This window comes from Xanthobacter flavus, assembly GCF_017875275.1.
Lineage (GTDB): Bacteria > Pseudomonadota > Alphaproteobacteria > Rhizobiales > Xanthobacteraceae > Xanthobacter > Xanthobacter flavus_A.
This window is the reverse complement of record NZ_JAGGML010000001.1, coordinates 1608719-1665427: the sequence shown is the minus strand read 5'-3', so window position 1 is coordinate 1665427 and position 56709 is coordinate 1608719. Positions and strand designations below refer to the sequence as shown.

Here is a 56709-nt window from a genome sequence, read left to right as displayed (position 1 = left end):
CGAGCAGCGGGATCTTGTGGCCCACCGCCTGCCAGTCATCCACCGAGAGCGGCACACCCACATGGCGGGCGATGGCATTGAGGTGGATGGGCGCGTTGGTGGAGCCGCCGATGGCGCTGTTCACGCGGATGGCGTTCTCGAACGCCTCGCGGGTGAGGATGTCGGAGGGTTTCAGGTCCTCCCACACCATGTCCACGATGCGCTTGCCGGTGTCGTAGGCGATCTGCCCGCGCTCGCGATAGGGCGCCGGGATGGCGGCGCAGCCGGGCAGGGACATGCCGAGCGCTTCCGCCAGCGCGTTCATGGTGGAGGCGGTGCCCATGGTGTTGCAGTGGCCGACCGAGGGGGCGGAGGAGGCCACGACGTCCATGAACTCGTCATAGTCGATCTCGCCGGCGGCGAAGCGCTCGCGGTTCTTCCACACCACCGTTCCGGAGCCGGTGCGCTCGCCCTTCCACCAGCCGTTCAGCATGGGCCCGCCTGAGAGCACGATGGCCGGAATGTTCACGGTGGCGGCGGCCATGATGCAGGCCGGGGTTGTCTTGTCGCAGCCGGTGGTCAGCACCACGCCGTCCAGCGGATAGCCGTAGAGGATTTCCACGAGACCGAGATAGGCGAGGTTCCGGTCCAGTGCCGCGGTGGGCCGCTTGCCGGTCTCCTGGATGGGATGGACCGGGAATTCGAACGGCACGCCGCCCATGGCCTCGATGCCCGCCCGCACACGGTGGGCGAGGTCCAGATGGTGGCGGTTGCAGGGGGAGAGGTCCGAGCCCGTCTGGGCGATGCCGATGATCGGCTTGCCGGACTGCAATTCCTCGCGGGTGAGGCCGAAATTCAGGTACCGCTCCAGATAGAGCGCGGTCATGCCGGGATTGTCCGGATTGTCGAACCACAGCTGCGACCTGAGCTTGAGGCCGTGCTTCTCAGGCTGGTCGCCCTTGCGCTCGATCGTTCCGTTTTTTCCCTGGTCGGCAGGACCGGACATGGCTTTCTCCACTGCTCCGGCGTTCGGGTGCGCCGGATTTTAATCGATTTGATCGGCGGGATTTATGCGCCCGGCGGCGACGGAAATCAATCCGGGTTTGGAGGCGTTCCGGTGTGCAATGCACCCTTCGCAGGCGTCCTAGACGGATGGCACTCTTGCCTCGACGCGCGAACCGTTTATCGGAAGGAGGGCCAGCAGGAGACGCCATGTCACAGATGCCCGCCGCCGACCCGCGCCCCGTCGCCGCGCCCTTCGCGCGGCTCGCCGGGGTCGAGGTGACGCGCGGCGCGCGGACGGTCTTCTCCAATCTCACTCTCACCTTGTCCGAGCGGCGCATCGGCCTCGTGGGCGACAACGGCTCGGGCAAGTCCACTCTGCTGCGCCTCATCAACGGCCTGATCCTGCCGGACACGGGCACGGTGACGGTGGAGGGCCTCGACACCCGCCGCGACCGGCGCAAGCTGCCGGCGACGGTGGGCTTCGTGTTCCAGAACGTGGACCACCAGATCATCTTCCCCTCGGTGCGGGAGGAGATCGCCTTCGGCCCCATCCAGCAGGGCACGCCGAAGGCGCAGGCCAATGCGGACGCCGAGCGGCTGCTCGCCCGCCACGGCTGCGCCGGCTGGGGCGAGCGGGCGGTGGCGGACCTCTCCGAGGGGCAGAAGCAGCTCGTCTGCATCCTCTCGGCGCTGGCCGCCGACCCTTCCGTGCTGCTGCTGGACGAGCCCTTCTCCAGCCTCGACCTCACCACCCGCCTCACCCTCGCCTCCCGCCTCGGCGCGCTCGACGTGAAGCTGGTGATGGCGAGCCACGACGTGGACCTGTTCGCCGGCTTCGATCGCGTCCTCTGGCTGAGGGGCGGCGAGGTGGTGGCGGATGGCGCGCCGGCCGAGGTCATCCCGCTCTACGAGGCGGATGCGCGCGCCCGCGCCGAGCGCGCCGTGGCGCGGCCGTCCGGGCGGGCCGTCCCATGATCGCCGGCTATCTCTCCGGCCGCAGCCTGCTGCATCGCCTGCCCGCCGGCGCGAAACTGATCGCGCTCGCGGTGCTCTCCGTGCTGATCGTGCCGCTGGACAGCCCGGTGCTGCTGGCCATGGCGCTCGCCGGCGTGCTCATCGTCTATTGCGGCTTCGGCCGGCCGGGGCTGCGGCGGCTCGCCCAGTGGCGGAGCCTCGCGCCGCTGCTTGTCGTGATCTTCGCGCTGCAGGTGTGGGCGGCATCCGTCGAGGTGGCGGTGGCGAGCGTGCTGCGCATCTGCGTGATGGTGCTGCTCGCCGATCTCGTCACCCTCTCCACCCGCATGCAGGACATGATGGACGCGCTGGCCCTGCCGATGCGCCCGCTCGCGCGCTTCGGGCTCGATCCCGAGCGCATCGCGCTGGCGGTGGCGCTGGTGCTGCGCTTCGTGCCGGTGCTGCTCGACACCTGGCGGGGCCGCGAGGAGGCCTGGCGCGCGCGCAGCCCACGCCGGCCTGGATTGGCGCTCGTCGGCGCCTTCTTCTCCGGCGCGCTCGCCATGTCCGATCAGGTGGCGGAAGCCCTCGACGCGCGCGGCTTCGGCGCCCCGCGCAGGACGCGCCCGCCGCGCCCCACTCGCAAGTCCGGATTCTGAAAGGGGACAGACCCATGGACAGCCAGATCTTCGAGACCCGCACGCTGGTGCGCATCGCCCTCGTCGCCGCCCTCATCGCGGCGCTGGGCTTCGTGCCGCCCATCTTCCTGCCCATCGCGGCGGGGGTGCCCATCACCGCCCAGAGCCTCGGCGTGATGCTGGCCGGCCTCCTGCTCGGCGCCCGCGCGGGGGCGGCGGCGACGGGGCTGTTCGTGTTCGTGGTGCTGCTCGGCGCACCGCTGCTGTCGGGCGGGCGCGGCGGCCTCGGCGTGCTGGCGAGCCCGACCGCCGGCTTCCTCATCGGCTACGTCGCCGCCGGCTTCGTGACCGGCCTCGTGGCCGAGCGGCTCGCGGCCCGCAATCTGCCGGCGCTGGCGACGGCGCTGATCGCCGCCATCACGGGCGGCATCCTCACCCTCTATGCCTTCGGCATTCCGGGGATCGCGCTGATGGCGCACATCAGCCCGCTGAAGGCGCTCATCGGCGCGTCCGTCTTCGTGCCGGGCGACCTCATCAAGGCGGTGGGCGCGGCACTGCTCGCCACCACGGTCCTGCGCAACTGGTCGGTGGCTGCGCCGCACCGCCCGTGAGCATCACGCGCCACCTCGCCCGCCACGCGGTGGAGCGACCGAACGCGCCGGCCCTCACCTGCGCCGGCGAGACGCTGACCTACGCCGCCCTCGATGCGCTGGTGACGCGCTGCGCGACGCGGTTCGCGCACGCGCCGGCCGGCGGCATCGGGCTCGACCTGCCGAACGGCGCGGCCCTCGCCATCCTGTTCCTCGCCGCCGCCCGTGCGGGACGGGAGGCGCAGATCCTCGACCCCGGCTGGCCGGAAAGCCAACGGCGGGACGTGCTGGAGCGGGTCAAGCCCGGTCTGATCGTGAGCGGGAAGGCCGGCGACATCCGCCTCGCGCCGGGGCAGGGGGCGGCAGGGCTGGCCGAAGCCATCGGCGCAGATGCGGCCGCGGCGATACCCGAGCCGGCCGCCGATCTGCCTTTCTACGTGGGCTTCACCTCCGGCTCCACCGGCCTGCCCAAGGGCTATCGCCGCGCGCATCATTCCTGGACGGCGAGCTTCGATGCGGACACGGCGGAATTCGGCATCGGCGCGGAGGACGTGATCCTCGCCCCCGGCGCGCTCACCCATTCGCTCTTCCTCTACGCGCTGGCGCGGGGCCTCGATGCCGGCGCCCATGTGCTGCTCTCACCCAGCTTCCGCCCCCGTAGCGCCGCCGAGCTGGCGCGCGCCCATGGCGCGACCGTGCTCTATGGCGTGCCGACGCAGATCGCGCTGCTGCTGGACCATCTTGCCGCCGAGGGCGAGACCCTGCCGGGGCTGCGGCTCGTGCTGTGCTCCGGCGCCAAATGGCCGCCGGGGCGGCGGCAGATGCTCGGGCACCTCATGCCCAACGCCGACTTCGCGGAATTCTACGGCGCCTCCGAACTCTCCTTCGTCACCGTGGCGAAGGAGGCCGAGGGCGTGCCTGCGGGCTCGGTGGGCCGCGCCTTCGCGGGCGTGCGCCTCTCCATCCGTGATGCGGCGGGGCGGCGGCTGCCGGCGGGGCGCACGGGGGGGGTGTTCGTGGCGAGCCCCTTCCTGTTCATGGACTATGCCACCGGCGACAGTCCCGACCTCTTCGTGAGCGGCGACGAGGTGAGCGTCGGCGACATGGGCTTTCTCGACGCCGCCGGCTTCCTCCACCTCGCCGGCCGGTCGCGGCGGATGATCGTCACCTCGGGCAAGAACCTTTTTCCCGAGGAGGTGGAGCGCGTGCTGGAGACCCACCCCGCCATCGCCGCCGCCGCCGTGCTGGGCGTGGCGGACGGCAAGCGTGGCGAGCGGCTGGTGGCGTTCCTGTCGCTCGCCGAGGGCGAGGCGCCCGCCCGCGCGGACCTCATCGGCTTCCTGAAATCTCGTCTGCCCCTGTTCAAGGTGCCGCGCCTTTATGCGCGGGTGGCTGACTGGCCGCTGACGCCCACCGGCAAGACGGACTTCCCCGCCATCGCCACCCTGTGGCCTGCGCGCTGCGAGCTTCTGCCATGAAGGTCTCCATCCTCGCAGCCATGCGCACGGCGGTCGCCCCGCGCGGAGGCGCCTTTCGCGACGTGCCGGCCCACAAGCTGGCGGCGGCGCTGATCGGCCCGGTGCTGGCGGCGGCCGGTGTGGCGCCGGAGGATGTGGACGAGGTGATCCTCGGCAATGCCTTGTCCGGCGGCGGCAACATGGCCCGCGTCGCGGCGCTCGCGGCGGGACTTCCGGAGACGGTGCCGGCGCTCACCATCGACACCCAATGTTGCTCCGGCCTCGACGCCATCCGCCTCGGCGCGGCGCGCATCATGGCGGGGGAGGCGCGCTATGTGCTGGCGGGCGGGGCCGAGAGCTTCAGCACCGCGCCGCTGCGCGCCTATCGTCCGCGCGAGAAGGACGGCATGCCGGATTTCTATCGCCAGCCCGCTTTCACCCCGTGGCCGGAGCGCGAGATCGCGCTTGATGCCTCGGCTGCCGGCATGGCGTTGGCGGAGGGCCTCACGCGCGCCGAGCAGGAGGCGTTCGCCGCCGAAAGCCACCGCCGCGCGCTGACGGTGCCGCCGGCGGATGGCGAGATCGTGCCGGTGGCGGGCCTTGCCGCCGATGCCTTCGCGCGGCGCCTGTCGCCTGCGCTCATGGCGCGGCTGCCGGTGCTTTCGGGCGACGCAACCCATGGCGTCACCGCCGCCACCGTCGCGGTGGAGGCGGATGCGGCCGCCCTTGTGCTGCTGGGGCCGGCGCAAGCGGGGGACGTGACGATTGCCGGGGGCCTCGCGCGCGGCGGTGACCCGTTCGTGCCCGCGCTCGCGCCCATAGTGGCGGTGGAGGCGTTGTGCGCCCGCCTCGGCGTTGCCGCATCCGCCGTCGATCATGTGGAACTGATGGAGGCCTATGCGGCGCAGGCCCTTGTCGCCATGAGGCGGCTGGGGCTCGATCCGGCCCGGGTGAACGCCGGGGGCGGCGCATTGGCGCGGGGCCACCCCATCGGCGCGTCGGGTGCAATCCTGGCGGTACGCAGCTATCATCGCCTGCGCGCTGGAAACGCTGGCCGCGCCCTGTGCGCCATCGCCGGTGCCGGTGGCATTGCGAGTGCCCTGATGCTGGACCGGGACGGAACCGGCCCGGCACAAGACCGTTGAGCCCCGGTTCAGGAGCCGAATGCCCATGCTGGATGTCACGACCCCCGATGCCCCACGCCCGCCGCCGCCCCGTTCCGCGGGAGACGCGCTGGCGGACGCGCTGGCGGCCACACTCGAGACGGTGGCGGCGGCGGTGGCCGATCCCGACCCCGAGGAGATGGTGCACGACGCCCGCAAGGCCATGAAGCAGTATCGCGCCCTGCTCCGCCTCATTCCGGGCGATGACGCGAAGGCCGAGCGGCGGCGCACGGCGGAGGTGGCACGCCAGCTTTCCGGCGCCCGCGACCAGGTGGCGGCCCGCGATGCGCTGGACGTGATGGCCAAGGGCGGCTTCCTCCTGGCCTGCGACCAGACCGACGCCGAGGGGGTGCTGGGCGAGGACGCCGCCGCGGACGGCGGCGAGCATCGCGCCACGCTCGGCGGCTTCCTCGTCTCCGCCCGTGCGGCCCTTGCCGACACGCTGGCGGCACAGGCGCGGCAGGCGGATGTGCCGAAGGGGCTGGTGAAGGCCTACAGGCAGGCCCGCCGCGCCCCCTTCGACACGCCCGAGGACATGCACGAGGCGCGCAAGCGCGTCGTCACCCACCGCTATCAGATGAGCTTCCTCGCCGACGCCTTCGGCCATGGCGCCAAACGGGCGCGCGCCGCGCAGCGGCTGCGCGACCTGCTCGGCGCCTATCAGGACATCGAGACGCTGCGGCCCATGCTGGATGCGGCGGGTGACGCGCTGGCGGAGGGCACGCGGGAGCGGCTGGGCCTTGCCATGGACCGGGCGCAGAAGCGGCTGCGCAAGCGCGCGCTGCGGCAGCACGCGGCGCTGTTCCGCCGCAGCGCCAAGGCCTTCCGCGACAGCTGCCGGGAGCGCGTCGGCGCGGCGTCGGATTGACGCGGATCATTGCCGGCTGAGGCTCGGCGCGGCCTGATCGTCATCAAAGCGCCGTGAGAAGCGGCAAAAGCTAAGTCAGCAAAGCTTGAGCGTCCGGCGCGATGCCGGGCGAGGCTCCGGCATCCGTTTCAAGTCCCGGGCGCTTTCCGCGTCCTGAAGAGATCGGCCGATGGTCAACCTGCCCGCCAATTCGCCCCGTATCCAGCCCCAGACCGTGGGCGGAGCGCCCGCCGTCGCGCCGGAGCCGGCCCCCGCGCCCGCCGTGACCGCGCCGGAGGCGCCGGCGTCCGGCGCCGATCTCGCCCGCGCTGCCATGGATTTCTCCAAGCTGCCCGAGGCCGGGCGGCTGTTCGCTCAGGCCTGGGCCCGCATGGCCTGCCATGACGAGGAGGATTTCGAGCACGGCCCAGGCCCCGAAGCCCTGCGCGCGGTGGACCGCGCCGCCGCCGCCCTCTCCGCCCGCGCCACCTCCGGCCTGTCGCCCACCGCGCTCACCCTGTCGCTGATGGACTGGTGGATGCATCTGGCCGCAGCCCCCGGCAAGCAGGCGGAACTGGCGCTGAAGGCGTGGCGCAAGTCCGCCCGGCTCGGCGCCTACATGGTCGCCTCCAGCTTCGACCGGAACTTTCCTAACTGCATCCAGCCCCTGCCGGGGGATGAGCGCTTCAGCGCCCCGGCATGGCAGGACTGGCCGTTCCGCTTCTGGTACCAGGCCTTCCTGCTGAACCAGCAATGGTGGCACAACGCCACCCACGGCGTGCCCGGCGTCGCGCCCCATAATGAGGCGGTGGTGGCCTTCGCTGCCCGCCAATTGTTGGACGTGTTCTCGCCCTCCAACTCGCCCTTCACCAATCCGGAGGTCCTGCGCCGGGCGCGGGAGACGGGCGGGCTGAATTTCGTGCAGGGTGCGCGCAATCTTCTGGAGGATGCGGCCCGCAAGGCGTCCGGCCAGCCGCCGATGGGCGCCGACGCGTTCGAGCCGGGCCGCAACGTGGCGGTGACGCCGGGCGAGGTGATCTTCCGCAACCACCTCGTGGAGCTGATCCAGTATCGCGCGACCACCGCGACGGTCGCCGCCGAGCCGGTGCTCATCGTGCCGGCCTGGATCATGAAATATTACATTCTCGATCTTTCGCCCGAGAATTCGCTGATCCGCTATCTCGTGTCCAAGGGCCACACGGTGTTCTGCCTCTCCTGGCGCAACGTGACGGCGGAGGACCGCGACCTCGGCTTCGACGACTACCGCCGCGACGGGGTGATGGCAGCGCTCGACGCCATCAACGCGGTGGTGCCGGGCGAGAAGGTCCACGCTGTCGGCTACTGCCTCGGCGGCACGCTCCTCTCCATCACCGCTGCCGCCATGGCGCGGGATGACGACGACCGGCTCGCCTCCGTCACGCTGTTTGCGGCGCAGACCGATTTCTCCGAGCCCGGCGAGCTGCAATTGTTCGTCGATCCCGGCGAGCTTTACACGCTCGAAAGCATGATGTGGGACCAGGGCGTCCTCTCCGCCGGCCAGATGGCCGGGGCGTTCGAGATGCTGCGCTCCAACGATCTCGTCTGGTCGCGCCTCGTCCACGAATATCTGATGGGCGAGCGCGCGGCCATGAGCGACCTGATGGCCTGGAACGCCGACGCCACCCGCATGCCTTACCGCATGCATTCCCAGTATCTGCGCCAACTGTTCCTCGACAACGACCTCGCAGCCGGCCGCTACAAGGTGGACGGGCGCCCCATCTCCCTCCAGGACATCGGCGTGCCCCTGTTCGTGGTGGGCACCGAGCGCGACCACGTGGCGCCGTGGCGCTCGGTCTACAAGATCCACCAGCTGACCGACGTGGACGTGACCTTCGTGCTGACCTCCGGCGGGCACAATGCCGGCATCGTCAGCGAGCCGGGCCACAGGCACCGGCATTTCCGCCGGCACGAGACCCGCCACGGCGACCACCATCTCGGCCCCGAACAGTGGGTGGAGGCGACGCCTGTGGAGGAGGGATCGTGGTGGCCGGCGTGGGAGGCCTGGCTGTCCGCCCGCTCCGCTCCCGGCCATGCGCTGCCGCCCTTGGGCGCGGCCGGCTATCCGGTGCTCTGCCCGGCGCCCGGCACCTATGTGATGCAGCGCTAGGGTTTTAGGGCACTAGTACGGCTGCCCCTTCCAGCCGGCCGCCGCGCAAATCGTCCAGCGCGCGGTTGGCCTCGGAGAGGGGATAGGGCGTGACGTGGGTGGTGACGCCTGCTTGAGGGGCCATAGCGAGGAATTCGCGGGCGTCGGCGCGGGTGAGGTTGGCGACGGAGAGGATTTTTCGCTCCTCCCACAGCCAGCGATAGGGGAAGGCGGGAATGTCGCTCATGTGGATGCCGCCGCACACCACGCGCCCGCCCTTGCGCACCGCCTTCAGCGCCTGCGGCACCAGCTCGCCCGCCGGGGCGAAGATGAGGGCGGCGTCCAGCGGCTCCGGAGCCGGCGCGTCCGAGCCGCCGGCATAGACGGCACCGAGCGTTCGGGCGAAATCCTGCGCCCGCATATCGCCGGGCCGGGTGAAGGCGTAGATCTCCCGCCCCTGCCAGCGCGCCACCTGGGCGATGATGTGGGCGGCGGCGCCGAAGCCATAGAGGCCGATGCGCCGGCCCTCGCCCGCCATCTTCAGCGTGCGCCAGCCGATGAGCCCGGCGCAGAGCAGGGGCGCCAGCGCGATGTCCTCGCCCTCTTCGCCGAGGGGATAGACGAAGCGTGCATCCGCCACCGTGTGGCTGGCGAAGCCGCCGTCGCGGGTGCAGCCGGTGAAGACCGGCGCGTCGCACAGGTTCTCCGCGCCCTCTTCGCAGTAGGAGCAGCATCCGCAGGCCCGGCCGAGCCAGCCGACGCCCACGCGCTCGCCCATAGTGAGGTGCGAGACGCCGGCGCCCAGCGCCGCAACGCGCCCGACGATCTCATGGCCGGGGATGACGGGCAGCAGCGTCTGCGGCAGCTCGCCGTCCACCACATGCAAATCGGTGCGGCAGACGCCGCAGGCGCCGACGCGGATCACCACCTCGCCCGGACCGGGCACCGGGTCGGGCCGCTCCTCGGCGACGAGGGGACCGCCCGTCTGTTTCAGGACCATGGCGCGCATGAGGAGCCTCCCGCGATGGCAGGAAGCCTCTCATGCCCCGGCGCGGCGGAACATGATCTCAAGCAAGCGCGTCAGCTGCCGCCGATGAAGATGCCCGCCGCGAGCACCAGCGCGCCGCCCAGCACCACCTGGAACACGGAGCGCCAGAAGGGCGTCTCCATGTAGCGGTTCTGGATGAAGGCGATGGCCCACAGCTCGACGAACACGACGATGATGGCGATGGCCGTCGCGGTCCAGAATTCGGGGATGATGTAGGGCAGAGCGTGGCCGAGGCCGCCCACCGCCGTCATGATGCCGGAGGAGAGGCCGCGCTTCAGCGGCGAGCCGCGGCCGGAGATGACGCCGTCGTCGTGGAGCGCCTCGGTGAAGCCCATGGAGATGCCCGCGCCCACCGCCGCGGCGAGGCCGACGAGCAACGTGGTGTGGGAATTCTGCGTGGCGAAGGCGGTGGCGAAGATGGGGGCCAGCGTCGAGACCGAGCCGTCCATGAGGCCGGCGAGGCCCGGCTGCACAAAGGTGAGCAGGAACTGGCGACGGGCCTTGTCGTCCTCTTCCTTCTTCTTGTCGGCCGGCAGATAGCGATCGGCGAGGTTGCCCGCGATCTCCTCGTGCTGCAGTTCCACCTGATAGAGGTTTTCCAGCAGCTTGCGCGTGCCGGGATCGGACGCCTTCTGCTGCGCCTTCAGATAGAAGCCGGCGGATTCGTCCTCCATCCGCCCCACCTCGGCGCGGATGCGCTCGATGCCGAGGTTCACCACCGCCCAGACCGGCCGGCGGCTGTAATAGCCGGCGATGCTCTCGCGGCGGATCAGCGGCACGGTGCCGCCGTAGCGCCTCTCATATTCGCGGGTGAGGCTCGTCTGGTGGCCGCGCTCCTGCGCCGCCATGCTCTCGAACACCTTGGCCGTGTCGGGATACTCGCCACGCAGTGCCTCGGCATATTCCGTGTAGATGCGCGCGTCGTCTTCCTCCGACGAGACGGCGAGGGCGAGGATCTCCCGCTCAGACAGGTCCGAAAAACGGCGGCGGCCGGGGAAAAGCGAGATCATCCCGGGTGACTCCAATTTAGAATTTTTCTAATGATCTAGATAAAGCGCATAAGCGCAACGGCAATGCGACGGAATCGCCGCAGGCCGGGCATGAGGGAGCGACATGCCGGAACCAGCACGGGCCGACATCCAAGCGGCGGGCGCGGCCGGGCGCAACCGCTACCTTCTGCTCGCCGCCGCCGTGCTGCCCCTCGCCGTGGGGCTGCTGCTCCAGCTCATGGGGATGAAGGGGGCCGCCTCGGCCGCCTTCGCCGTGGGCACGGCGCCGGTTCTGGCGGTGCTGCTTATCGACATCGCCTGGTCCCTGCGCGCGGGCCGGTTCGGCCTCGACGTGCTGGCCGCCCTCTCCATGGCCGCGGCTCTGGCCTTCGGCGAGCCCCTGGCCGGCAACGTGGTCGCCCTCATGTATGCGGGCGGCCAGCAGCTGGAGCGGTTCGCGGAAGGCCGTGCCCGGCGGGAGATGACCGCCCTTGCCGCCCGCGCCCCGCGCGACGCGGTGCTGCATCTCGATGGCGGGCTGGTGGTGGTTGCGGCGGTGGATCTGGTGGCCGGCGACCGTGTGCTGGTGCGCTCCGGCGACACCGTGCCCGCCGACGGCGCGGTGCTCGGCGGTCCGGCGGTGCTCGACCTCTCCTCGCTCACCGGCGAGACGCGTCCGGCGCGGCTGGAGGATGGCGAGGAGGCGCCCTCCGGCGCGGTCAATGCGGGCGACGCCTTCGATCTCGCCATCCTGCGGCCGGCGGCGGACAGCACCTATGCGGGCATCGTGCGCCTGGTGGAGGCGGCCGCCTCCAGCCGCGCGCCCATGGTGCGCCTCGCCGACCGCTACGCGCTCGCCTTCGTCCTCGTCTCCCTCGCCCTCGCCATCGGCGCGGCGATCCTCGCGCACGATCCGCGCCGGGCGCTGGCGGTGCTGGTGGTGGCGACGCCCTGTCCGCTCATCCTCGCCGTGCCGGTGGCGCTCATGGCCGGGCTCTCGCGGGCGGCGAAGCGCGGCGTGCTGGTGAAGAGCGGCGGCGCGCTGGAGAAGCTCGCCCGCGTCCGCGCTTTGGTGGTGGACAAGACCGGCACCCTCACCCACGGCCGCGCCGAGCTGGAAGAGGTGCGCACCGCGCCGGATTTCGAGCCGGAGGAGGTGCTGCGCCTCGCCGCGTCGCTGGATCAGGCGTCGAGCCATGTGGTGGCGCGGGCGCTCGTCCATGCCGCGCACGACCGGGACCTCGCCCTTTCGCCGCCCCGCGCGGTGAAGGAAGATGGCGGGGCCGGGCTGGAAGGATGGGTCGAGGGCCATGCCGTCGCCGTGGGCGGCACCGCCTATGTCGCGGCCCGTGCCTCCGGCGACTGGAGCGAGCTGCGCGCCCACCTTCCTCCCGCCAGCGCGGTGGTGGCGGTGGCCATCGACGGCCGGCCGGCCGGGCTGCTGCTGTTCGCCGATCCGGTACGCGACGACGCGGCCGACATGATCGCCGCCTTGCGTCGCGGCGGCGTGCAGCATGTGGCGCTCGCCTCCGGCGACCGGGCCGAGGCGGTGGATGCGGTGGGCCGCGACCTCGGCCTCGACGCCTGGACCGGGGAGCTGAAGCCCGAAGGCAAGATCGCGCAAATCGCCCTGTCGCGCGAGGCCGCCAACGGCGGCGCGGTGATGATGGTGGGCGACGGGGTGAATGACGCGCCCGCGCTCGCCGCCGCCGACATCGGCGTCGCGCTGGGCGCGCGGGGCGCGGCGGCCTCCGCCGAGGTGGCGGATGCGGTGCTGCTGGTGGACCGGCTCGACCGCCTCGCCGAGGCCATGGCCATCGCCCGCCGCTCCCTCGCCATCGCGCGGCAGAGCGTGCGCTGGGGCATCGGCCTGTCGCTCGTGGGCATGGTGGCGGCGGCGTGCGGCTATCTCCAGCCGGTGCAGGGCGCGCTGCTGCAGGAGGCCATCGACGTGGTGGTCATCCTCAACGCCTTGCGCGTGCTCATTCCGGGACCGGGCGAGGGCGCCGAGACCTAGGCGGCCGCCTGCACCTGCCGCCGGCGCCAGAAGGGCGCATCAGGCCAGCGGGTCTCGCCGGCATAGAAGCCCGCGCGCAGCCGCACGCCGGCGGTGAAGCGGGCGAAAATCCTGTCCTGATAGGCGTTGAACGCGCCTTCATCTCCCATCTGCGCGCCGGCGATGGCGTCGGCGGCGGTGATGCCCTCCTCCAGCGCGCGGGTGAGGCCCTGCGAGAGGAGAGGATCGAGACATGCGGCGGCATCGCCCACGGCGAGCCAGCCGGGTCCCGCCACGGCGCTGAGGATGGCGGTGGGGGCGATGGCGATGCGGGGCGGCGCTTGCTCGTCCAGTGGGCGGCCGCGCGCGATCTGTGGCCCGATGAGGTGGGTTGCGGCGATGGCGGCGCGGAAGGCGGCGCCATCGGTGAACCGCGCGCCGGGATCGGCGGCGAGGCCCACCACCGCCCGCCCGCCGGGGATACGGCTCGCATACCACCAGCCGTCCGGAACGGATTCGAGGAAGGTGCGGGCGGGCATCGCCTCGGGTTCGGCGAGGGTGAGCACGCTCCAGTGGAAGGCCAGGGCGTCCACCGCGTTGCGTGCCACCTTCAGGCTGCGCAAGGCCGCCGCGCGCACGCCGCTCGCGTCCACCACCAGAGTGGCCGTGACCTCGAACGGCTCGTCCGCGCCATCGAAGCGGAGGCGGTGGCCCGTCCCCTCCGGCGTCATCGCGCGCAGGCGGCCGGGGTGGAGGCGCACGCCGCACGCCATCGCCTCCGCCCTGAGATCGGCGTCGAAGCCGGCGCGGTCGAGATGCCAGCCGCCACCGAAGGGGTTGGCGAAGCCGTCATTGTGGTGCGGCGCGGCCTTGCCCCAGACGGCGGTCGCACCCAGCGACAGCAGGTGCCCGCGTGCCGTGCAGCGCTCCATGAGGCCGAGGCGGGAGAGCAGCGGCAGGGCGGCGCCGGGAATGGTCTCGCCGATGCGCGGGCCATCGGTCGCCCCGGCCTCGAACAGCGTGACATCGCCGATGCAGCGCCGCGCCAGCGCGATGGCCGTGGCGCAGCCCGCCGGGCCGGCGCCGATGATGGCGACGCCCACCCGCTCCGGCGCAACGCTCACGGGGCCGGCGGCGAGTTGAAGGTGGGCCAGGGGGCGACCATCTGGCTTGTGTCGGTCTCGAAGAAGCACGCGACTTCGAGGAACGGGTCTTCCGCCGTGGCCGGGCGGGCATCCGGGTTGATCCGGCTCGCCTGCACCACGAAGCCCACCTTGTGCCAGTTGACGAGGAAATCGGCCGCCTTCTGGAAGCGCCCGGCGTTGGCCGGGTAGATCGTCGTCGTCCCCGCGCCGCGCACCGCGTAGAGCTGGCGCCCCGGCGTCCATCCCGTGCCGGGATTGAAGCGCGCCAGCGCCTGCGGATAGACCGCCACCGGCCGCTCGGCGGGCCATGACCAGTAGAGCGTCTGGTCGGTGTTGGAGGGGCTCTCCGGCGGATGGGAGGCGCAGTGGTTGTAGTCCGTGTGCCAGGGCGCGGCCATGAATTTGGAGAAGTCGCCGGGCTCCAGCGGGATGGGGCGCAGGGGGATGTAGCCCACGGTGAGGAATGCGCGGTCGGGGCGCGCCTTTGAATAATCGAGCGGCGCGGCGTTGAGGCGGAACGGCCCGCCGGGCGTCGTCGCCCAGTCCTGGATGAACAGGTTCGGGTCGCGCACCGGATAGGACACCTCGATGCCCGGGCTGAAGCGTCCGCCGAGGCAATTGGCCAGCGCCACCCGGTCCATTTCCTCCCCATCCCCCAGCTTCAGGCGCCGCTCGGGGGTGAACACGCCTTTGTGCCACTGCCGCAGCAGGTGGTATTGCGTTGGGGTGAGGGTGAGGAAGGGACGGTCCGTGTCGCCCAGCGCCAGCGGCATCATGGGCGTGCCCGCAGCGAGGCTCGCCGGATTGTCGGGATTGCGGATCAGGCCGTCGAAATCCGGGATCTTGTCGGTGGGCCGGTCGGCCGGGGTGATGGCGCCGATGCGGTTGTGGGCGGCGATGGCGGGTGCCGGCAGATTGGTGTTCCAGCGCTGCAGCATCACCGCATGGAACAGCGGGCGGGCATCGTCCGCGAAGGAGGCGGCAAAGCGCGGGCTGAAAGTGCCGCCGGCATAGAGGTCCGGCTCCAGCGCGAGTTGGCGGACGAAGGTGTCGTAGACCTCGTCCCAGGCGGTGACGACGTTGCGCGTCTGCGGCGCGAAGCCCGGGTCGCCGCACATCACCCAGGCCGGCGCGGCCGAGAGCGTGGAGCCGTCCTCGAACAGGATGCGGGCGAAGACCGGGCCGTCGCCGATGTCGTCGAACCAGCTGGTGTTCTCCGCCCCGCTGCGCTCGTTCACGTTGGGACGACCCTCGGGCGTCATGATGCCCACCGTCGCGCCGAAGCCGCCGGCGAGGATCAGCCGGCCCGTGCCGGCCTCCACCCGCATGTCGCCGAGGCTGGTCAGCGGATCGGCCGGGATGTGCAGGGTGAAATGGTCCTGCGGAAAGCTCACCGGATAGTCCGGCAGCGCCCGCACCGTCCCCCCGTCGCCGAGGCAGCTCGCGGGCGTGCCATGGGCGAAGGCGGTGACGCGGCTCTGATCCGCGCGGGCGGAAAGGGCGCGCGGGCCGGGATCGATGACGAGGCGCCTCAGGCGGTCCGGGCTGTCGAGGGGGCCGTCCTGCGGGCGGCGGATAGGCATCAGCCGGCCATCGGCGAAGCCGGCGAGGGCCGGGAAATGGCCGGGCGTGTCCTCCATGGAGAAGCAGTTCAGCTTCTTGTTGGCGATGTGCGCCTGCCACACGATGTCGGTGACACGCTTGCCGCCGATGACCGCGCCGAGCGTGACCTCGGTGCTCTCGCCGGTGGGCCAGCCGGAGCCGGTATAAGCGTAAATTCGGAAGCGCACCGCCTGCCGCTTCAGCCGGCCCTGTCCGTCGCGAAACCCGTCCGCGGTGATGGGTCTTCCGGTTGTGGCATCGAGGGGCAGGCCGCCCCACAGGCCGTCGCCGGAGGACGGCAGTTCGCCGGCCGCCGTCTCGGGGGCGAGGTAATAGTCCGGGCTGTTGCCGACGCGGGCGATGCCGATGGCGGGATGGATGCGCAGCACAGGCGGGGCATTATCGGCCGCCGCGAGGCCGGAGGTGGCGGCAAGCAGGGTGGTGCCTGCTGCGCCTTTCAGAAGGTCCCGACGATCCATGATTCCGCCCCCGAAACGGGACGGAGTGTGTCCGATCGAACCTCTGGCGCAAAGCGCAAACTGCGCCGTGCGCCAGAGACGGAACCCCGCTCGGGGAGATCCCTATTCGGAGATCTTGCGGGCGCGCGAGCCCAGCGTGCGCAGGCGCAGGGCGTTGAGCTTGATGAAGCCGGCGGCGTCGCGGTGATCGTAGGCGACGGCGCCTTCCTCGAACGTCACAAGCTCTTGATTGTAGAGCGAATAGGGGCTCTTGCGGCCGATGACGGTGGCATTGCCCTTGTAGAGCTTCACCGTCACCTCGCCGGTCACATAGGCCTGCGAGTAATCGATCGCCGCCTGCAGCATCTCGCGCTCCGGGGAGAACCAGAAGCCGTTATAGATCAGCTCCGCATAGCGGGGCATCAGCTCGTCCTTGAGGTGCGCCGCGCCGCGGTCGAGCGTGATGCTCTCGATGCCGCGATGTGCGGCCAAAAGGATGGTGCCGCCGGGGGTCTCGTAGATGCCGCGGCTCTTCATGCCGACGAAGCGGTTCTCCACGAGGTCGAGGCGGCCGATGCCGTTGGCCTTGCCGAGCTCGTTGAGCTTGGTGAGCAGGGTGGCGGGGGAGAGCGCCTCGCCGTTGATGGCCACCGCGTCGCCCTTGTCGAAGGCGATGGTGATGAGGGTGGCCTCGTCGGGGGCTTCCTCCGGCGAGATGGTGCGCTGGTAGACATATTCCGGCGCGTCGTCGGCCGGGTCTTCCAGCACCTTGCCCTCGGAGGAGGAGTGCAGGAGGTTCGCGTCCACCGAGAAGGGCGCCTCGCCGCGCTTGTCCTTGGCGATGGGGATCTGGTGCGCCTCGGCGAACTCCAGCAGGCGGGTGCGGGAGGTCAAATCCCACTCGCGCCAGGGGGCGATGACGGTGATGTCCGGCTCAAGGGCGTAGTAGCCCAGCTCGAAGCGCACCTGGTCGTTGCCCTTGCCGGTGGCGCCGTGGGACACCGCGTCCGCACCCATCTTACGGGCGATCTCGATCTGCTTCTTGGCGATCAGGGGACGGGCGATGGAGGTGCCGAGCAGATACAGCCCTTCATACAGCGCATTGGCGCGGAACATGGGGAACACATAGTCCCGCACGAATTCCTCGCGCACGTCCTCGATGAAGATGTTCTCGGGCTTGATGCCGAGCAGCTCCGCCTTCTTGCGCGCCGGCTCCAGCTCCTCGCCCTGGCCGAGGTCGGCGGTGAAGGTGATGACCTCGCAATTGTAGGTGGTCTGAAGCCATTTGAGGATGACCGAGGTGTCGAGCCCGCCGGAATAGGCCAGCACCACCTTCTTCACGTCACGCGCCATCACGTCTCTCGGATGTTCGGGGAAAATCGGCGCGGACTATAGGCGCGCGCGGCGCTCTGGCAAGCCGTCTCGGTCAAGGATGGGGGCAGGTCGCCCGTCAGGTCCTGCCAAGAAGCCGGCGCAGGCCCGCCTGAAGCGCGAGGCCGGCGTTGCCGATGGCGTCTTCCACAGAGGCATCGGTGGGGCTGCGTGGCCGGTCGTAGAGCCACAGCCGCATGCCGACGATGAGCAGGATGACCAGAACGCCGGAAAACACCACGTCGGTGAAGAAGTGGCCGCCGAAGGCGATGCGCAATCCCCCGGCCAGCGCGCCGAAGGAGACCGCCGCGACCATCGCCACCGCCCCCGCCGGTCCGGGCACGAGGCTCGCAGGGGCGACGAGCCAGAAGCCGAGGGACCCTTCGCCCGAGACAAAGGAGCAGTTGGTGGGGCAGGTGCCGTCGGTGGCGTACCAGGGGCGGAAGGTCTCCTTGCCGCCGAAGGTATCCACGTGCACCGGGCGCGGCCGGCCCCAATGCTCTTTCAAGATGCCGTTGACGAGAAGGCCTGGCCCCAGCGCCATGGTGACGGCGAGCAGCACCGCCGCCCGCGCCGGCATGAACATTTTGCCCCGGGGAAAAATGAGCTTGAGGATGATGGCGGCGAAGGCCGGACCGGCGAAGATCCAGGGCAGCCAGTTGGCGAGGGTCCGCACTTTGGCAGCCCAGCCGAGGCCGGCGACGCCGAACACGTGGCGCGTGGCGTTCCAGAACAGGCCGGAGATGGCCAGGTCCCACTCAGGGAACACGGTGAACAGGATCGCCACGGCGGCCCCGATCACCAGCGCGAAGAACAGGACCCACTTCACCGCGTCGCCAGCTCCATTCCGGGATTGATCCAGCCGATTGATCCAGACCCTTGCACGCCGAGGCCGCCCCGCCGCACTCTTCCGCCGCGATGTACAGGCCGGAGGAGCCCATGGCCAGCGGCAGCCTCGATTTCTACTACGAGTTCGCCTCGCCCTATTCCTACCTCGCCGCCTGCCGCATCGCCGCCTTGGCCGAGCTGGCGGACGTGCGGGTGAACTGGAAACCCTTCCTGCTCGGCCCCATCTTCGCCGCGCAGGGCTACACAAGCTCGCCGTCCAACGTCTATCCCCTGAAGGGCGCGCATATGTGGCGGGATCTCGACCGCCTCGCGAGCGCCCAGCGCCTGCCGCCCATCACCAGGCCCGCGACCTTTCCGGCCAACGGGCTCCTGGCGGCGCGGGTGGCGATCCACCTCAACGACGCCTGCCGGCCCGCCTTCACCCGCGCCTTGTTCTCCGCCGAATTCGAGCAGGGCCGCGACATTTCGGACCGGGAGACCGTCCGGCAGGTGCTCGCCGGTCTCGGCCATTTCTGGGACGAGGTGATCGCCGATGCCGAATCCGAGGTGAACAAGGCGCGCCTGCGCGCCCAGACCGAGGAGGCGCAGGCCCGCGGCGTATTCGGCGCCCCCACCTTCTTCACCGCCGATGGCGAGCTGTTCTGGGGCAACGACCGGCTGGAGATGGCGCTGGAGCACGCCCGGCGCCTCGCCCGGGCGGCGTGAGCCGCCCGTCGTGCATCATCTGCGGCGTAAGCGGGAGGCGCGTTCAAGGCTCGACCCCCTCGGGTCTGTCATCCCCCTCCTTGTGCGGGGGATCCACACCGCCGCCGAGCGCGCTGTCGGGATTCTTATCCTGACGAATGGAGACGTGGATCCCCCGGACAGGCCGGGGGATGACACCACTCTCCCGAGGACGCGCCTTTTTCCCGCGCCGCGTCACCGGGCCTGTCGCAATGCCGCCCGGCTCTGATATATGCGCGTCACACACAAGCGACGAAACCGCGACGAAGGCTTTCCCCATGGCGAATGTCACTGCTTTCCCGGACAAGGCTACCATCGCCGAGCAGACGGCGCGGATGCTGCTCGAGGTCGAGGCGGTGCGCTTTTCCTCGGGAGAGCCCTTCATCTTCACGTCGGGCTGGGCCAGCCCGGTCTATATCGACTGCCGCCGCCTCATCTCCTTCCCGCGCGTGCGCCAGACGCTGGTGGATTTCGGCATCTCCACCATCTACCGCGACATCGGCTACGAGCAGTTCGACACGGTGGCGGGCGGCGAGACGGCGGGCATTCCCTTCGCCGCCTGGGTCGCGGACCGTATGATGCTGCCCATGCAGTATGTGCGCAAGAAGCCCAAGGGCTTCGGCCGCAACGCCCAGATCGAGGGCCACCTCGCCCCCGGCGAGCGGGTGCTCCTCGTCGAGGACCTGACCACCGACGGCAAGAGCAAGGTCAATTTCGTCAACGCCTTGCGTGACGCCGGGGCGGAGTGCTCGCACTGCTTCGTGTTCTTCTATTACGACATCTTCTCCGAGGCGGCGGGCATCCTGGACGGCGCCGGCCTCAGCCTCCACCGCCTCGCCACCTGGTGGGACGTGCTGGCGCAGGTGAAGAAGATGAACCGCTTCGAATCCAAGCAGGTGGCCGAGATCGAATCGTTCCTCAACGATCCGCATGCCTGGTCCAAGGCCCACGGCGGCACCGCCACCACCGGCGAGTGACGCCCTAGATGGAACTCTACGCCCTCGTTCGGCCCTTGCTCGGGCTGGTGACCCCCGAGCGCGCGCACGGCTATGCCGTCCGCGCCCTTGCGAAGGGTCTGATGCCGGACCTCTCCGGCCATGACGACCCGGTGCTCGCGACCCGCGTCTGGGGCCTCGATTTCCCCAATCCCGTGGGCCTCGCCGCCGGCTTCGACAAGCATTGCGAGGTGGCGGACGGCCTTTTGAAGATGGGCTTCGGCTTCGCCGAGATGGGCACGGTCACGCCCCGTCCGCAGCCCGGCAACCCGCAGCCGCGCCTGTTCCGGCTGGAAGAGGACGAGGCGGTCATCAACCGCTTCGGCTTCAACAGCGAGGGCCTCGCCCCCTTCGTCTACCGGCTGGCCAAGCGCCGCTCGGCGGGCGGCAAGGGCATCCTCGGCGCCAACGTGGGGAAGAACAAGGAGAGCGAGGACACGCTGGAGGATTACGCCGCCGGCGTGTCCGCCACCTGCCGGCTCGCCGATTATATCGTGTGCAACATCTCCTCCCCCAACACGCCGGGCCTGCGCGCCCTGCAGGCGCGGGCGGAGATGGAGGCGCTGCTCGCCCACCTCGTCGGCGTGCGCAACGCCTCGGTGCCGGACCCCAAGGAGCGCCCGCCGCTGCTGGTGAAGGTCGCGCCCGACCTCGACGACGCAGGCCTCGCCGACGTGGCCGAGGTGGCGTTGGAGACTGGCATCGACGGCATCATCATGGGCAACACCACCCTGTCGCGCCCGCCGAGCCTGAAGAGCGGGCACAAAGGCGAGGCCGGTGGCCTCTCCGGCAAGCCGCTCATGACGCTCTCGACCGAGCGGCTGGGCGCGCTCTACCGCCTCGTGGGCGGCAGGATTCCGGTCATCGGCTCGGGCGGTATCAGCTCGGGCGCGGATGCCTATGCCAAGATCCGGGCCGGGGCGAGCCTCGTGCAGCTCTATTCGGCGCTGGTGTTCCACGGCCCCGGCCTTGTCGGCCGCATCAAGACGGACCTCGCCGCCCGCCTGAAGGCCGATGGCTTCGCCCATGTGGCGGATGCGGTGGGCGCGGATTTCCGCTGACTCCTGTCCGGTGGCGCGCCGCTTGACCGCGGCGGCTACTATGATACCCGTGACGCTCCTTCCTCCTGACGGCGGGGCACCATGGCCGGGCTGGATCGACGCGCCTTCCTCTCTCTCCTCGGCGCGGCGGCGTTCGCCGCGCCTGCCGTCGCCCGGCCGGCGGTCTTCCCACCGGCGGAGCGGGAGCTGATGGTTCCGGTCAAGGGCGGGCGGGTCTACGTCCGCACCAACGGGACGAGCGCGGGCGGCCGGCTGCCGGTGCTGCTCCTCCACGGCGGGCCAGGCGGGATGCATTCCACCTTCCACGACCCGCTGGAACTGGCGGACGAGCGCATGGTGGTGCTCTACGACCAGCTCGACAGTGGCCGCTCCGACCATCCCGATGATCCCGCCAACTGGACCGTCGCGCGCTTCGCCGACGAGATCGATGCCGTCGGCGCCGCTTTGGGCCTGCCGCGCTTTCATGTGCTCGGCCACAGCTGGGGCGCGACCATCGCCCTGGAATGGGCGGCGCGCCAGCCGGCGACGCTGGCCGGGCTGGTGCTGGCCAGCCCTTATATCTCGGGGAAAAGCTGGATCGCGGACGTCGCCGCCCGCCGCGCCGCGCTCCCCGCCGACGTGCAGAAGGTGATCGACGCCTGCGAGGGCACCGCCCCGCCCCCGCCGGCCACCTGCGATGCGGCGTCGGGGGCCTTCTACGCCGCCTTCAACCGGCGCGAGCCGCTGCCCGCCATGCGCAAGACCTATGAGACGGCGCACAATCTGAAGCTCAACGAAAAGCTCTACGTGGCCATGAACGGCGCCGGCGAGTTCACCCAGACCGGCACGCTGAAGGATTATGACGGAGAGCCGTTCTTGGCGCGCCTCGACGGGGCACGCACATTGTTTGTCGTCGGCCAATATGACGAGACGCGCATCTCCACCGTCGCGGCCTTCGCGGAGCAGGTGCCCGGCGGCGCCGAGTTCGCGGTGATCCCGGGCGCCGCCCACGGCATCTTCAACGACCGCCCCGACGAGTCGGTGGCGGTGGTGCGGGGTTTCCTCAAGCGGCAGGACGCGCTGGCGGCGCAGGGTGCGAAGCCCTGAGCCGGCGGGCGTCCGCGCTCACATGGTCGGCGGGGACGGGGGCGCGGGGGTCGCCGGGGGGCGGGCGGCGGGCCGGTCGGAAGCGAGCAGGTCGCGAATCTCCATCAGCAGGGCCTCGCTCTTGGTTGGCGCGGCGGGCGGCTTGCCGGCCTCGGCCCGGCGTAGCGCATTGATGCCACGCACCACCAGGAAGAGCACGCCCGCCACGATGATGAAATTGATGGCGATCGTAATGAAGGACCCATACGCCAGTACCGCACCCTGTTTCTTCGCGTCGGCGAGGTTGTCGGCGGTCACGGTCTTGGAGAGCGGAACGAAATAGTTCGAGAAGTCCAGCCCGCCCGTGACGGCGCCGATCACCGGCATGAACACGTCGCCCACCAGCGAGGTGACGATGTTGCCGAATGCCGCGCCGATGATGACGCCGACGGCGAGGTCCACCACGTTGCCGCGGACCGCGAACTCCTTGAATTCCTTCAGAATCGGCATGCCATGCTCCAGCCAGTGTCGCGTCGGGGCGCGCGCCATGGGGCACCGGGTCGTTCGGCCCCCGCGCCATAGCATACCCCCTCGCCCCTGACGGCAACGTTCGCGCAGCCGATCCGGTTCGCCCGGCGCGGCCGGATAACGCGCGCATCGTGCCGCGCGTGACGCTTTCATGACTTTGAGCGCGCCCTTGCCTATGTTAGGGAGTGCCCGCCACCGATGGCGGGGGCGGGCCTTCCGGGCTCATCAACAGCAACCCCCGGCTGCCCTTCCGGACAGTACAGGGGAACAAATGGCGACACTGGCAAGAATGGCGGACCGGCAGACCAGCTTCGATTATGAGGATCTCCTCGCGTGCGGACGTGGCGAGCTGTTCGGGGCCGGAAACGCGCAATTGCCGCTGCCGCCCATGCTGATGTTCGACCGCATCACCGAAATTTCGGAGACCGGCGGCGAATTCGGCAAGGGCATGGTGCGCGCCGAGCTGGACGTGAACCCGGACCTCTGGTTCTTCGCCTGCCACTTCAAGGGCGATCCCGTGATGCCCGGCTGCCTCGGCCTTGACGCCCTGTGGCAGCTCGTGGGCTTCCATCTCGGCTGGCTCGGATCGTCCGGCCGCGGCCGGGCGCTGGGCCTCGGCGAACTGAAATTTTCCGGCCAGGTGCTCCCAGGCGTGAAGAAGGTGGTCTACGGCATCGAGTTCAAGCGCGTCATGCGCTCCAAGCTCGTGCTCGGGATCGCCGACGGCTGGCTGGCGGCGGACGGCGAGGTGATCTACCGCGCCAAGGATCTGAAGGTGGGCCTGTTCCAGGCCGAGACGGCACCCCAGCCCGCAGGCGCCGCGAGCGCCTGACAAGGCCTCGCCACGATCTGCGGCGACACTGGGTGCACTCCAATGGGGATTTGACATGCGGCGCGTCGTCGTCACCGGGATGGGCATCGTCTCGTCCATCGGCAACAACACGCAGGAGGTTCTTGCCAGCCTGCGCGAAGCCAAGAGCGGTATTTCCTTCGCCGAGGACTATTCCCGGCTCGGATTCCGCTCCCAGGTGCACGGTGCGCCGACCCTGAACGCGGAAGAGGTCGTCGACCGCCGCGCCATGCGCTTCCACGGCGGCGGCACCGCGTGGAACCACGTGGCCATGGAGCAGGCCATCCGCGATTCGGGCCTTGAGCCGAACGAGGTGTCCAACATCCGCACCGGCCTGGTCATGGGATCGGGCGGCTCCTCCACCAAGACCATCGTGGATTCGGCCGACATCACCCGCGAGAAGGGGCCGAAGCGCGTCGGCCCGTTCGCGGTGCCCAAGGCCATGGGCTCCACCGCCTCGGCGACGCTCTCGACCTGGTTCAAGATCAAGGGCCTGAGCTATTCCATCTCGGCCGCCTGCGCGACCACCAACATCTGCATCGGCAACGCCTACGAGCTGATCCAGTACGGCAAGCAGGACATCATCTTCGCCGGCGGCTGCGAGGATCTGCACTGGACCCTCTCCGTGCTGTTCGACGGCATGGGCGCCATGTCGTCCAGCTACAACGACCGCCCGGCCGTGGCCTCCCGCGCCTATGACAAGAACCGCGACGGCTTCGTCATCTCCGGCGGCGCCGGCGTCCTCGTGCTGGAAGAGCTGGAGCACGCCAAGGCGCGCGGGGCGCGCATCTATGGCGAAATCGCCGGCTATGGCGCCACTTCTGACGGCGTGGACATGGTGGCCCCCTCGGGCGAGGGTGCCGAGCGCGCCATGAAGCTCGCCATCGCGGGCATCAAGGCGCCCATCGACTACATCAACCCGCACGCCACCTCGACGCCCATCGGCGATCTCAAGGAGATCGAGGCGATCCGCGCCGTGTTCGGCGACACGTGCCCGCCCATCTCGGCCACCAAGTCGCTCACCGGCCACTCGCAGGGCGCCACCGGCGTGCACGAGGCGATCTATTCCATCCTCATGATGCAGAACGGCTTCATCGCCGAGAGCGCCAACATCGAGGAGATGGACCCGGCCTTCGCCGACATGCCCATCGTGCGCCAGCGGGTGGACAACGTGACGCTCGGGCATGTGCTCTCGAACGGCTTCGGCTTCGGCGGCACCAATGCCAGCCTCGTCATCAAGCACGTCGACGCGTGACGGTGCTGGACGCCTGACCGCTCGGCCCGAAGGCGGCGGTCAGGATCGGTCATCAATGGTGAGGCGGCGCCGGCCGGAACGCGATGGCGCGGCCGGGCGCCGTCTGCTATCGGCGTCTCAGGCGCGAGAGGGTAGGTTATGCAGGACCTGATGAAGGGCAAGCGCGGCCTGGTGATGGGTGTCGCCAACGATCATTCCATCGCCTGGGGCATCGCCAAGGCGCTGGCGGGTCAGGGCGCGGAACTCGCCTTCACCTACCAGGGCGAGCAGGTGGCCAAGCGCGTCAAGCCGCTGGCATCGAGCGTCGGCTCCTCCCTCATGCTGCCGTGCGACGTGGAAGACCTCGCCAGCGTGGACGCGGTGTTCGCCGCGCTGAAGGAGGCCTGGGGCAGCATCGACTTCCTCGTCCACGCCGTCGCCTTCTCCGACAAGTCCGAGCTGAAGGGCCGCTATGCCGACACCAGCCGGGAGAACTTCTCCCGCACCATGGTGATCTCCTGCTTCTCCTTCACCGAGATCGCCAAGCGCGCCGCCGCGCTGATGACCGAGGGCGGCTCGCTGATTACCCTCACCTATGGCGGCTCCACCCGCGTCATGCCCAATTACAATGTGATGGGCGTGGCCAAGGCGGCGCTGGAAGCCTCGGTGCGGTATCTCGCAGCGGATTTCGGCCCCGTGGGCATCCGCGTCAACGCCATCTCCGCCGGCCCGGTGCGCACTCTGGCGGGCGCCGGCATCGCCGATGCGCGGGTGATGTTCAACTACCAGAAGCGCCACGCGCCCCTGCGCCGCACGGTCAGCATCGAGGAGGTGGGCGGCTCGGCCCTCTATCTCCTCTCCGACCTTTCGGCCGGCGTGACCGGCGAGGTCCATTTCGTCGATTCCGGCTACAACATCATCTCCATGCCGCACCCGGACGTGCTGAAGGCGCAGGAGGATGCGGAGGCGCAGGCCGCCTCCGAGGTGCCGACCAAGGCGGCCGAATAAGGCCGGCGGACATGGGCGTGCCCTTCCGCCCGCTCTCCCGCCGGGAACTGCTCGCCGCCTGTGCCGGGCTGATCGCGGTCGCGGCATCCCCCGCCTTCGCCGATCCCCTCTCCCCCGAGGCGCGCAAGCTGCTGGACGCCATGCCCGGCAAGGCGGTGCTGGGAGCGGAGAAGACCACCCCCCTCGTCGTCGAGCTGGTGGATTTCAACGCCCCCGACTGGCGCCGCTCCGCCTTCGACATGCGCGAGCTGCTCGCCGGCGATGCGAAGCTCGCCTATGCCATCGTGCAGACGCCGCGCGTGGGCGTGGGCTCCATCGAGGCGGCACGGGTGGCGCTGGCGGTGCTCGCCATGCAGCCGGCGAAGTTCGGCGACTTCTATTTGGCGCTCGCCGCCACCACCGGCGAGATCGACGGGGTGAAGGCGCTGAACGTGGTGCGCGCCGAGGGGCTGGACCACTACAAGGTGTTCCGCGCCGCCAACCAGCCGGACATCACCGACATCCTTACCCAAGGTGTGGCGCTGGCCGCCGCGCTGAGGGTGCTGGAAACCCCCGCCTATGTGATCGGGGCCGAGGTGATCGCCGGCTATGCGGACCTCGCCCGCAAGCGGGCGCTGATCGCCGCCGCCGCCCGCTGATCGCCGCCCCGGCTCCCGTTGCGGCAAAGCGGGGGCGCGCGATTTTCTTTCTTTACGCTGCAAAGCCGGCGTCGTATCGGGCGAACGTTCGGTCGCCTGCGCCGATCGTCCGACAAAAGCTGAACGGACGTGCAGGCCGGGGGGAAGCCATGCAGGCGTGGCAGGTCGCGATACTGGTCTTTCTCGCCCTCGAGGGCGGGGCGCTGTTCGGCATGGGCGCGCAGCGCTGGCTGAAGGCGCATCACCTCTCCAAGGAGACGCAGGAGGCGGTGAAGCTGGGCGTCGGCATGGTCGCCGCCATGGCCTCGCTGATCCTCGGCCTGATGACCGCCTCGGTGAAGGGCAATTTCGACACCACCGGCAAGGACGTGCAGCAGTACGCGACGCTCCTCACCATCCTCGATGCCACGCTCCAGCACTATGGGCCGGACGCCAAGCCGGCGCGCGAGGCCCTGCGCGCCTACGCCGTGCACGCCATCAAGGAGACCTGGCCGGATCCCAACGGCCCGCCGGTGGTGGTGGGTAGCCTCGATTCCGAGCAGAAGCTGGAAGTCGTCGGTCACGACATCCGCATGCTGGACCCGAAGAACCCCGAGGAGACCGACCTCAGGGCGGAAGCGCTTGAGCGGTTCCGCTCGCTCAATGCGCTGCGCTGGACGCTGATCTCCGAGAGCGTCACCGAGGTGCCTCCGGTGTTCATCGTCGTGCTCATCGTCTGGCTGACGCTGATCTTCACGAGCTTCGGCCTGTTCTCCCCCACCAACCTGGTATCGCTCAGCGCCTTTCCCCTGTGTGCCCTCTCGCTCGCGGCGGCGATCTTCCTCATTCTGGAGATGAGCTCGCCGTTCGATGGCGTCATCATGGTGGGACCCGAGGCCTTCCAGCGCGCGCTCGAGCACATGAAGCTGCCCTGAGGGGCGGTGTAAGGCGGGTGTAACCTCACGCGTGTCCGGGAGTGCGACCCCGGCGCGGTTGCGCCGGGGCGTGGGGTTCTGTACGTCCTGCCGACCGCCGGGGACGGACCCGCGGGACCGCCCCCGACGGTTCGCAGAATGGAGGCCGACATGAGCCGCAAGGTGCTCTGGATCGCGGCGGCGAGCGTGCTCGTCGGTGCCATCGTCCTCGGCCTGAAGACGCTGGCCTGGTGGGTCACCGGCTCGGTGGCGCTGCTGTCGGATGCGCTGGAAAGCATCATCAACGTCGCCGCCTCGGCCGCCGCGCTGTTCGCCATCACCGTCTCCGCGCGTCCCGCCGACGACAACCACCAGTTCGGCCACCACAAGGCGGAATACATCTCCGCCGTGCTGGAAGGCGTGCTGGTGGTGGTGGCGGCCGTCACCATCATGCGGGAGGCCTATTTCGGCTTCCTCGACCCGCGCCTGCCCGAGCAGCCGTTCACCGGCATGCTCATCAACGGCGCGGCGACGGTCATCAACGCCATCTGGTGCGTCGTGCTGCTGCGGGTGGGCAAGGCCATGCGTTCGCCGGCCCTGGTCGCCGACGGCCGGCATGTGCTGACCGATGTGGTCACCTCCGGCGGCGTGCTGATCGGCTTCGTGCTGGTGCCCGTCACCGGCTGGCCGGTGCTCGATCCGCTGATTGCCGGCCTCGTGGCGCTCAATGTGCTGTGGACCGGCTGGTCGCTCATGAAGGAATCCGTGGGCGGCCTGATGGATGCCGCCCCGCCGCCGGACGTGGTGGCGCGCATCCGCGAGCTGGTCTCGCTCCATGCCGCCGGCGCCATCGAGGCGCACGATCTGCGCACCCGCCATGCCGGGCGCATCACCTTCGTGGAGTTCCATCTGGTGGTGCCTGGCGACATGACGGTGGCCGCCGCCCACGACATCTGCGACCGCATCGAGAACGCCTTCGAGCGCGACATGGACGATGCGATCATCACCATCCATGTGGAGCCCGAGGGCGAGGCCAAGCACCGCGGCGTGGTGGTGGTCTGAGGCTGCCTTACGCGCCTTTCGGCCGGAAGGCGGCGCACACGTCGGGGTCGGTCTCGATCCGCCCGGCGCCGATGAGGTCCAGGCAATAGGGAATGGCCGGGAACACCGCCGAAAGGCACACGGCGATGGACGCGGGCTTGCCGGGCAAATTCACGATCAGCGTCTTGCCGCGCACGCCGGCCTCCTGCCGCGACAGGATGGCGGTGGGCACCTCATTCAGGCTGATGCGCCGCATCTGCTCGCCGAAGCCGGCGAGCGGCTTCTCGATCACCGCCGCCATGGCCTCCGGCGTGAGATCGCGCGGGGAAGGGCCGGTGCCCCCCGTGGTGCAGATGAGGTCCATGCGCTCGTCGTCGCAGAGGGCGATGAGGGTGTCGCGCACGCTCTCGAACCCATCCGGGATGATCCGGTAATCGGAGACCCAGGGGCTGGTGATGGCGTGACGTAGCCAGGCCTCGATGGCCGGGCCGCTCAGATCCTCATAGGTGCCGGCGCTGGCGCGGTCCGAGATGGTGACGATGCCGATGCGGACGGGAGTCATGGGCGGGCGATGAACCTGATGGGGGGCTTCGCCCGCCAGTCTAGAGCCTTTCCCGACCTCACGGAATCGGGGAAACACCCTGGAGCCCCGCGCCGGCGCATTTCTTCACGCGCGCCGGCGTGCGCTTCGCTGGAGGCTGTGCCGGAAGCCGGGCCGGACCGACGGCAACAAGGTGCGCGCCGCCCCCGTCCCCCGCTGCGCACGCCGTGGCGTCAGATGACCGCAACGATGACGTCCGACGACTTGACGATGGCCGTCGCCTCTCCGCCAACCTTCAGGCCCAGATCCTGGACGGCCTCGTTGGTGATGGAGGCGGTGACCCTGAGGCCGTTCACGTCGATCACCACATGCGCGGTGGTCGCGCCGACCTTGATGTCGGTAATGGTGCCGGTGAAGGCATTGCGTGCCGAAACCTTCATGTGCCTGATCCTTTTGCCGCTTTCCGGGACCTCCGTGGTGGCCGGGCGCAGACCGCGCGGGACCACGAACCGGAGGCCAGGCCGTGCCATACCACCGGGACGAGCCTCATGCTAGTTCCAATTGGATATAGCTTTATCGAAGGCCGGACGCGGTGCCGAGCGGCGGCACGTTCAGGGCGGGGGGATGGCCCGCCGCGTAAAAGAGCCCGCCCGAGGACCGGGCGGGCCAAGTTCCGCAAGGGGAATGGCGCCAGGCCGACGGCCGGAATCAGGCCATCGGCGGCACGTCCAGCGCGCGGAAGATGGCGCAGCGGCGGAAGGCATCGATGGTGGGCGGCTCGCCCTTCTGCGAGCAGTATTTCGCCACCAGCTTGGCGAGGCCCTTGATGTCGCGGCCGGAGGTCTCCGGGAACATCTCCACCAGGGTGTCGATCAGTTCGTTGGAGAGGATGAGGCCGAACTGGTCGCACATGACGCGCCAGATCTTCCGCCGGTCGTCCGGGCCGGGGGAGTGATATTTGATGAGGGCGATGCAGCGCGAGACAATGGCCTCGTCGATGTCGTCCACCCGGTTGGTGGTGAGGAACAGGAGGCCGTTGAAGTATTCGAGCACACGCAGGAACACGCCCACCACCGCATTCATGGTGAGGTTATCCTGCCGGCGCTTGATGTAGACGTCCGCCTCGTCGATCAGCATCACCGCGCCCCAGCGCTGGGCGCGCGTCAACGCATCCTTCAGGGCCTGCTCCATGTGGGCCACGTCGAGGCCGAGCTGGCCGGAATGCACGCGGTAGAGCGGGCGCTGGATGATCTCGGAATAGACCTCGGCGGTGAGCGTCTTGCCGACGCCGGGCGGGCCGGCGCAGAGCACGGTGGTGCCGCCGGATTTGCCCGCCACCACGTCGTCCATGAGCGTGTTCATCTCGGCGGTGAGAATGTCGATGAGGTCGGTCTGCTCCGGCGGCAGCACCAGCTTCTGCTTGAGTTCCGGGTGGTATTCGTAAGGTTTTATGTCGTCCACATGCACCCACACATGGTGGTGCAATTCCAGATGGAACATCAGGATCAGCGGATGGACGGGCATGTCGGTGAAGGCACCCTTGGGGATGCTGTCCTTCGCCGCGCGCAGGGCCTCGTCCACCGCCATGTGGAAGAGGTTCTGCTTGTCCGCCTTCTTCACGATCTTGTCCAGGAAGAAGCCGGACGTCTCCGTGCCCAGCGTGCGCTCGCCGAGCAGTTCCTCGTCGTTCACCAGCCGCGCCTCGCTGCCGGAGGAGGACAGCACGACGGTGGATTTGCGCGCCCAGTCGGTGTCGCGCCGGTTGGCCGTGGGGTCCTCGGCGAATAGGCCCGTGCCGCGTCCGGAGAATTGCGCGCCATAGCGCCCGCGCCACTCATAATAGCGCACCATCTGGTCGTCGAAGGAGGCAAGCAGCCCCTCGTCCTCCATCAGCCAGCCCTTGGCCGCGAGCGTGCCGGGGATGGTGAGGCCGCGCAGGTCCTTGGAGCGGATCAGCAGGTTCTCCACATGGGTCTTGCCGCGGTTGTTGGCCTTCAATTCCACGATGAGCCGCCCGGCCTCCTCCTCGCCGGGGGGCGTGTAGTCGAGGCGCGTGATGAGATAGGGCTCGGGCTTGCCCGCCGGGTTCATGCGGAACAGCCAGCCCCGGATGCAGTGCTTGACGAAATAAAGCGCGATGGCGCCCGCAAGATCTTCCAACTCGTCCGGCCCGAACCGCCGCCCATCGTCGCGGAACACGCCCACGAGATTGGCGAGCTGCTCCTCCTGCCCGCGAATGGTGGTGCCGCCCGTCCGCAGCACCAGTTCGTGCAGGTGGGCCAGCTCGTCGGGATTCAGCGCGTCGAGGCCCAGCTCCATGCGGCTCGAAAGACGCGGCTGGGCGAGCAGGTGCGCCTGGTCCGGGAAGGCGTCCACCAGGCTTTCGACCACCAGGCGTTCGACGATGAGTTTCATGGGGCAGCCTCATGTCTCGAACGATGTCGGGGCTTCGACATTTTTGGCCGACCTGTGACACGCCCTGGCATCGCGAACGGGTATGAAGCGCCGTGAGCAAGATCGGGGCCGCAGCCACGCGGTGGCGTCGGTCCGGTGCGGCAGGCAGGTCACAGGGTAAGGCTGCTCTGCCGCAGGCGTGGGCAGGCGGGCGCCTGCGGCAAGGGCAGGCGATGGCCACACAATCCTGTGGAATCGACGCAAGCCTATGAGGATTCAGAGCGGGGCCAGCCAGGGGCCATGCTGCAATGCAGTGAAATCCGCCTGAAATTTCAGCTTGAAGCCTCGGGCGAAATAGCTTTGTATCAAAACTAATCGCTGCCCCGCTTCCGTAAGGTCCGTCCGTCGCAAGGCTCGTCCTTCGATGGCGACGCCGAGGGGAGGGGCGGCGCCCGCGTCACGGCGTACGAGAGGAAGGTTGCCCCGGCCCATGCTCGCGCAGCAGATCGTCAACGGCCTCATGCTTGGGGCCATCTACATGCTGGTGGCGGTGGCCTTCACCCTCGCCATCGGCGTGCTGAACTTCCTCAATTTCTCGCTCCCCGGCCTGTTCATGGTGGGCGGCATGCTCGCCTTCGGGCTGATGAAGGCGGGCTGGCCCTTCCTCATCGCCGCGGCGGGCGCACTGGCGGCGGCGGCGTTCGTGTCGCTCCTGGTGGAGCGCTTCGCCTACCGGCCCATGCAGGGCGGCGATCCGGAGGTGCCGCTGGTCTCCTCCCTCGGCTTTCTGGTGCTGCTCGAAAACCTGATGCTGATCCAGTACGGCTCGGACCAGCAGGCGTTCCCGGCCCTGCTCCCCGATCTCAACATCCGCCTCGGCGGCCTCGTCATCGGCATCGCGCAGCTGATTTCGCTGGCGCTCTCCCTCGGCCTCGTGACGTTCCTGTCCTGGTATCTCTCCTCCACCGCCGGCGGCCGGCGCATCCGCACCGTGGCGGAGAACAGGGAGACGGCGCTGCTCATGGGCATCGACATCTCCCGCCTCGTGCCGCAGCTCTTCATTGCCTCGGCGCTGCTGGCGGCGCTGGCCGGCATCCTGTTCGCGGTGAACTACCAGCAGGTGTCGCCCTTCATGGGCGAGGGCGTCGGCTTCAAGGGCGTCGCGGCCATGATCGTCGGCGGCATGGGCTCCATCTGGGGCGCGGTGCTGGGCGGGCTGGTCATCGGCCTCGCGGAGGTGTTGTCCATCTCCTTCATCGGCGCGGACGTGGTGAACATCTCCGTCTACGGCCTGCTCCTCCTCATCCTCATCGTGCGTCCGCAGGGCCTCATGGGCCGCGCCGCCAGCCGGGAGAAGCTCTGATGAGCGGCTATCTGACGGGCGTCCTCGTCGTCCTCGCCTTCAATGTCATCGCCGCCTATGCGGTCTACCTGCCGCTCGCGGCGGGGCAATTGAACCTCGGCATCGCCGGCTTCATGGCCATCGGCGCCTATGCCTCGGCCTTCCTCACCAACGAATATATGTGGCCCATGTGGGCGGCGATCCCGCTCGGCGCGGGGCTGGCGGGGCTGGTGGGCCTGCTCATCGGCGTCCCGGTGCTGCGCACCCACGGCATCTATCTGGCCATGGCGACCTTCGCCCTCGGGCAGGTGATCTCCGCCGTCTTCCTCAATCTGGAAGTGGTGGGCGGCGCTGCGGGCTATCCCGTCACCGACTATGCCGGGCCTTACGTGGTCTATGCGGCGGCGGCGGGGGTGGTGGTGCTGATGCTGCTCATCTCCCGCACCCGCTTCGCGCTCTGCCTCACGGCGGTGAAGAGCGACGCGACGGTGGCGGACCTGCTGGGCGTCTCGGTGCGCGGCATGAAGGTGGCCGCCTTCGCGCTGGGGGCGGCGGTGGCCGGCTTCGGCGGCGGGCTCTACGCGCATCATTACAATTTCGTCGAGGCGCAGCATTTCAACGTGCTGCTCTCGGTCTTCACCGTGCTCTACGTGCTGTTCGGCGGCACGCAGACCGTGTGGGGGCCGCTGGTGGGCGCCGCCTTCTTCACCTTGGTGCCGGAGCTGCTGCGCGCCTCCGACCAGTGGCGCTACGCCCTCTTCGCCGTCTTCATCATCCTGTTCATGGCCGTGCGGCCGCAGGGGCTGGTGACGTCCTCCCTGTTCCGCCTGTTCCGGCGCAAGGCGGAGGCCGCGTGATGAGTGCCGCAACCTCCGCTGCCCTTGCCATCTCCGGCCTGTCGAAGTCCTTCGCCGGCGTGCGCGCCATTCGCGATCTCTCCTTCACCGTGCCGAAGGGCGTCACCACCGCGCTCATCGGGCCGAACGGGGCGGGCAAGACCACGGTGTTCAACCTCGTCAGCGGCGTCTATGGCGTCGATGCCGGGCGCATCGAGGTGAACGGGCAGGACGTGACGCACATGCCGTCGCGCAAGCGCATCTCCACCGGCGTCGCCCGCTCGTTCCAGAACATCCGGCTGATGCCGCACCTCTCGGTGCTGGAAAACCTGCTGGTGGGCCAGCACGTGCGCGCCTCTTCCCTCGGCGCGCTGCTCACCCCCTACCGCCTCTTTCCCAACCACCGCTGGAAGCGCGAGGCGCGCGCGGCGCTGGAGGAGAGCGGCCTCGGCCGCTGGGGCGACGAGATGGTTAGCGCGCTGCCCTATGGCGTGCGCAAGCGCATCGACCTCGTGCGCGCGACGCTGGCCGGCGCGAGCCTTCTGATGCTCGACGAGCCCGCCGCCGGTCTCAATCCCAGCGAGACGAATGCGCTGCGCGATCATCTCAGGGCGCTGATGGCGAAGGGCGTCACCCTCCTCGTGGTGGAGCACGACATGCACTTCGTGGATTCGATCTGCGAGAACGTGGTGGTGCTGAATTTCGGCGAGAAGATCGCCGAGGGTCCGCTCTCCCGCGTGCGGCAGGAGAAGCTGGTGCGCGAGGCCTATATCGGCACGGACGAGGAGGCCTGAACCATGGCGCTGCTCGAAGTCTCCGGCCTCTCCGTCGCCTATGGCCGCGTCGCGGCGCTCTCGGACGTGTCGCTCACCGTGAACGAGGGCGAGGTGGTCACCGTGCTCGGCGCCAACGGCGCGGGCAAGTCCACTTTGCTCAAAGCCATCCTCGGCGCCGTGCCGGCCAAGGCGGGCGGCATCGCCTTCGCGGAAACCGACATCACCCGCCTGCCGCCGCACCGGCGCATGGGCGCGGGGCTGGTGCTGGTGCCGGAAGGCCGGCGCATCCTCATCACCCTCACCGTCGAAGAGAACCTCAGGCTCGGCGCCCACATGCGGCGCGACACGGCGGCGGTGGAGCGGGAGATGGCGGCCATCTACGACCGCTTCCCCAACCTCGCCGAGCGCCGCCACATGGCCGCCTCCTGCCTCTCCGGCGGCGAGCAGCAGATGCTGGCCATCGGCCGCGCCATGATGGCGAAGCCCCGCCTGATGATGCTGGACGAGCCGTCGCTGGGCCTCTCGCCGCTGTTCGTCTCCAAGCTGTTCGATCTCATCCGCGAATTGAACACCGAGGGCCTCTCCGTGCTGCTCGTGGAGCAGAACACCGGCAAGGCGCTCAAGGCCGCCCATTCGGCCACCGTGCTCGAACTCGGCCGCGTCGCCATGGCCGGCGCGCCGGAGGTGCTCGCGGCCGATCCCCGTTTGCAGGACGCGTATCTGGGCGGCGGGTCGGCCGCCCAATGAAACAACAAACCTTCAAAGGAGAACGGGACATGAAGAAGAGCGTGCTGTTCGGCGCCGGCCTCCTGGCGGCGCTGGTCGCCTCCGGTGCCGCGCGGGCCGAGGGCGAACTGGTCCTCGGCTACATGATGGCCAAGAGCGGCCCCTATGTGAGCCTCGCCAACACCAATGAGGTGGCCGTCGACATGGCGGTGGAGGAGATCAACGCCAAGGGCGGAATCAACGGCAAGAAGATCAAGGTGGTGAAGTTCGACACCGCCGGCGATCCCAAGCAGGCGACCACCGCGCTGCGCTCCTTCGCGCAGGATGCCAATGCGCTCGCCGTCATCGGCCCGTTCTCGTCCTCGGAAGTGCGCACCACCTTCCCGGTGGGCGAGCGCGAGGGCATCGCCCAGATGTCCATGGCCTCCTCGGCCCCCGGCCTCACCAAGGGCTTCACCTACGGCTTCCGCAACACCACGGACGAGGGCAAGGTCATCGACCAGGTGCTCGCCTCCATCAAGGACAAGAAGCTGCCCATGGCTTCGGGCGCGGCGGCCTATGCCACCGACGACGTGGTGTCCAAGTCCATCGGCACCGTGGTGGTGCCCAAGATGTTCGAGAAGTACGCCATCCCCTCCAAGGGCTCGGTGGACTTCCAGCTCGCCGCCTTCGACCTGTCGCCCCAGGTGGCGCAGCTGAAGCAGATGGCGCCGGATATCGTCGGCCTCGGCTCGCCGCCCGAGGGCGCGGTGAACCTCGCCAAGGAGCTGAAGCGCCAGGGCGTCTCCACCCGCATCGTCGGCGGCACCACCATCGCCGATCCCGAGCTGCCCAAGCGCATGGACGGTGCAGGCGACAACCTCACCATCGGCACCACCTTCTTCCCCGAGGTGAACGCGACCACCAAGGCCTTCACCGCCGAGTTCGGCAAGCGCACCAAGGCGGCGGGCATGACCCGCACCGATCCGAACCAGATGGACGCCTCGGTCTACGACATCGTCTATCTCTATTCCGAGGCGATGAAGCGCGCGGGCGTCACCGGCGACAAGGCGAAGCTCGCCGAGGAGCGCGCCGCCATCCGCGACCAGCTCGCCAAGCTGAAGGACTACCAGGCGCTCGAGGGCGCCATCTCCTTCACCGACGGCGACGCCGTGAAGCCGGTCTACATCCTCGAGGTGAAGGGCGGAAAGTGGACCCTGCTCGACACGCGCACGCCGAACTGACCTCGGCGCGAGCGTGCGGCCGGCGCCTCCTTTGCCTCCCCCTTTCGGAGGCGCCGGCCTCTTTCCCAGTTTCCTGAACGAGAGATTCCGATGGGCACGAAGATCACCTTCACCCTCCACGCCGGCGGCGAGAGCCGCACGGAGACGATCGACATCCGCCATGCGGTGATCGCGGGCTGGACCGGCCGCGACAAGGTCGCGCTGGAGAAGCACATCGTGGAGCTGGAGGAGCTGGGCGTCGCCCGCCCGGCCTCGACACCCATCTACTACCGCGTCGCCGCCGCCCGGTTCACCACGGCGGGGGAGATCGAATCCACCGGCCCCGAGTCGTCCGGCGAGGTGGAGTTCATGATCCTTCAGGCGGGCGGGCGCCGCTGGCTCGGCGTCGGCTCCGATCATACCGACCGCAAGGTCGAGACCTACGGCATCACCGTGTCCAAGCAGATGTGCGACAAGCCCATCGCCGCCGACCTCTGGGCGCTGGACGAGGTGCTGCCGCACTGGGACAGCCTGCTGATCCGCTCCCATGCCGTCATCGACGGGGCGCGCGTGGTCTACCAGCAGGGTTCGGTTGCGGCGATGCTGCCGCCGCAGGAGATCATCGCCGGCTATGAGCCGGGCTTTGGCGACGGCACCGCCATGTTCTGCGGCACGCTCGCGGCCATCGGCGGCATCCGCCCGGCCGAGCGGTTCGAGTTCGAGATCGAGGACCCGGTGCTGGGCCGGATCATCCGTCATGGGTATGATGTGACCGTCCTGCCCGTCGCCGGCTGAGCGCGGTCAGGCAAAAGGGCAGGGGCAACTGGGAGGGGCGCCATGCAGCTCGACGCGCGCGACATGGATCACGCCATGCCGGAGGAGCCCGGGCCGGGCCGCCTCGAGGTCCGCTCCCTGCGCGACACCGCCTATGAGGCCATCAAGCAGCGCATCATCATGTGCGCCTTCCGTCCCGGCGAGGCGCTGAGCGAGGCGCAGGTGGCTGCCTCCCTCGGTCTCGGCCGCACGCCGGTGCGGCAGGCCTTCGACCGGCTGATGCGCGACGGCCTGGTGGAGGTGCTGCCGCGCAAGGGCATCATCGTGCGTCCCATCACGCAGGACGAGGTGCGCGACATGGTGGAGGTGCGCCTCCTCAACGAGAGCTTCTGCGCCCGCCTCGCCGCCGAGCGGGCGGATGCAGGCGTCATCGCCGCGCTGAAGGAGAACGTGCGGCGGGGCACCGCCGCCGCCGGGGACGGGGACATCACCGAGCTGATGGCCCTCGACCGCGAATTCCACCTCACCATTTCCGGCGGCGCGCGCAATCCGGTGCTGGGCGAGATATTGCGCAATCTGCACGAGCGGGCGCAGCGGGTGTGGTTCGTTTCGCTCCGCGATGTCGCCCACCACCGCCGCGTGGTGGATGAGCACGCCGCCATCGTCGACACGCTGGCCGCCCGCGACGCCGACGCCGCCGAGCAGGCCACCCGCGCCCACATCCTCTCCTTCGCCGAGAACCTCAACCGGCAGCTTTAGGCCGGCCTCGTGCCCACCACCCCGTGGTGGGGGAAGGTGACGAACAGCTTGCCCTCGGCCTCGGCCTGCGCGAGGGCGGCCCGGAAGACCTCAAGCTCCCCGGCCGAGAGGCGCGGCTCCAGCCGGCCGACCACGAAGCGCCAGAAGCTGCTGCCGGTCTCGAAGGACGGCATGGCCGGACCGGGCACGAGATCGACAAGCCCCGCCGCCCGCATCCGCCGGTAGAGGCTCGCATCGGCGACGCCGCCGGGCGAGACCATGGGCGGCACGACCTCCACCTTGGTCCGGATCGCGTCCGGCAGATCGGCACTGAAGACGTGCCGGCCGTCGATGGCGCGGACGATGACGCCCACCCGTCCGCCGGGCTTCACCACCCGGAAAAGCTCGGCGATGGCGCGGTCGGCGTCGCACTCTTCCAGCACCGTCACGCTGTAGGCATGGTCGAAACTGGCGTCGGCGAACGGCAGGTGCTCGGCATTCGCCTCGCGAAAGGTGATGCGATCGGACAGTCCGGCGGTGGCGGCGAGGTCCGCGCCCTCCCGCACCATGTAGGGGTTGATGTCGCAGGCCGTGACGTGGCCTGCCCGCCGGGCCGCGATCCGCGCCAGCGCGCCGGAGCCGGTGCCCATGTCAAGCACCTGATCCGCCGGGCCGGGAGCGATGATGTCGAGGAGCGTCGTGAACATGCCGCGATAGCTGGGGCTCGACGCGCGGTCCTCCAGCAGGGCGACGCCGCCGAGGTGCGCGCCGCCCAGGCGGATCACGGTGAACTCCGCCGCGAGGCGGGGCAGCGCCGCGTCCCACTGGGTGGGGGCGAGAAAGAGGGGGAAGAGCACCAGCGCCGGCCCCGATCCGCGAATGTCATAGCTGATGCCCGCATGGGCGCCGCTTTCGGGGGCGCGGTCGCGCGTGCTGGCCGCGCCCGGCAGGTCCTTGAGGGCGGCGATCACCTCGCCGGTGCGGTCGCGCACATGATCCGCCCATCCGGGCTGCGCATAGCCTTCGAGCACGCGCCGGCGGCTCTCGGGCAGGGCAGCCGCGATCACGGCGGCGATCTGGGACGAGGTGCCGCCATCTCCGGCGAGCACTGTCAGGCGGTCGGCCACGTCCGCGAAGGCCGCGGGCTCGCAGCCCACCGGCTCGTGGAACAGGAGGCCGGCGATGCGCCCCGGATGGGCCGCGGCGAAGCCCGCGAGGCTGCCCGGCATCTGCGTCGCCACATGAGCGGCCTCGATCCCCAGATGATCCCACAGGGCCGCCAGCCGGTCGGCAAGGCTCAAAGCGTGCGTGTCCCTCGACATCGTGCCCCTCCGCATCTTCGATCCCGGTTCGACCGGACCGCCATCGGCCATGCTAGAGCATCCGGACGACAGCATTTCCGGACAGCGCGTAGCCCTCAGCCGGCGATGCGCTCCCACCCCGCTCCGGCGGAGCGGAACAGCAGCGGGGCCTCCACCTCCACGGCGAAGGCGTAGGCGGCGGCGGGCAAAGCGCCGCTGCCGGTGAGGAAGGCGCGGCCGGCGCGCACCACGAGGCCGCCGCGCTCGGGCAGGCGCACGCCGCGCGCGTCGCCGGCGAGGCCTTCCCCCGTCGCCTTCAGCACCGCTTCCTTCCCGCACCATGCGCGCAGGGCCGAAGCGGCGCGGTCGGTCTCGGGGGCGGCCGACCAGCGGACGCGGTCGTCGTCATGCATGAAATCGGGGGCGAGGCGGGTCCACAGGTCCAGCCCGCGCGCCTTTTCCACGTCGATCCCGATGGCGCCGCCACGGGCGAGCCCTACCGCCACCCAGTCGCCGGAATGGGTCAGGTTGAAGTCGATGTCGGAGGGCGCCGCCAGTTCCGGCCGCCCGTTCGTCCCGCGCGCCACGCGCACCTCGGCCGGCGCGCGGCCGAGGGCGGCGCCGAGCAGGGTGCGCGCGAGGCTCCAGGCGGCGCGGCGGGCGGCGCGGTCGTCGGCCTTCACATGGCGGGCGATGCGCGCGTCCTCGTCGGGCGGCAGCACGATGTGGAGGTCCGGATTGACCAGCGCATCGGTGACGCGCGCGATGGCGAGGAGGCTCGCGCCCGGCGCGAGGCGCGCGGCGTCCACCGGGGTTGACGCCTCAGGCACGGGCGGCGCGCCAGACGGGGAGGGTGCGCTTGAGCAGCGTGAGGAGGCGCTCCTCGTCCTCGCGCACGAAGAAATGGCCGCCGGGCCAGATGTCCACCGCAACCGGGCCTGCGATCAGCTCGCGCCAGGCATGCAGGCTCGGCTCCGGCGTGGCGGGATCGTCGGCGCCGCCGAGGATCACCGCCGGGCAGGCCAGCGCCGGGCCGGGGGTGAAGGCGTAGGTGTCCACCATGCGGAAATCGGCCTTCAGCGCCGGCAGCGTCATGGCGAGGATTTCGGGACGGCGGAACAGCGCGTCGGGCGTGCCGCCGATGCGCTTCAGCTCCTCGATCAGCGCGGCATCGCTCATCAGATGGCGGTCGAGCCGGGGAAACGGCAGGTGCGGCGCCGCCCGGCCGGAGAGCACGAGGCCGGCGACGGTAACGCCGTGGCGGGCGAGCGCCCGCGCCGTCTCGAAGGCGAGCAGCGCGCCCATGGAATGGCCGTAGAGCACCACCGGCACCGGACGGTGGGCGAGGGGCGCGGCGATGTCCTCGGCCAGCGCCGGAAGGCTCGTCGGCAAAGGCGCGCCGTGGCGGCTGCCGCGACCGGGAAGCTCGGGGCTGTCCACGGTGGCGAGGCCCAGGAGCGCGGCCTTCCAGGTGCGGTAGAGCACGGCGGAGCCGCCGGCATGGGGCAGGCAGACGAGGCGCACGGCTCAGGCCTTCGCGCCAAGGCGCGGTAGCGGCCGTGTGTCTGGACAGCGACGCGGCATCGTGGAAGCCTCCCGCTACCGAGATAAGCTGGAAAGCGCGACCGGCTCAAGGCTTTCGCTGCGGTGCGGCAGAAGTTGCAACGGGAAAAGCGGCGGCAAAAGCCGTCCTGCGCTACCTCGGTGCGGTTTCACCCCGCCTTGGCGGGCTTGACAACGGACGCCGCGGGAAATGTAATTCACTAGTTAGTTAAAAACGGGACCGCAGAGTCCCGGCCGGGTCAAACCAAAAGGGAGGAAGCCGCATGGCGTCGCCGCGCCACAGGAATCCCGTGCTTGCCGTCATCGACGCGCCGTGGGCGCGGCCGCTGGGCCTGCTGGTGATCCTCATCGCCATCTGGGAGCTGTCGGTCCGCATCTTCCAGATCCCGGCCTATCTCATCCCCACCCCGTGGGATGTGATGCTCGCCTTCCGCAACGACGGCGCCATGCTGGCGCGCGAGGCGGTGCCGACCACCATCGCGACCCTCGCCGGCTTCGCGCTGTCGGCCGCCATCGGCATCCCGCTCGCCATGCTGATCGCCGGCTCGCGCACCATCGAGGCCTATCTCTACCCGCTGCTGGTGTTCTCCCAGTCCATCCCCAAGGTCGCCATCGCGCCCCTGTTCGTGGTGTGGTTCGGCTTCGGCATCGTGCCCAAGGTGATCTCCGCCTTCCTTCTGGGCGTGTTCCCGGTGGTGGTGGCCGGGGTGCAGGGCTTCAAGTCGGTGGAGGCGGACATGCGCGACCTCGCCCGCTCCATGAAGGCCTCGCGCCTCCAGACCTTCGCCATGGTGAGCCTGCCCCACGCCATGCCGGCCATCTTCGCCGGCCTCAAGGTGTCGGTGACGCTGGCGGTGGTGGGCGCGGTGGTGGGCGAGTTCGTGGGCTCGAATTCCGGCCTCGGCTTCGTGCTCCAGCGCTCCATCGGCAATTTCGAGCTGCCCACCATGTTCGCCGCCCTGATCGTGCTCGCGCTCATCGGCGTGGTGCTGTTCTGGGTGATCGACCTCGTCGAACGCCTTTTGGTCCCGTGGCATGCGAGCCAGCGCCATGACGTCTTCGTCACCGTCTGAGGAGGGCGCCATGGCCAGACCCAACACCCTGCGCGTGATCTCCCGCGACGACGGCGCGACCCGCCGCCGCCTCATCGACATCCGCGGCCTGTCCAAGACCTACCAGACCCGCGACGGCGAGGTGCCCTCGCTGAAGCCCATGGACCTCGACATCTCCGAGGGCGAGTTCATCTGCGTGGTCGGCCCCTCCGGCTGCGGCAAGTCCACGCTGCTGAAGCTGGTGGCGGGCCTCATCCCGGCCACGGCGGGCGAAATCCGCATCGACGGCAAGGCCGTGACCGAGCCGCCGGACGATGTGGGCATCGTGTTCCAGAGCCCGGTGCTGCTCGCCTGGCGCACCGTGCTGCGCAACGTGATGCTGCCGGTGGAGGTGCGCCGGCTCGACCGCGCGAGCCACCTGGACCGCGCGCGCCAGCTCCTCAACACGGCCGGCCTCAACGGCTTCGAGAACAAATATCCCTGGCAGCTCTCGGGCGGCATGCAGCAGCGCGCCGCCATCTGCCGGGCGCTGGTGCACGACCCCAAGATCGTGCTCATGGACGAGCCGTTCGGCGCGCTCGACGCCATGACGCGCGAGAAGATGAATCTGGAACTCCAGCGCATCCAGCACGAGACCGGCAAGACCATCCTGCTCATCACCCACTCCATCCCCGAGGCGATCTTCCTCGCCGACCGGGTGGTGGTGATGACCGACCGGCCGGGCTCGGTGGCCGCCATCTATGACGTGCCGCTGCCCCGCCCGCGCTCTCTCGACATGATGGCGAGCCCGGTGTTCGCCGAACTCGCCAAGACCATCCGCGGACATTTCTACGCCCGCGGCCATCTGGACTGAGGCTTCCTGCCGCCGGTGCCGGTCGCGACCGGCACCGGCGCGGCCTCGCTCAATCGCCGCGCGGACCGGGCGCGGCCTCGCTCAATCGCCGCGCGGGCTTTGGTCCCGCAGGACTGAGAGGACGAACATGCCCTTTCCGCGCATCACCATCCGCGAGGTGGAGATCGGCGAGCGGCTGATGCCCTTCGTCCGCCCGTTCCGCTTCGGCCCCTCGGTGGTGGAGACGGCGCCGCAGGCCTTCGTGAAGGTGGCGGCCGAGGTGGAGGGCTTCGGCCCGGCGACCGGCATGGCCGCCGAGATGATGATGCCGCGCTGGTTCGACAAGGCGCCGGCGAAAAGCCCGCTTCACACCGTGGACGACCTGCGCCGGGGCCTCGCCCAGGCGGCGCGCATCTATGCCAATGCCCTGCCCTCAAGCGCCTTCGGCCTGTCGGTGGCGGCGCGGGCGCCGCAGCTCATGTGGGGCAACCGCGAAGGTGTGCCGCCGCTCGCCGCCGGCTTCGGCCCTGCGCTCCTCGACAAGGCGGTGCTGGATGCGCTCCTGCGCGCCATGGGCCTCGGCCTCGTCGCCGGCCTGAAGCGCAACGTGATGGGGCTCGACGGGCGGCTCTCGCCCGATCTCACCGCCGGGCAGATCGGCGGCTTCCTCGCCGCGCTCACGCCGGCCCCGGCGGTGGCGCTGCGCTACACCGTGGGCCTGATGGACCCGCTCGACGGCCCGCACGGCCTCGCCGCCGAGATCGCGGCGGCGCGGCTCGCCTTCTTCAAGATCAAGATCGGCGGCGACCTCGCGGCTGACATCGCCCGGCTGGAGGAGATCGCCGCCATCCTCGCCGCTGCGGCGCCCGGCTATGCGGCGACGCTGGACGCCAACGAGCAGTACGACCCCGACCGCCTCATGGCCCTCGCCGAGGCGCTGAACGCCCCGCGCCTCGCCGCCTTCCGCGCGCGGCTTCTCTATATCGAGCAGCCGTTCGACCGCGCCGAGACCTTCGCCGCCCCGCTGCCGCCGCTGGATGGCCTGCCGGTCATCATCGACGAGGCGGACGATGCGCCGGATGCTTTCCCCCGCGCGGCGGCGCTCGGCTATCGCGGCGTCTCCTCCAAGAGCTGCAAGGGGCTCTACAAGGCCATCCTCAACGCGGCGCGGGTGAAGGCGTGGAATGCCGGCGGGGCGCGCGCGCCCTTCCTCATCTCGGCGGAAGACCTCACCTGCCAGCCCGGCCTCGGCATCGAGCAGGACACCGCCCTCGTCGCCGCCCTCGGCCTCGCCCATGGCGAGCGCAACGGCCACCATTATGTGGACGGCTTCGGCCCGGCGCCGGAGGGCGAGGCCCGCGCCTTCTTCGATGCCCATCCGGACCTCTACACCCAGCGCAACGGGCGGCTCGGCCTCGATGTCTCGCGCGGGCTCCTGCCCACCCGCGGCCTTCTGGAGGCGCCCGGCTTTGCCCGCGCCGCCGAACCCGACTGGACAAGCCTCACCCCCATCGCGCCGGCCGCGGTGCCCGAACCCATCCCGCACGGGACGCTCGCCTGAGCGACCGCGCCGCCTTCTCAGGATCGACACCATGAACGAGCATGCCCGCGCCACCGCCCTCTCGATACGCCTGCCGGTCGCCGGCGGGAGCCTTGAGACCTTCCGCCTCTCCGCCCCGCGCGATTTTCCCGCCCGTGCCTCCGGCCCCATGAACCGCATCGCCTTCTCCGCCGCCCATGTGGTGGCGGACCCGTTGAAGGATTGCGACCCGTGGCTCGACGCGGCCATCGACTGGGACCGCACCATCGCCTACCGCGCCCGCTTGTGGGACCTCGGGCTCGGCGTCGCGGAAGCCATGGACACCGCCCAGCGCGGCATGGGGCTGGACTGGCCGACCTCGCTGGAATTGATCCGCCGTTCGGTCGAAGCGGCGAAGGCGCACGGGCCGGAGGCGCTGGTCTTCTCCGGCGCCGGCACCGACCATCTCGCGCCTGAGGCGGCGACATCGCTGGACGACGTGATCCGCGCCTATGAGGAGCAGATCGCGGCGGTGGAGAAGGTGGGCGGGCGCATCATCCTCATGGCCTCGCGCGCGCTGGCCCGCGTGGCAAAGTCGCCGGAGGATTATGAGACGGTCTATGCCCGCGTGCTGTCGCAGGTGTCGGCGCCGGTCATCATCCACTGGCTCGGCGACATGTTCGATCCCGCGCTTGCCGGCTACTGGGGCACGCGCGATCTCGACGCGGCCATGGACACGGCGGTCGCCGTCATCAACGCCAATACGGCGAAGATCGACGGCGTGAAGATCTCCCTTCTCGACAAGGACAAGGAGATCGCCATGCGCCGCCGGCTGGACCCGGCCGTGCGCATGTATACGGGCGACGATTTCAACTATGCGGAGCTGATCGCCGGCGACGAACAGGGCCATTCCCACGCGCTGCTCGGCATCTTCGACGCCATCGCGCCGGCCGCCTCGGCCGCGCTCACCGCGCTGGCGGCGGGGGACACGGCGCGCTTCCACGACATCCTCGGGCCGACGGTGCCGCTGTCGCGGCACATCTTCAAGGCGCCCACGCGCTTCTACAAGACGGGCGTGGTCTTCATGGCCTATCTCAATGGCCATCAGGACCATTTCACCATGGTGGGCGGGCAGGAGAGCACCCGCTCCACGCTCCACCTCGCCGAGCTGTTCCGCCTCGCCGACGCGGCCGGGCTGCTCACCGATCCCGACCTCGCGGTGAAGCGCATGAAGGCGGTGCTCGCCGTGCGCGGCGTGGAGGGCTAATCCCCGCGGCCTCGAGCGCTTCCGCCGCGCTCGTGCTTGTGCCAACTTCCCCAGCGGAGTGAACGGCGCGGGGCAGGAGCATGCGCATCAACCTTGACGCGGATCAGCAGGATGCGGCGCTCGGCGCGATGCTCTGGGTGTCGCAGGCGAAGGGCGCCGAGGCGGTGACCGAGGCGGACCACCACACCATTGCCGCTGCCGCGGAGGTCGTGTTCGGCCGACCCTCCGGCGGGCCGCTGCCGGGACCCGTCGATCCCGCCGGCCTCGCGGCGCGCCTCTCCGGCCCGGCTGCCGCCGAGGCCATGCGGCTCATCACCGTGGTGGCGCTGGTGGATGGCAGCATCGATGCCGCCCGCATCGACCGGCTGGTGGCGTGCGCGCAGGCCACGGGACTCGGCGGTGCCGACTATGTGCGCGATCTCGCCGAGGCCGCCCATGGCCATCTTCACGCGGCGCTCGGATGCATGATCCGGGCGAACATGGAGAGCGTCACCGGCCGCGCCTGGAGCGGCAACGTCACGAGCGACGTCGCCGCCTATCTCCTGCCCTACACCGCCAAGCCGGACCCGGCGCTCGCCGCCCGCTTTCACGCGCTGGAGCATCTGCCGCCGGAGAGCTTCGGCAACCACTTCTTCCACCACTTCCGCGACAACGGATACGCCTTCCCCGGCGAGCCCAACGGGCTCTCCGCCGTGTTCAGCGTGCCGCACGATTCCTGCCATGTGCTGGCCGGCTACGACACGACGCCGCCTGGCGAAATCCTCGTCTCCACCTTCACCGCCGCCATGCACCCGAAGAATTCCATGGCGGCCCATGTGTTGCCGGTGATCGTGAGCTGGCACCTCGGCATCAAGCTCAACGATGTGGCGGCCTCCGCAGTGGGCGCGCTCAAGCCGGGCGCCTTCTTCGAGGCGTGGGAGCGCGGCGCGGGGATCAATACGGACCTATTCGCGCCGGGGTGGGATTTCTTCGCGGTGGCCGGAATGGACATCGATGCCCTTCGCGCCCGCTACGCCATCGCGCCAAGGCGGTTCCCGCTCGATGCCTGATCGCCACCAAGGCGCCTACCGGCACGCGGCCGAGAACAGGCGCGCCCGCCACAGCAGGGCGCCGGCGCGGCTCGGGTGGATGCCGTCGGTGGTGGAGACGGATTGCGGCGCCGGCACCACCACGGCGCCCGTCTCGGCGGCGATGGCGCGGATCACGGCGTTCTGCTCGGCCACATAGGCCTCGTCCAGCATGTCCGCATAGGGCGAGCGGTGATGCTCCACCGGGTTCACCTCCACCAGCACCAGCTGGGTTCCGGCAAAGCGGGAGATGAGGTCGCGATAGCGCGCCCGCCATTCAGCGATGGAATGCTTCGGCTTCACCGCGTCATTGGCGCCGATGGCGATCACCACGCGGGCCGGCGCGAGATGCCGCTCCAGCGCGTCGGCGCGGGCGAGGAGATCGTCGATCTTGTCGCCCGGCACGGCGGCGTTCAGCACCTCCTCGCCGCAGAGGTTCCGCGGGGCGGCCAGGTAGGTGATGCTGTCGCCGATGACGAGCACCGGGGCGGTGCTGAAACGGGCGCGCACATCGGCCTCGAAGGCGATGCGGGTGCGCTGGGGAATCTCGCTGACAATAAGCGCGCCGAGCGCCACGGCCCCGCCGGCCACCGCCAGCGCCACGAGCCAGGGCTTAAGCCGAGCCCATTGGCGATGGGACAATGCGGGCATCAGGCGCCGGCGGGACGGCAATGTGCCGCCGGCGTCGGGCCGGCCGGAATAAAAGCGCATGGGGGCTTTCCCTTTCATCTGGAAGGCAACGCCGGAAACACCTTTCGGTGCCCGGTCGCAGCGTCGGGTGCCGCCCCTCGCTGGTGGTCCGAAGCAAATCTCCTCTTCCCCGGTGCCGCGCGCAGCGGGCCGGGGCGCCCCGCAAGACAGGCTCCATTGTCACGGCCCAGATGTCGCAAGTTGGACCGCGGTGCGTCTTTTGGTGTCACGGGTGTGAACGATTGTTTCCGGTTTGCACGCCGGCGCGGTGAACGATTTCCCCCCCTCGGTCGTTCCTCCCCCGCAGGCACTGCAAAGCCCAAGCGCACCCGTGCGCGGGCCATCGGAACAGGAGACGACCATGGCGATCGTGCGCAGCGGTTCGGCGGAATGGAGCGGCGGCATCAAGGACGGGCGGGGCAAGATCTCCACCGAGAGCGGGGCGCTGGCCGGCTTCCCCTACGGCTTCGCCAGCCGCTTCGAGGGCCAGCGCGGCAGCAATCCCGAGGAACTGCTCGGTGCGGCCCATGCCGCCTGCTTCACCATGGCGCTCTCCCTCATCCTCGGCGAGGCGGGGCTCACCGCCACGCAGATGGAGACGACCGCGAAGGTGTCGCTGGAGAAGCAGGACGCCGGCTATGCCATCACCCAGGTGGACCTCACCCTGGTGGGCACCGTGCCGGGCGCTACGCCCGAGCAGTTCGCGGAACTGGCCGGCAAGGCCAAGGCCAATTGCCCCCTGTCCAAGGTGATCCGCGCCAACATCACGCTGGACGCGCGCCTGGAGGGGTGAGGGGCAGGAAGGTATAATAGAGCCGTCATCGCCCGGTTCGTCCGGGCGATCCACGGTTGGGCTGGTTCGGATTTTCGGGCATCGCACGGGCGGACGGGTGGATCGCCCGGACGAGCCGGGCGATGACACGTGGCGATGTCGGGCCGCATACGCGGTCCGCCCGAGACTCACACCGCCGCTGCCTCCGCCTGCGTCCCGGCCAGAGCGCCCGCCACCTCCGCGATCATGCGGTAGGAGGCGAGGCGCTTGTCGTGGTCGAACACGTCGGACACCACGATCACCTCGTCCACGCCGGTCTCGCGCACGAAGGCGGCGATGCCCTCGCGCACGCGCTCCGGGCCGCCGACGACCGAGCGGGCGAGGAAGCGCTGGGCCTGCGCCTTCTCCATGGGGGTCCAATAGTCCTCGATGTCATCGATGGGCGGCTTGGAGAGCCCGCGCGCGCCGCGGAAGATGTCGGCCACCGACATCTGCTGGGTGGTGGCGAGGCGGCGCGCCTCGGCGTCGGTCTCGGCCGCGATCACGTTCAGGGCCGCCATGGCATAGGGCTTCTGAAGCACGTCCGAGGGCTTGAAGCGCTCCCGGTAGATTTCCAGCGCCGGCAGGAGGTCGGCCGGGGCGAAGTGGGAGGCGAAGGCGTAGGGCAGGCCGAGGGCCGCCGCGAGCTGGGCGCCGTAGGTGCTGGAGCCGAGGATCCAGAGCGGCACCTCGGTTCCGGTCGCCGGCACGGCAAACAGCGTCTGGCCCGGCTGGGCGGGGGCGAGGTAGGCCTCCAGCTCCTGCACGTCCTGCGGGAAATTGTCGGCATTGGTGAGCGAGCGGCGCAGCGCCCGCATGGTCATCTGGTCGGTGCCCGGCGCGCGGCCGACGCCGAGGTCGATGCGGCCGGGGAAGAGTTGCGCCAGCGTGCCGAACTGCTCGGCGATGACGAGTGGCGCGTGATTGGGCAGCATGATGCCGCCCGCGCCCACCCGGATCCGCTGCGTGCCTGCCGCGATATGGGCGATGACCACTGCCGTCGCGGCGCTGGCGATGCCCTGCATGTTGTGATGCTCGGCCACCCAGAAGCGGCGGTAGCCCCAGTCTTCGGCGTGGGCAGCGAGGTCGCGGGCGTTGTCCAGGGCATGGCGGGGGGAGAACCCCTCGCGCACCCGGACGAGATCGAGAATGGAAAGCTCAGCCATCAACCAGCCTCGTTCGCCCCCGAACGAAAGATGAGGCTGAGATAGGGAGGGCAGGGGCCGAACGGAAGGGGCTCTGGTCAAGCCCGCGGCGCCTGAGCGCCACCCATCAACCTCCCGCCGGGCATATCGGGGCGGTGACGATGGTGCGCAGGCCGGGGGCGTTCTCCTCGTCGGCGAGCACGCCGTCGAGGCCCTGCACCATGGCCTTGATCATGAGCGTGCCGAAGCCCTGGCGCTCGCCCACCTTGCCGCTGCCGTGGTCGGCGACGATGAGGCGGAAGCGGTCGCGGTGCTGCTCCAGCGCCACGCTGAGCGGGCCGGGGGCGCCGCCATAGGCATATTTGGCGGTGTTGAGCACCAGCTCGGTGAGGATCAGACCCAGCCGCACCGCCCGGTCGGCCGCCATCAGCACCGGCGCCACATCGAGCCTGATGTGGGCTTCCCACTCCTTGCCGAGGGCGCTCGTGACCTCGTTGGTGAGGTCGATGAGATAGCGCGAGAGGTCCACCGCCTCCACCTGCTCGCCGGCATAGAGCTGACGATGCACGAGGCCCACCGCCGCCACCCGGCGCTCCGCCTCCGCCAGGGCCGAGGCCGCCTCGCTCTCGCCGAGGCGCCGCGATTGCAGGCGCAGGAAGGAGGACACCAGCTGCAGGCTGTTCTGCACGCGGTGGTTCACCTCGCGCATCAGGAAGTCCTTGTGCTGCAGCAACTGCTCGTTCTCCACCACGGTGGCGGAGAGCCGGCGGTTGAGGTCGCGCACGCGCCGGTTCTGGCGCGCCTGCAGCACGGCGTGGCCGAGGCGGTTGATGGTCTCCACCTCCGCCATCGACCAGGCGCGCGCCTTGCCACGCACGGTCTCGCTCCATGCCTCGAAGGAGGCACGCGGGGTGAGCTGGGCATTGGGATCGGCCGGGTCGTCGCGATGCGGATTGCCGGCCCAGTTGACCACCTCCACCTGCTCGGCGCGCAGCCACAGCAGCACCAGCGGCGCGTCGCCGGGGATGTTCACCGCCGCGACGCCGCTGGCCAGCGGCGCGACCTCGGCGGCGGCGGGCAGCAGGGCGGGCAGGGTGTGGGTGCTGAAGGCGCGCCTTTGCGCCCGCGCCTCCACCCAGCGGGCGATGCGCCGGAGCGCCGTCTCGTCCGGGCAGCGGCCGCAGGTGCGCACGCGGTCGGCCTCGACCACGGCGAAGCCGTCGGCGCCCAGCGCCCGGCGCAGGTCGTCGCCGTGGCGGGTGAGCACCTCCTCCACCGGGGCGTCGGCGGAGAGATAGTCGGCGAGCGAATCCTCGGCACCGTGCAGCCGGATGCGGTCGCGATACTGCATCGCCTCCTCGCGGGTGCGGATCTGGCGGGCGAGGTTGGCGGCGAGCGACTGGCAGGCCATGCGCAGTTCGTAGGGCAGGCGGCGGGGCGTGCGGTGATGGCAGGCGACGAGGCCCCACAGCAACCCGTCCTTGACGATGGACACGGAGGCCGAGGCCCCCACCCCCATGTTGCGCAGATACTGGATGTGGATGGGCGAGACGGAACGCAGCATCACATCCGACAGATCGAGCTGGGCGAGCCCGGCCTCGGCGGGACGCAGCGGGGCGGGCGTGTAGGACACGTCGGGGATCACCCGCACGCGGTTGCGCACATAGAGCGCGCGGGCCTGGCGGGGGATGTCGCTGCCGGGGAAATGGTGGTTCAGGAAGGAGCCCATCTCCTTCGCCTTCGCCTCGCCGAGCACCGTCCCCGCCTCGTCGTCGAGGAACTGGTAGATCATCACCCGGTCGAAGCCGGTGATGCGGCGGAAGACGGCGGCCGCCTCGGCGCAGAGATTGCGCAGGTCCGCCGCGCGCTCGAAGCTCACGGCGGCGGCGTCGAGCCCGGCCAGCACCTCGGCCGCGCCGAGCCGCACCTCGGGGGCCGGCTCCAGCTCCACGAGGATGCCCTGCGCGGCGCGATGCAGCAGCACCTCGAACGTCTCGGCGCGCCCGGCGAGGAGGCCGAGGCGGGTGACGACAGTCTGCGGGGCCTGCTGCACGGCCGCCTGGAGCGGCGCGGCCATGTCCGGCCCGAGCAATGTGTCGAGGGTGGCGCCGAGCCAGCCTTCGGCGAGGCGGCCCTCGATGTCGCCGGCTCCGCCCACCACGGTGCGCGTGCGCGGGTCCGCCACCAGCAGCAGGCCGTGCGGCTGGATGGAGCCCGGAATGTGGATCGGCTCGCTGTCGCACCCGCCGATATCCGGCGTGCCGCGGGGCGCGGTGCTGCTGACGGAAGCGTCTTTCATGGGGCAGTTCGCGCTCGTGATCGCTCAGCGCGGGAGGACCCGCGCTGAAGAAAGACGGGACCTGGCCGCGCCCCCCGGCGAAGCCCCCGATGCCTGTGTCCGCCGCCGCTGGCGATGGACACAGTTTGTTCTTTTCTTCATCGCATGGCTTTTGCTGCCAAGCCAAATGCCCAGCCCTTGACAAGCCCGAAAATCACGACGGCCACGTCTAAGCCCCACTGAAATACCGTTGGAAGCATCGATGCGGTATCATGGGAGGGTTTATACCCCCATCCGGCTGGTTCGGCGCGGGGGGCATGGGAATTGGCGCAGTTCCTGCTTAAATAGGGGCAGCCATGAAGATGCATGCTCTTACCCGCGAACTCATCGAGGCCGGCGGCATTGACGCGCTGGTCGCGCGCGACGCGCCGGATCTGGCCGTGCTCACGCAGGCCGAGCGCGCCGCCTCGCTCACGGCCACGCTGGCGGCGCGGCCGGAAGGACCGGTCTGGCTCTTCGCCTATGGGTCGCTGATCTGGAACCCCACGGTGCGGGTGGAGGCGTGCCGGGTCGGCCGCATCGACGGCTGGCATCGCGCCTTCTGCCTTGAGACGGTGGTGGGGCGGGGCTCCCGCGCCCATCCCGGCCTTACGCTCGCCCTTGATTCGGGCGGCGACTGCACCGGCGTCGCCTTCCGTCTGCCGGAGGAGGGGCTGGAGCACGAACTGTCGCTGCTGTGGCGGCGCGAGATGCTCTCCGGCGCCTATGTGCCGCGCTGGCTGGAGGTCACCGATCCGGATGGCGGGGAGATCGGCTGCGCCATCGCCTTCACCATGGACCGCGCCAACCCGCATTATGCCGGTGGGCTGAGCGAGGAAGAGGTGGTGGAGCGGCTCGCCACCGCGCGCGGCGCCATCGGCTCTGCGGCGGAGTATCTGTTCGCCACCTGCGAGGGGCTGGCCGGGCACGGCGTCAGCGATCCCGCGCTTGACGCGCTGGCCGCCGCCGTGCGCCGCCGCCGTGAGGCGCTTGAATCGCAGGGATGAGCCGTGACGCGCCGCGGGTCGGGTGGTGAGTCCGGAAGCGCTTAGGCGATGTCGTCGATATCCGCCTGCTCGGCGCGGGCAACGCCGGCAGCCGCCTGATTCGCCTCTGTCCTGAAGGCTGAGGGCGCGCGCCCGAAGGTGCGGCGGAACAGGCGGTTGAAGGTGGCGATGTCGTTGAAGCCGGCCTCGAAAGCGATGTCCGACACCTTTTTCCCAGCATTGGCGGGATCGAGCAGGGCCGCCCCCGCGTATTTCAGGCGGGCGGCGGTGATGTGCTCGCGGATCGTGGTGCCGTGCTTCTGGAACATCTTCTGGAGCGTGCGCACGTTCAGCTTGTAGCGCTGCGCGACCTGGGCGACCCCGTAATCCTGCTGGCGGCAGTTGGCGGCGATGTCAGCCAGAATGTCGCGGAACAGCGGGTCGCCATCGACCGCCCCTTTATCCTCACGCTCGCGCGCAACCGAGAGCAGCGCGAGGAGGCCCGCCTCGCAGGCCCGCGCCAGAGCCGGCGGCAGATCGCGCCCGACGATGGACTGTGCCTGCGTGATGAGCAGGTCGACCGATTCGTCCGGCGCGGTGGACAGGCTCCCGCCCGTCTCGCCCATGATCGGGCCCCGCTGCGGGGCGGCCACCAGAAACAGCGTGCCGCCGGGAAAGCGGATGTCCGCGCGGTTTCGGACGGTGGCGAGGAAGGAGGCGTTCGCCGGTATATCGCGGGGCGGCTCCTGATCGACGGCCAGTGTTGCGGATTCGCTGGCTTGCCCGGCCACAATGAGTGGCAGCTCCAGCGCGGCGACACGCAGGGCGCCCAATTGTGGCGCTGTCGCACAAATAACGGCCACATTCGGCAACAGCGTCTGCCGCAAACTTAGTCCGTCCTGAGCGGATTTGACCTTGGGCGCCACCGCGGTGCCACCTTGCAACCGCGCGTGATGAAGCTCTGAATTTGATGCAGCGCAATCGTGAATACTTAAATATTGCGTCTGCGAAATCTTTAGATAGCCCTCCATCGCTGGTTTCCGCCCCTTGCCCAACCGGCGCAACAACAGAGCAAACAGAGTCTAAATGCAACTCTAACTACCCAAATACCGGTCGATATCCTGTCTTGGCCTTGACCGTAGGGCGGTTGCCCGCAACCGCCCTGAGCATGAAAATAGATTAAGCACTTGAATCTAATTCGAATTTGTCGTCATGGCAAAAGTGCAACACCTCACGTGAATATGAAGCATTTCGTTTTTTGAGCAGTGATGAGTCGCGTCTTGCGGAGAGGTGATTGCAGACCATGGGTAAGTTCGCGTCAGTTCGAGGAGTGTGAAAATCGCTCCACAACCAATGGTCGCAGATTGTGGCGGCCCAAACAGGTTAATGCCGGCGGAGGGTGTCCTCCTGCCGCTGCATGTTGGGGGTGAAGATGGTCAATTCGGGCGGCACCATCCTGTCTGGCGCGCATGTTCGGTCCTCCGCGAAGGGAGGCTCCGTAACCCGCGGCCGGGCACGGGCACTTCTCCTCTCCTCGGCGCTGGCGACGGTGCTGGCGGGCGTGATCCAGCCGGGCACGGCGGATGCGGCGTGCTCCGGCGCGGGCTTTCCGAATGTGACGGTGGATTGCACCGGGACCGATAACAACGGCTTCTCGAGCAACAACATCTTCGGCAGCACGACGGTCAACGCCGGCGCGGGCGTCATCGTCCAGACTGCGCCGAGCGGAACCGCCCTGAACGTCGGCGCGCTCACATCGATCACCAGCAACAACACGGCCGCGACCTTCACCGGTGATGAGAACGGTATCGTCTACACGTCCGGCACCAGCATCACGCTGAACAACTTCTCCGGCTCGGCCACAGGCACCACCGGAAACGGCATCCAGCTCTTCGCCACCACCGGCAACATCACCGCCAACAACTTCACCGGCACGGCGACGGGCGGCGACAACGGCATCAGCGCCACCGCGGCGATCGGCAACATCACCATGACCGGTTTCGCCGGCACGGCGACCGGCACCGAGGCGAGCAGCAACGGCATCAACCTCACGTCCACCCTGGGCGACATCACCTTCACCTCCACCCCCGCCGCCTTCATCGGCGGCGGCACGAACGGCCTGAACTTCACCGCCCTCGGCACCATCAACACCACCACCAACGGCGGCTTCTTCAGCGGCACCTCGGGCTCCGGCGCCAACTTCCTCGGCCAGGAAGTGAACCTCACCGCCAACAACTCGTTCTTCATGGGCGGCACCAACGGCGTCGCCGCCACCGGCACCGACCTCGACCTGCGGTTCGTCGGCGGCACCGCGATGGGCACCTCGGGCGACGGCATCAACGCCACCGCCGTGGGCTTCTCCCTCGGCGGCACGCAGATTCCGGCGGTCTCGTCGGTTACCACCAACGGCACCTTCGTTCAGGGCGGCACCAACGGCATCAACGCCACCGCCACCTCGGTCGGCCTGAGCGGCATCGGCGTGGATGCCACCACCACCGTGACCGCGAACGGCGGCTCGGTGATCGGCGGCACGGGCGCCGGCATCTTCGCCTCCGCCATCACCGCCCCGGTCTCGGGCGGCCCGAACACCGCCACCACCACCGTGCAGGGCTCGGCCGACGTGACCGGCGGCTCCAACGGCATCTTCGCGCTGGCCGGCAGCCTGAATGGCAACGCCAACACCACCGTGAACGTCTCCGGCGACGTGGAAGGCACCAACGGCAACGGCGTCTTCGCCCTCGGCGCCAGCGTCGGCGACTTCACCGGCTTCGACCCGGCCGACCCCTCCACCTGGAATTCCGCGGTCGGCACCGGCAAGGCCACGGTCGACGTCACCACCAAGGACAATGTGACGGCCGGCAACGGCACGGGCATCCTCGCGGTGGGCATCGGCACCGGCAACGAGGTGTCGGTTGATGCCCGCGACAATGTCGACGCCACCGGCGGCTTCGGCGTTCTGGCCGGCTCGATCGGTACCGGCGGCACGGTGGACGTCGAGACGCGGAGTGTCTCCGGCACCGCGGGCGGCGTGCTCGGCTTCAACACCGACGGCAATGTCAACGTGACCACCAACGGCACCGTTGATGTGGCGTCGGGCGGCCTCGTCGGTGTCGGCGCCATCGCCAACAACGGCAATGCCACGGTCAATTTCTCCGGCGTGATCGATCCGCCGCTGATCGGCGTCGCCGCCGTCACCATCGGCAACGGCACCGCCACCACCAACACGGCCGGCAACATCGACGCCGACCTCATCGGCGTCCTCGGCCTGAACGTGGGCGACGGGCGGGTGGACGTGGACAACAGCGCCACGGTGGAATCCACCGTGGGCGCCACCCCGCTCATCGGCGTGGCCGGCATCAAGGTCGGCAACAACAACGCCGGCCTCGACGTGAATGTCGAGAACAAGGGCGTGGTCGAGGACTACCAGGTCGGCGTGCTCGGCCTCGCGGTGGGCAACGGCAACGACGTGAACGTCAGCAACCTCGCGGTGGTGCAGGCCGGCTTCCTCGGCGTCGGCGGCATCGTGGTGGGCGACGGCACCGGCAGCGAGACGGTGACGGTCAGCAACATCGGCGCCATCCAGACCGGCGGCATCGGCGTTCTGGGCGCGGCCATCGACCTCGACGGCTCGGGCGCCGGCACCAACGTGTCGGTGACCAACGGCGGCGCCATCTCCGGCGGCTTCCTCGGTGTCGCGGGCGTGGCGATCGGCCCGGGCACCGGCACGACAGTGAACGTGCAGAACTCCGGCGCGATCCTGAACAATTCCGGCATCGGCGTGGCGGGCCTCGCCTTCGGCGACGCTCATACCGTGACGGTCAACAACCAGGGTTCGGTGAACGCCGACATCGGCGGCGTGATCGGCGTCATCGGCGGCGCTAACGGCACCCTGAACGTCACCAATTCCGGCGCCATCAGCACCCAGGGTGCCGCGGTGGCCGGCCTCGTCGCGGGCGACGAAGGCCAGGTGAAGGTCACCAACACCGGTGCCATCACCGGCGGCCTTCTGGGCGTCGGCGGCATCGTGATCGGCGACAACACCACCGGCATCGCCACCACCGTGGACGTGAAGAACTCCGCCGCCATCACCAATGACGGCATCGGCGTGCTGGGCGGCGGCATCGGCACCAATCAGGTGGTGAAGGTCTCCACCTCCGGCGCCATCAACTCCGGCCTCCTCGGCGTGGGCGGCTTCTCCATCGGCGCCAACGGCAACGTGGACGTCACCACCACCGCGGCCGTCACCTCCGGCGGCGCGGGCGTGGTCGGCGCCGGCCTCGGCGACGGCTCGGTGGTCACGGTCACCACCGGCGAGCAGGTGGACGGCACCTTCCTCGGCGTCGGCGGCCTCATCGGCGGCGCGGGCTCGCAGCTCACCATCGTCACCGAGGACAAGGTGACCTCCTCCGACGGCTTCGGCGTCGCGGCCCTCGGCCTCGGCACCGGCCAGACCATCAACGTCACCACCCAGCAGGAAGTCTCCGGCGACCTGCTCGGCGTCGGCGCGCTGAACCTCGGCGGCGGCGGCACCACGGTGAACGTCGAGACCCAGGCCAAGGTCACCTCGGCCTCCGGCTT

General features: G+C 69.8%; 51 protein-coding genes (2 of these 51 only partly in view). 33 read left to right on the top strand and 18 right to left on the bottom strand.

Annotated features, from left to right (window positions below):
* On the bottom strand, positions 1-985 hold the 5' portion of the coding sequence (locus tag J2126_RS08080; RefSeq protein ID WP_245327246.1) for an IlvD/Edd family dehydratase. 866 nt of this gene lie to the left of the window's left edge; only the first 985 of its 1851 coding nucleotides appear in the window; its start codon is at positions 983-985; its stop codon lies off the left edge, out of view.
* Positions 986-1191: 206 nt separating this feature from the next.
* On the opposite strand from J2126_RS08080, the gene J2126_RS08075 reads away from it, so the two are divergent.
* The 7 genes from J2126_RS08075 to J2126_RS08045 all read left to right on the top strand — a co-directional run bounded on the left by J2126_RS08075 (position 1192) and on the right by J2126_RS08045 (position 8779).
* On the top strand, positions 1192-1959 hold the full coding sequence (locus tag J2126_RS08075) for an energy-coupling factor ABC transporter ATP-binding protein (RefSeq protein WP_209485535.1): 768 nt from the start codon (positions 1192-1194) through the stop codon (positions 1957-1959).
* Positions 1956-2597, top strand: a complete 642-nt coding sequence (locus J2126_RS08070; RefSeq protein WP_209485533.1) for an energy-coupling factor transporter transmembrane component T family protein — start codon at positions 1956-1958, stop codon at positions 2595-2597. The genes J2126_RS08075 and J2126_RS08070 overlap by 4 nt, the downstream gene beginning before the upstream one ends.
* A gap of 14 nt (positions 2598-2611) precedes the next feature.
* A complete protein-coding gene (locus tag J2126_RS08065; RefSeq protein ID WP_209485530.1) occupies positions 2612-3187 on the top strand; it encodes a biotin transporter BioY in 576 nt (191 codons plus the stop codon).
* A complete protein-coding gene (locus J2126_RS08060) occupies positions 3184-4644 on the top strand; it encodes an AMP-binding protein (protein ID WP_209485528.1) in 1461 nt (486 codons plus the stop codon). The genes J2126_RS08065 and J2126_RS08060 overlap by 4 nt, the downstream gene beginning before the upstream one ends.
* On the top strand, positions 4641-5768 hold the full coding sequence (locus J2126_RS08055; RefSeq protein WP_209485527.1) for a thiolase family protein: 1128 nt from the start codon (positions 4641-4643) through the stop codon (positions 5766-5768). Before J2126_RS08060 ends, J2126_RS08055 begins: the two co-directional genes overlap by 4 nt.
* Positions 5769-5793: 25 nt before the next feature.
* Positions 5794-6654: a CHAD domain-containing protein gene (locus J2126_RS08050; RefSeq protein ID WP_209485525.1), complete on the top strand. Its 861-nt coding sequence runs from the start codon at positions 5794-5796 to the stop codon at positions 6652-6654.
* 370 nt (positions 6655-7024) lie between these two features.
* The gene (locus J2126_RS08045; RefSeq protein WP_245327778.1) at positions 7025-8779 is read left to right on the top strand and encodes a PHA/PHB synthase family protein; all 1755 of its coding nucleotides are present in this window, start codon (positions 7025-7027) and stop codon (positions 8777-8779) included.
* A 4-nt stretch (positions 8780-8783) separates the two neighbouring features.
* Here J2126_RS08045 and J2126_RS08040 read toward each other — a convergent pair whose 3' ends face one another.
* Positions 8784-9767, bottom strand: a complete 984-nt coding sequence (locus J2126_RS08040; protein WP_209485523.1) for a zinc-dependent alcohol dehydrogenase family protein — start codon at positions 9765-9767, stop codon at positions 8784-8786.
* A gap of 71 nt (positions 9768-9838) precedes the next feature.
* Positions 9839-10816 (bottom strand): iron exporter MbfA, encoded by a 978-nt coding sequence (gene mbfA, locus J2126_RS08035; RefSeq protein ID WP_209485521.1) that lies wholly within the window; start codon positions 10814-10816, stop codon positions 9839-9841.
* Between the two features lie 103 nt (positions 10817-10919).
* On the opposite strand from mbfA, the gene J2126_RS08030 reads away from it, so the two are divergent.
* Positions 10920-12812 carry a heavy metal translocating P-type ATPase gene (locus J2126_RS08030; RefSeq protein WP_209485519.1) on the top strand — a complete coding sequence of 631 codons (1893 nt, stop codon included), beginning with the start codon at positions 10920-10922 and terminating at the stop codon, positions 12810-12812.
* On the opposite strand, the gene J2126_RS08025 is transcribed toward J2126_RS08030, so the two are convergent.
* The 4 genes from J2126_RS08025 to J2126_RS25290 all read right to left on the bottom strand — a co-directional run bounded on the left by J2126_RS08025 (position 12809) and on the right by J2126_RS25290 (position 18196).
* Positions 12809-13915: a tryptophan 7-halogenase gene (locus tag J2126_RS08025; protein WP_209485517.1), complete on the bottom strand. Its 1107-nt coding sequence runs from the start codon at positions 13913-13915 to the stop codon at positions 12809-12811. The genes J2126_RS08030 and J2126_RS08025 overlap by 4 nt on opposite strands.
* Positions 13912-16017: a LodA/GoxA family CTQ-dependent oxidase gene (locus tag J2126_RS08020; RefSeq protein ID WP_209485515.1), complete on the bottom strand. Its 2106-nt coding sequence runs from the start codon at positions 16015-16017 to the stop codon at positions 13912-13914. The genes J2126_RS08025 and J2126_RS08020 overlap by 4 nt, the downstream gene beginning before the upstream one ends.
* A 102-nt stretch (positions 16018-16119) precedes the next feature.
* A complete protein-coding gene (locus tag J2126_RS08015) occupies positions 16120-17349 on the bottom strand; it encodes an argininosuccinate synthase (protein WP_209485513.1) in 1230 nt (409 codons plus the stop codon).
* Positions 17350-17446: 97 nt separating this feature from the next.
* A complete protein-coding gene (locus J2126_RS25290; RefSeq protein ID WP_209485511.1) occupies positions 17447-18196 on the bottom strand; it encodes a phosphatase PAP2 family protein in 750 nt (249 codons plus the stop codon).
* A 110-nt stretch (positions 18197-18306) separates the two neighbouring features.
* Between J2126_RS25290 and J2126_RS08005 the strand changes: the two genes are divergently transcribed.
* The 4 genes from J2126_RS08005 (at position 18307) to J2126_RS07990 (ending at position 22081) form a co-directional block, all read left to right on the top strand.
* Positions 18307-18921 carry a 2-hydroxychromene-2-carboxylate isomerase gene (locus tag J2126_RS08005; protein ID WP_209485509.1) on the top strand — a complete coding sequence of 205 codons (615 nt, stop codon included), beginning with the start codon at positions 18307-18309 and terminating at the stop codon, positions 18919-18921.
* A gap of 296 nt (positions 18922-19217) precedes the next feature.
* Positions 19218-19916 (top strand): orotate phosphoribosyltransferase, encoded by a 699-nt coding sequence (locus tag J2126_RS08000; protein ID WP_209485507.1) that lies wholly within the window; start codon positions 19218-19220, stop codon positions 19914-19916.
* An 8-nt stretch (positions 19917-19924) separates the two neighbouring features.
* Positions 19925-20995, top strand: a complete 1071-nt coding sequence (locus tag J2126_RS07995; RefSeq protein ID WP_209485505.1) for a quinone-dependent dihydroorotate dehydrogenase — start codon at positions 19925-19927, stop codon at positions 20993-20995.
* 81 nt (positions 20996-21076) lie between these two features.
* Positions 21077-22081 (top strand): proline iminopeptidase-family hydrolase, encoded by a 1005-nt coding sequence (locus J2126_RS07990; RefSeq protein ID WP_209485503.1) that lies wholly within the window; start codon positions 21077-21079, stop codon positions 22079-22081.
* An 18-nt stretch (positions 22082-22099) separates the two neighbouring features.
* Here J2126_RS07990 and mscL read toward each other — a convergent pair whose 3' ends face one another.
* Positions 22100-22564, bottom strand: coding sequence for a large conductance mechanosensitive channel protein MscL (gene mscL / locus J2126_RS07985; protein WP_209489959.1), 465 nt, complete (start codon positions 22562-22564; stop codon positions 22100-22102).
* Between the two features lie 313 nt (positions 22565-22877).
* Here mscL and fabA point away from each other — a divergent pair, with 313 nt between their 5' ends.
* The 6 genes from fabA (at position 22878) to J2126_RS07955 (ending at position 28273) form a co-directional block, all read left to right on the top strand.
* The gene (fabA, locus tag J2126_RS07980; RefSeq protein WP_209489957.1) at positions 22878-23420 is read left to right on the top strand and encodes a 3-hydroxyacyl-[acyl-carrier-protein] dehydratase FabA; all 543 of its coding nucleotides are present in this window, start codon (positions 22878-22880) and stop codon (positions 23418-23420) included.
* A gap of 55 nt (positions 23421-23475) precedes the next feature.
* Positions 23476-24693 (top strand): beta-ketoacyl-ACP synthase I, encoded by a 1218-nt coding sequence (gene fabB, locus J2126_RS07975; RefSeq protein ID WP_209485501.1) that lies wholly within the window; start codon positions 23476-23478, stop codon positions 24691-24693.
* A 138-nt stretch (positions 24694-24831) separates the two neighbouring features.
* On the top strand, positions 24832-25680 hold the full coding sequence (gene fabI, locus J2126_RS07970; RefSeq protein ID WP_209485499.1) for an enoyl-ACP reductase FabI: 849 nt from the start codon (positions 24832-24834) through the stop codon (positions 25678-25680).
* 11 nt (positions 25681-25691) lie between these two features.
* Complete coding sequence (locus J2126_RS07965) at positions 25692-26318, top strand: DsbA family protein (protein ID WP_209485497.1); 627 nt, start codon at positions 25692-25694, stop codon at positions 26316-26318.
* Between the two features lie 149 nt (positions 26319-26467).
* Complete coding sequence (locus J2126_RS07960) at positions 26468-27232, top strand: DUF4239 domain-containing protein (protein WP_209485495.1); 765 nt, start codon at positions 26468-26470, stop codon at positions 27230-27232.
* 150 nt (positions 27233-27382) lie between these two features.
* Positions 27383-28273, top strand: a complete 891-nt coding sequence (locus J2126_RS07955; RefSeq protein WP_209485493.1) for a cation diffusion facilitator family transporter — start codon at positions 27383-27385, stop codon at positions 28271-28273.
* A 7-nt stretch (positions 28274-28280) separates the two neighbouring features.
* Here J2126_RS07955 and mog read toward each other — a convergent pair whose 3' ends face one another.
* The 3 genes from mog to J2126_RS07940 all read right to left on the bottom strand — a co-directional run bounded on the left by mog (position 28281) and on the right by J2126_RS07940 (position 31208).
* Positions 28281-28814 (bottom strand): molybdopterin adenylyltransferase, encoded by a 534-nt coding sequence (mog, locus tag J2126_RS07950; protein ID WP_209485491.1) that lies wholly within the window; start codon positions 28812-28814, stop codon positions 28281-28283.
* A 212-nt stretch (positions 28815-29026) separates the two neighbouring features.
* On the bottom strand, positions 29027-29233 hold the full coding sequence (locus tag J2126_RS07945; RefSeq protein WP_209485489.1) for a TOBE domain-containing protein: 207 nt from the start codon (positions 29231-29233) through the stop codon (positions 29027-29029).
* 268 nt (positions 29234-29501) lie between these two features.
* Positions 29502-31208: an AAA family ATPase gene (locus J2126_RS07940; protein ID WP_209485488.1), complete on the bottom strand. Its 1707-nt coding sequence runs from the start codon at positions 31206-31208 to the stop codon at positions 29502-29504.
* 469 nt (positions 31209-31677) lie between these two features.
* Here J2126_RS07940 and J2126_RS07935 point away from each other — a divergent pair, with 469 nt between their 5' ends.
* The 7 genes from J2126_RS07935 to J2126_RS07905 all read left to right on the top strand — a co-directional run bounded on the left by J2126_RS07935 (position 31678) and on the right by J2126_RS07905 (position 37602).
* Positions 31678-32550, top strand: a complete 873-nt coding sequence (locus J2126_RS07935) for a branched-chain amino acid ABC transporter permease (RefSeq protein WP_169124693.1) — start codon at positions 31678-31680, stop codon at positions 32548-32550.
* Entirely contained in the window at positions 32550-33386 is an 837-nt protein-coding gene (locus J2126_RS07930) for a branched-chain amino acid ABC transporter permease (RefSeq protein ID WP_209485486.1), read from the top strand. The genes J2126_RS07935 and J2126_RS07930 overlap by 1 nt, the downstream gene beginning before the upstream one ends.
* Positions 33386-34159, top strand: a complete 774-nt coding sequence (locus J2126_RS07925; protein ID WP_209485483.1) for an ABC transporter ATP-binding protein — start codon at positions 33386-33388, stop codon at positions 34157-34159. The genes J2126_RS07930 and J2126_RS07925 overlap by 1 nt, the downstream gene beginning before the upstream one ends.
* A gap of 3 nt (positions 34160-34162) precedes the next feature.
* Positions 34163-34888 (top strand): ABC transporter ATP-binding protein, encoded by a 726-nt coding sequence (locus J2126_RS07920; protein WP_209485481.1) that lies wholly within the window; start codon positions 34163-34165, stop codon positions 34886-34888.
* A gap of 29 nt (positions 34889-34917) precedes the next feature.
* The gene (locus tag J2126_RS07915; protein WP_209485479.1) at positions 34918-36090 is read left to right on the top strand and encodes an ABC transporter substrate-binding protein; all 1173 of its coding nucleotides are present in this window, start codon (positions 34918-34920) and stop codon (positions 36088-36090) included.
* A 90-nt stretch (positions 36091-36180) separates the two neighbouring features.
* Positions 36181-36864, top strand: a complete 684-nt coding sequence (locus J2126_RS07910; protein WP_209485477.1) for a DUF2848 domain-containing protein — start codon at positions 36181-36183, stop codon at positions 36862-36864.
* A 42-nt stretch (positions 36865-36906) separates the two neighbouring features.
* Positions 36907-37602 carry a GntR family transcriptional regulator gene (locus J2126_RS07905; protein ID WP_209485475.1) on the top strand — a complete coding sequence of 232 codons (696 nt, stop codon included), beginning with the start codon at positions 36907-36909 and terminating at the stop codon, positions 37600-37602.
* Here the strand turns inward: J2126_RS07905 and J2126_RS07900 are convergent.
* From J2126_RS07900 to J2126_RS07890, 3 genes are all read right to left on the bottom strand, one after another.
* Positions 37599-38903, bottom strand: a complete 1305-nt coding sequence (locus J2126_RS07900; RefSeq protein ID WP_209485473.1) for a methyltransferase domain-containing protein — start codon at positions 38901-38903, stop codon at positions 37599-37601. The genes J2126_RS07905 and J2126_RS07900 overlap by 4 nt on opposite strands.
* A 95-nt stretch (positions 38904-38998) precedes the next feature.
* Entirely contained in the window at positions 38999-39712 is a 714-nt protein-coding gene (locus J2126_RS07895) for a 4'-phosphopantetheinyl transferase family protein (RefSeq protein WP_209485471.1), read from the bottom strand.
* Positions 39705-40406 (bottom strand): thioesterase II family protein, encoded by a 702-nt coding sequence (locus tag J2126_RS07890; RefSeq protein ID WP_209485469.1) that lies wholly within the window; start codon positions 40404-40406, stop codon positions 39705-39707. The genes J2126_RS07895 and J2126_RS07890 overlap by 8 nt, the downstream gene beginning before the upstream one ends.
* A gap of 302 nt (positions 40407-40708) precedes the next feature.
* On the opposite strand from J2126_RS07890, the gene J2126_RS07885 reads away from it, so the two are divergent.
* The 5 genes from J2126_RS07885 to J2126_RS07865 all read left to right on the top strand — a co-directional run bounded on the left by J2126_RS07885 (position 40709) and on the right by J2126_RS07865 (position 46164).
* Positions 40709-41518 (top strand): ABC transporter permease, encoded by an 810-nt coding sequence (locus J2126_RS07885; protein ID WP_209485467.1) that lies wholly within the window; start codon positions 40709-40711, stop codon positions 41516-41518.
* Positions 41519-41528: 10 nt separating this feature from the next.
* A complete protein-coding gene (locus tag J2126_RS07880) occupies positions 41529-42350 on the top strand; it encodes an ABC transporter ATP-binding protein (protein ID WP_209485465.1) in 822 nt (273 codons plus the stop codon).
* A gap of 127 nt (positions 42351-42477) precedes the next feature.
* Entirely contained in the window at positions 42478-43890 is a 1413-nt protein-coding gene (locus J2126_RS07875) for an enolase C-terminal domain-like protein (protein WP_209485463.1), read from the top strand.
* A 31-nt stretch (positions 43891-43921) separates the two neighbouring features.
* Positions 43922-45115: a dihydrodipicolinate synthase family protein gene (locus J2126_RS07870; RefSeq protein ID WP_209485461.1), complete on the top strand. Its 1194-nt coding sequence runs from the start codon at positions 43922-43924 to the stop codon at positions 45113-45115.
* A gap of 80 nt (positions 45116-45195) precedes the next feature.
* A complete protein-coding gene (locus J2126_RS07865) occupies positions 45196-46164 on the top strand; it encodes a hypothetical protein (RefSeq protein WP_209485459.1) in 969 nt (322 codons plus the stop codon).
* A 15-nt stretch (positions 46165-46179) separates the two neighbouring features.
* Here J2126_RS07865 and J2126_RS07860 read toward each other — a convergent pair whose 3' ends face one another.
* Positions 46180-46893, bottom strand: a complete 714-nt coding sequence (locus tag J2126_RS07860; RefSeq protein ID WP_209485457.1) for an SGNH/GDSL hydrolase family protein — start codon at positions 46891-46893, stop codon at positions 46180-46182.
* Between the two features lie 340 nt (positions 46894-47233).
* On the opposite strand from J2126_RS07860, the gene J2126_RS07855 reads away from it, so the two are divergent.
* Complete coding sequence (locus J2126_RS07855; protein ID WP_209485455.1) at positions 47234-47665, top strand: OsmC family protein; 432 nt, start codon at positions 47234-47236, stop codon at positions 47663-47665.
* Positions 47666-47832: 167 nt separating this feature from the next.
* Here the strand turns inward: J2126_RS07855 and J2126_RS07850 are convergent, their stop codons facing one another.
* A complete protein-coding gene (locus tag J2126_RS07850; RefSeq protein ID WP_209485453.1) occupies positions 47833-48849 on the bottom strand; it encodes an LLM class flavin-dependent oxidoreductase in 1017 nt (338 codons plus the stop codon).
* 106 nt (positions 48850-48955) lie between these two features.
* A complete protein-coding gene (locus J2126_RS07845; RefSeq protein WP_209485451.1) occupies positions 48956-51127 on the bottom strand; it encodes a histidine kinase dimerization/phosphoacceptor domain -containing protein in 2172 nt (723 codons plus the stop codon).
* A 335-nt stretch (positions 51128-51462) separates the two neighbouring features.
* Here J2126_RS07845 and J2126_RS07840 point away from each other — a divergent pair, with 335 nt between their 5' ends.
* Entirely contained in the window at positions 51463-52152 is a 690-nt protein-coding gene (locus J2126_RS07840) for a gamma-glutamylcyclotransferase (protein WP_209485449.1), read from the top strand.
* A 41-nt stretch (positions 52153-52193) separates the two neighbouring features.
* Here the strand turns inward: J2126_RS07840 and J2126_RS07835 are convergent, their stop codons facing one another.
* Positions 52194-53186, bottom strand: a complete 993-nt coding sequence (locus J2126_RS07835; protein WP_209485447.1) for a helix-turn-helix transcriptional regulator — start codon at positions 53184-53186, stop codon at positions 52194-52196.
* Between the two features lie 377 nt (positions 53187-53563).
* On the opposite strand from J2126_RS07835, the gene J2126_RS07830 reads away from it, so the two are divergent.
* Positions 53564-56709: the 5' portion of an S-layer family protein gene (locus J2126_RS07830; protein WP_209485445.1), read on the top strand. It continues 3496 nt past the right edge of the window; 3146 of the gene's 6642 nt are visible here — the first part of the coding sequence; its start codon is at positions 53564-53566; its stop codon lies off the right edge, out of view.

Bases quoted from the DNA above. Each gene is read 5' to 3' on its own strand.
- J2126_RS07875 (WP_209485463.1), top strand. From the start codon at position 42,478: ATGCCCTTTCCGCGCATCACCATCCGCGAGGTGGAGATCGGCGAGCGG.
- J2126_RS07845 (WP_209485451.1), bottom strand. From the start codon at position 51,127: ATGAAAGACGCTTCCGTCAGCAGCACCGCGCCCCGCGGCACGCCGGAT.
- J2126_RS07910 (WP_209485477.1), top strand. From the start codon at position 36,181: ATGGGCACGAAGATCACCTTCACCCTCCACGCCGGCGGCGAGAGCCGC.
- J2126_RS07935 (WP_169124693.1), top strand. From the start codon at position 31,678: ATGCTCGCGCAGCAGATCGTCAACGGCCTCATGCTTGGGGCCATCTAC.
- J2126_RS08020 (WP_209485515.1), bottom strand. From the start codon at position 16,017: ATGGATCGTCGGGACCTTCTGAAAGGCGCAGCAGGCACCACCCTGCTT.
- J2126_RS07990 (WP_209485503.1), top strand. From the start codon at position 21,077: ATGGCCGGGCTGGATCGACGCGCCTTCCTCTCTCTCCTCGGCGCGGCG.
- J2126_RS07960 (WP_209485495.1), top strand. From the start codon at position 26,468: ATGCAGGCGTGGCAGGTCGCGATACTGGTCTTTCTCGCCCTCGAGGGC.
- J2126_RS07850 (WP_209485453.1), bottom strand. From the start codon at position 48,849: ATGGCTGAGCTTTCCATTCTCGATCTCGTCCGGGTGCGCGAGGGGTTC.
- mog (WP_209485491.1), bottom strand. From the start codon at position 28,814: ATGACTCCCGTCCGCATCGGCATCGTCACCATCTCGGACCGCGCCAGC.
- J2126_RS07945 (WP_209485489.1), bottom strand. From the start codon at position 29,233: ATGAAGGTTTCGGCACGCAATGCCTTCACCGGCACCATTACCGACATC.
- J2126_RS07965 (WP_209485497.1), top strand. From the start codon at position 25,692: ATGGGCGTGCCCTTCCGCCCGCTCTCCCGCCGGGAACTGCTCGCCGCC.
- J2126_RS07905 (WP_209485475.1), top strand. From the start codon at position 36,907: ATGCAGCTCGACGCGCGCGACATGGATCACGCCATGCCGGAGGAGCCC.
- J2126_RS08055 (WP_209485527.1), top strand. From the start codon at position 4,641: ATGAAGGTCTCCATCCTCGCAGCCATGCGCACGGCGGTCGCCCCGCGC.
- J2126_RS08070 (WP_209485533.1), top strand. From the start codon at position 1,956: ATGATCGCCGGCTATCTCTCCGGCCGCAGCCTGCTGCATCGCCTGCCC.
- mbfA (WP_209485521.1), bottom strand. From the start codon at position 10,816: ATGATCTCGCTTTTCCCCGGCCGCCGCCGTTTTTCGGACCTGTCTGAG.
- J2126_RS08030 (WP_209485519.1), top strand. From the start codon at position 10,920: ATGCCGGAACCAGCACGGGCCGACATCCAAGCGGCGGGCGCGGCCGGG.
- fabI (WP_209485499.1), top strand. From the start codon at position 24,832: ATGCAGGACCTGATGAAGGGCAAGCGCGGCCTGGTGATGGGTGTCGCC.
- J2126_RS08015 (WP_209485513.1), bottom strand. From the start codon at position 17,349: ATGGCGCGTGACGTGAAGAAGGTGGTGCTGGCCTATTCCGGCGGGCTC.
- J2126_RS07860 (WP_209485457.1), bottom strand. From the start codon at position 46,893: ATGCGCTTTTATTCCGGCCGGCCCGACGCCGGCGGCACATTGCCGTCC.
- J2126_RS07870 (WP_209485461.1), top strand. From the start codon at position 43,922: ATGAACGAGCATGCCCGCGCCACCGCCCTCTCGATACGCCTGCCGGTC.
- J2126_RS07925 (WP_209485483.1), top strand. From the start codon at position 33,386: ATGAGTGCCGCAACCTCCGCTGCCCTTGCCATCTCCGGCCTGTCGAAG.
- J2126_RS08000 (WP_209485507.1), top strand. From the start codon at position 19,218: ATGGCGAATGTCACTGCTTTCCCGGACAAGGCTACCATCGCCGAGCAG.
- J2126_RS07915 (WP_209485479.1), top strand. From the start codon at position 34,918: ATGAAGAAGAGCGTGCTGTTCGGCGCCGGCCTCCTGGCGGCGCTGGTC.
- J2126_RS08050 (WP_209485525.1), top strand. From the start codon at position 5,794: ATGCTGGATGTCACGACCCCCGATGCCCCACGCCCGCCGCCGCCCCGT.
- J2126_RS08045 (WP_245327778.1), top strand. From the start codon at position 7,025: ATGGCCTGCCATGACGAGGAGGATTTCGAGCACGGCCCAGGCCCCGAA.
- fabB (WP_209485501.1), top strand. From the start codon at position 23,476: ATGCGGCGCGTCGTCGTCACCGGGATGGGCATCGTCTCGTCCATCGGC.
- J2126_RS07885 (WP_209485467.1), top strand. From the start codon at position 40,709: ATGGCGTCGCCGCGCCACAGGAATCCCGTGCTTGCCGTCATCGACGCG.
- J2126_RS07865 (WP_209485459.1), top strand. From the start codon at position 45,196: ATGCGCATCAACCTTGACGCGGATCAGCAGGATGCGGCGCTCGGCGCG.
- J2126_RS07940 (WP_209485488.1), bottom strand. From the start codon at position 31,208: ATGAAACTCATCGTCGAACGCCTGGTGGTCGAAAGCCTGGTGGACGCC.
- J2126_RS07955 (WP_209485493.1), top strand. From the start codon at position 27,383: ATGAGCCGCAAGGTGCTCTGGATCGCGGCGGCGAGCGTGCTCGTCGGT.
- J2126_RS08075 (WP_209485535.1), top strand. From the start codon at position 1,192: ATGTCACAGATGCCCGCCGCCGACCCGCGCCCCGTCGCCGCGCCCTTC.
- J2126_RS07840 (WP_209485449.1), top strand. From the start codon at position 51,463: ATGAAGATGCATGCTCTTACCCGCGAACTCATCGAGGCCGGCGGCATT.
- J2126_RS07995 (WP_209485505.1), top strand. From the start codon at position 19,925: ATGGAACTCTACGCCCTCGTTCGGCCCTTGCTCGGGCTGGTGACCCCC.
- J2126_RS07920 (WP_209485481.1), top strand. From the start codon at position 34,163: ATGGCGCTGCTCGAAGTCTCCGGCCTCTCCGTCGCCTATGGCCGCGTC.
- J2126_RS07880 (WP_209485465.1), top strand. From the start codon at position 41,529: ATGGCCAGACCCAACACCCTGCGCGTGATCTCCCGCGACGACGGCGCG.
- J2126_RS07930 (WP_209485486.1), top strand. From the start codon at position 32,550: ATGAGCGGCTATCTGACGGGCGTCCTCGTCGTCCTCGCCTTCAATGTC.
- J2126_RS07855 (WP_209485455.1), top strand. From the start codon at position 47,234: ATGGCGATCGTGCGCAGCGGTTCGGCGGAATGGAGCGGCGGCATCAAG.
- J2126_RS08040 (WP_209485523.1), bottom strand. From the start codon at position 9,767: ATGCGCGCCATGGTCCTGAAACAGACGGGCGGTCCCCTCGTCGCCGAG.
- J2126_RS08065 (WP_209485530.1), top strand. From the start codon at position 2,612: ATGGACAGCCAGATCTTCGAGACCCGCACGCTGGTGCGCATCGCCCTC.
- J2126_RS07900 (WP_209485473.1), bottom strand. From the start codon at position 38,903: ATGTCGAGGGACACGCACGCTTTGAGCCTTGCCGACCGGCTGGCGGCC.
- fabA (WP_209489957.1), top strand. From the start codon at position 22,878: ATGGCGGACCGGCAGACCAGCTTCGATTATGAGGATCTCCTCGCGTGC.
- J2126_RS08005 (WP_209485509.1), top strand. From the start codon at position 18,307: ATGGCCAGCGGCAGCCTCGATTTCTACTACGAGTTCGCCTCGCCCTAT.